The organism is Streptomyces sp. NPDC001514 (assembly GCF_053597075.1).
The window spans coordinates 1-56,660 of record NZ_JBSFHO010000026.1; the positions used below are offsets into that span (position 1 = coordinate 1).

A 56,660-nucleotide genomic window follows, 5' to 3' on the forward strand; every position below is an offset into this window, starting at 1 on the left:
GCGGCCAGCAGCGCTTCCTCGATCCGCTTGGGGAAGGCCTGGTAAGTGGCCACCCACTGGGTGTTGCCGGCACCCAGCAGCGCGAACCGAACGTTGGACAGCGAGCCCTGCGGGAGTCCGGCGGCGAGCAGGTCGTCGAAACGCTGCGCGTTGTCCGGGGCCTTGCCGTTGTAGCTGGAGGCCACGACCACGAGCAGGCCCTCGGTGGGCAGGTTGTCGCCCAGCTCGTCCAGGCCGACCAGGGTGGTGCCGAACCCGGAGCGCTCACCGCGGTCGGCGATGGTGCGCGCCAGGTCCTCGCACGAGCCGAGGCTGGAGCCGTAGGCGACGGTCAGGTTCACCCCGACACCACTGACCGCGGCCTGTGCCCGCGTGTCGTCCCTCTGCAGGTCCACGGCGCCGAAGACGGTCCGCTCGTGCTCCTGACGGGCCCGCACGTTCAGTTCGAAGCCGCCGGGCTTGCGCGTCAGCGCTTCCTTGACGTCCATCTTGTAGTCGCTCATGTCGGCGAACTTGAACTTCTGCAGCACCAGTGCGAGGGCCAGACGGGCCTCGGTGAGCGCGAACTGCCGGCCGATGCAGGCACGCACGCCGTTACCGAACGGCTTGTAGGCGTGCGGGTGGTGCTTGACCCGGTTCTCCGGCAGCCACCGCTCGATGTCGAACTCGTCGGGCCGGTCCCACGCCTTGGGGTGGGTGTGCAGCGGGCCCTCGAGGAGGTTGACCCGCGCTCCCTTCTTCAGCTCGTAGCAGCCGCCGATGACGGTGTCCTCGATCGGCGACTTGCCGATCATCGGGATGGGAGCCCACAGGCGCAGGGTCTCCTCCAGGATCCGCGGGATCACATCCATCTGCATGATCGTGTCGTAGTCCGGGACTGTGTCACCCGGCAGCAGCCGGTCCACCTCGGCGTAGGCCTGCGCCAGCACCTGCGGGTTGCGCATCAGCGAGTAGGTGGCGAACGACAGCAGACCACTGGTGGTCTCGTGACCGGCGATCAGGAACGTGACCACCTGGTCACGGACGTTGTCGTCCTCCAGCCCCTTGCCGGTCTCCGGGTCCGTTGCCTCCAGCATCAGACCCAGCAGGTCATCCTCAGCGGTGCCCTGCCCCCCACGGCGCTCCTTGATCACACTCTCGACCAGGTCACGCATCAGCTGGATGTTCTCGCTGTACTTCTTGTCATCGGACTTGCGCATCTTGGTCATCATCGGCAGCTCCTGCGAGCGCCGCAGCGACTCAACCAGCGCCTCCAGCAGCGCGTTGAGGAAGGGGTGCAGATCCTCCTTGGCGAAGGAGTCGAACCGGTAACCGAACCCCGACAGGGCGATGGTGTCCAGGGTCAGCCGGGTGTAGTCGTCGGTGATGTTGACCGGCCGACCCTCCCTGCGCTCCCACTTGCCCACCAGGTTCTGGGCGATCTCCAGCATCTGCCCGAAGTAGCCCTTCATCGCCCGCTGGCTGAAGGCAGGGAGGAGGACTCGGTGCGCCATGCCCCATTCCTCCTCGTGCTGGTGGGCCGTGAACAGGCCGGCTCCCGCGTAGTCCCGGACATGGGCCAGCGGCGTCTTGTCGATCTGCTTGAAGAACCGCGTCTCGTCGCAGACCTCGGCCACCAGGTCCGGGTCCCAGACGAAGACCTGCTCGATGCCGGCGATCTCCATGCCGTAGAGCCCCTCGGGGAACTGCTTGGACAGCTCACCGAAGTACGCGACCGGGTTGGTGCTGGGGATCTGCGGCGTGTGGCCGAGGAAGGGGACCCCGCGCGGAGACCGGATGGGTCGCAGGTCGTTCCTGGACTGTGTGGTCATGCTTGCTCCTCTGTGCAGGGAGGGGATGGGCAAGGGCGCCGGCGACGCCGTGGTGCACCACGGAAACATACGCCGTATGGAATTGGTACCATACGACGTATGGAAAGTCGACCACAACCCGGAGCCATGCGGGCGACCGTCATGCCGCCGTGTGGCCGAGGTCATTTCCATACGCTGTATGAAACTGATACCGTCCGCGTATGGAAAAGGCGAAGCGTCCCCCGCGGGGAACAAGAAAGAGGGACGTGCCTCTGACCGAGGCCGGGATCTATGCCGCCGCCCTGCGGCTCATCGACGCGGACGGGGTCGAGGCGCTCACCATGCGCAAACTCGCGACCGCGCTCGATGCGAACCCGATGTCGCTGTACCACCACGTGCCGAACAAGGACGCCGTGGTGCGCGGCGTGGCGAGAGTGGTCGGCACCCAGTTCCGCACCGTGACGCTGGAGGACGCTCCCTGGCAGGAGCGCATCCGCCTGCTCGCCACGGATTTCCGGACGCTGGCGCACCGCCACCCCAAGCTCATGGCCTACTCGTTCAGCCACCAGGCGGACTTCATCCAGCCCGAGGACCCGTTCTGGGTTGCGCTCACCGCGATCCTGGAGGCCGCAGGGGTGCCGCACTCGGAGCTCCCGCAGATCTCCGCTCTCGTGGGCGCCGTCATCACCGGTGTCCTCAACGCCGAACTCAGCGGCGCGATCCACCGGTGGTCGAGCCTCAAACCCCCCACTGTCGGCGAAGACGGGCTCACCGTTCCAGGCCGTGACGAGAACCGCGTCTTCCGCCTGACGCTGGACACGATCATCATGGGCCTGGAGAGCCGACTCGCCGCCGATGGTGACGCCCAGGGCATCGGCCATTGATTTTGCAGCCCTGAAGCGTTGCGGCCTGAGGCCGGCCCGTGGTCGGCCTCAGGCCGCGGTGCGCATGAGGAGGCACCCACCACATCCGGAAAGGCCCTCTCCATGCGGCCGTGGCAGATGCGCGGTGTGCTGCGGCTGGGCCGGGCGACCGATCTGTGGCCGACCTGGTGGTGTACACCGTCGGCGGATCCATGTGCGCGTCCTACGGGCACACCCGGCCCTACGCAACCTCGCGCTCACCCTTGCCGCTGGTTCGCTCGCCCGGATGGCGTGCATGGCCCCCGGTCTCGTACGGTCCCGGGAACCGCAGCATCCGGCAGTGGCCAGGGCCCTGGACGCTGCCGGACGGCTCGGTCGCACTCCGGACGACGACCCTGCGCATGACTCGGCCGGCCGAGCTGCGGACGCGGCAGCAGCCTGGCGCACGGTGCCGCCGGTACGCGTTCACCCCCCGGTCGGCTGGGCCTCCATGTCACCAGGCGTCGGCCGCCCGTGCCGACGGGCGCTCAACCGGCTCTTCGGCAACTGCAACCGTCCCCCCGACCTCGCCGATCTCGTCCATGCCGGTTGCCGTCCGGCGAGCGCCGTGGCGGAGTTGCGCGGCGTTCCGGCACGAACGAGAAGGCCGCCGCAGACTTCGAGCGGCTCGGCACCTGTCAGCGCAAGGGTGAGTCGGCGGTGGGCGTCAGCACGGACTCGGCGACGCCGACGATCTGGCTCATGTCGAAGCCCTCCATGTCCGCGCGGAATTCGGGGCTGGACAGGTACGCCTCCAGCCGCTCCTGAACGTCGTCGGCGTCCCGATAGGAAACGAGGGCGTACAGCCGGGGCACCTCACTCCCGGGAGCTGCGGGCCCCGTCCAGACGCCGTGTGTGGCGATCCTGTGCTTGGCCATACCGGGAATGTGCTTGGACCAGATGTTCTCGTAGGCGACGAGCGCCTCAGGGCTGCGCAGTGTGTAGACACGAAGCTGGTACTGGGACATGAACACTCGTTCCTTTTCTTCTGAGCATGATTGTCAGTGGTCCGGCGTGGCGCAGTGGAGGCCGTGTCCGGATCCTTCGGCCGTCGACAGCGGATGAAGGGGCGTGCAACGGATTCATTCCGCAAGCCAGTTGGGAGGCTTCTCTCAGCCTTTCGCGAACAGGTTCGCCCGTTCGAGGTTCCAGTCGATGTGTCCGGACTCGGTACCCCGTGGCACCAGCGCCTCCGTGTTCTCCAGGAAGGTCCTGACGTCCTGCACGGGAACCTCGAGCAAGGCGGTGCCCGCGGGAGACCCGAGAACGATGTACATCGCTTGATCGCCACGGCCAACGGCCGGCCAGATCCGGATGTCCCCACAGCCTGCGGAACCCCTCAGGCCATCGGCGAGAAGATCACGCCCCAGGACCCATTCGACCGGTTCGTCAGCGTCGGTGAAAAAGGCGGCACGGACGACGTAGGGATCCGTGGGCTCGTAACGCAGGCTCATGCACATGGACAGCGAGCAGGTGCGCGAGATGACAAGCTGCACGGCCACCCCCTGCATCTCGGTCTTCAAAGACTCCATCGACTTTCACTCCAAGGTGTCTCTGCCTCGGCTGCGCCCCGCCGCCGGACCGCCGCTGGGTCGGCAGCGAAGGGGCAACGAAGGGAGAGGCGTTACAGCAGGGCCCGGGCGCCGGAGCGCCGGCAGCCTGCGCGGCGGTCAGCGACCGCTGATCTCATCCCGGCCGTCGTGGTCCCAGCTACGGATCTCGTCCCAGGAGTAGCCCTGCACGAAGAGCAGGTAGCCGACACCGTGGTCCCAGCGGTAGCCGTCGGCGTTGACGCTGACGGCCGGGCGCTGGACATGCGCGGATGCAGAAGTCGCGGCCGAAGCAGTGCCCCCGGCACCAAGAACGGCGACACCCGCGACCGCCACGGAAGCGATGACGGCAACGAGCCTCGTGAGCTTCTTCATGATCTTTCCTTCCCGATCGGTGCGATCTGCACCATCGACTGCATGCGGGCGATGTACGGCGCCTGGCGTGGTCGGAGCAAACTCTTCCATACGGCGTATGGAAGCGCCCTCCAAGGATTACCATACGACGTATGGAACTGTCGAGGCGGCGAAAATGGCCCGCACGGCCGGCAGCGGCATGAGCAGCTCGACGTCCTCGCCGAGACCGCGTCGGCCGCCCGGACGAAGTCCGCCTGGCCATCGAGAAGATGTTCACCTGCATCGACCATCTTGGGCGCTACACCGAGGAGATCAGTCACATCAGCGAGCAACTGGGCAGCAATTCCCGGTGGTTCACCCACCCTGCTCTCATCGGAGCGACCTTCGGACTCGACCACGCCCTGGGCTGAGCCGTCGCCCTGGGCGGACGAGCCGCCCGGGATTTCCGTCTCCGGAGCCGGGGCGTGCGGGCGCCCAAGTCCGGCCCCATGCTGGAAACGAGGGGGTGACGGCGGACCCCTCGCCCGCGTCGAGGCCCACGCCGCGCTCGGCGCACTGCTCCCCCACCTCGGCACGGCACGCCACGCCGGGTCCAGGACCCTCCGTGCCGTGCCTACCGCCAGAACGCCATGCTCCGCGGACCCCGCCACCTGCCCATCCGACTCGGAGGCCGCGGGGCGGCGACAGCAGGCGAGAGAGACCACCCACCCCGGTGCATTACGCAGGCCGCGGGAACCGGTGCGCAGTCGGCGCCGACCGGCCCGGTGCGCGACAGGATCCTCTTCACGTTGCAGCGGGAAGGGGCCGCCGGGCGAGGTCTCGGGCCTCATCCGGGCAGAGGCCGAGCATGTGCAGGATCATCTCGGCCATTGCGCCTGCGGCCTGGTCGCTGTCGGCCTCGGGCTGGTTGCACCACAGCTCCAGGAGCGCCAGCAGGCTGCCGTTCAGCACTGTCAGGGCGACCACCGGGTCGACCACCGTGAACCGGCCTGCGGCCATGCCCTGCTCCACGTCGCGCTTCGCGCCCGGGGCCAGTCCGTCGACGGCGTATATCCGACCGAGCTGGCTGTGGCACAGGATCTGCATGATCTCCGGGTATGACTCGGCCATGCACGCGCTGAGCCGCACGCCCCCAGCAACGCGCTCGGCGGGATCATCGACGCCGTGCAGGCGTTCGTCGACGGCTTGGGCGTACTCCTCCAGTGCATCGGCCACTGCCGCGTCGAACACGTCCGGCTTGCCCGCGAAGTGGTTGTAGAACGAGCCGAGACCCACGTCCGCGCGCTCCGCGATGGCATGGATGCTGGCGCTGGCGCCACCGGACTCGGCCAGGATCTGCCGCGCGGCGCGGACGAGTGCCTGGCGGGTCTCAGCACGACGGCGTTCGAATCGGTTCCTGCGTGGAGCTGGCATCGGCGTGCTCCATAAATGAGAGCAGCAGTTCTGATCAATTCATCATTGCACTGCCCACCTCGACCGTCCACCCTGGCCCACCAAACCCGACTCCGCGGTTGCGTGACGTGACAGCGCACGGTCACATCTGACTATTTCATCAGTTTCGTGGGACTTGACGTTTAAGGCGGTCGTATCTGACTATTTCATCAGAAGTGGACAAAGTCGTCCAAGCTCGGCATATGTCGCGCCGGTGACCCGCTCCACCGTCGGCGAGGTCGCTCGCTACATCGCACGCCCGGCGCGGCCGGTCCTACCCGGGCGATCCTCAGCCCCTGGTCATCACCGTTCCACCACGGCTACGGATCGGGCCGACGCCGCACATGCCGACGCTGTCCTCACACCGCGCACCGATGGGAAGAACCGGATGACGAAGACCGACCACACGCCACTCGCCGAGCCGGTGAGCCCCCGAGAGATACCCGATGCGGCAATAGCGATGCTCGATGCGGAGGGGACCGTGGTGGGGTGGACGCACGCCGCTGAGCAGCTTGTCGGGTACTCGGCCGGGGAAGTGGTGGGCCGGTCCGCCGCACACGTGGTGCCGCCGCCCGCCGAGGACGCCCCGAGTGCTTCAGCGTTCGCCGAGCAGTGCCGTGCCCAGGATGGCTGGTCCGGCGCCGTGACGGTCCGCCACCGCGACGGCCACGCCATCAAAATGACGCTGCGGATCTCGCTGCTGTGGGGGCAGGACGCCGGCACCCGGTGGCTGGTGTCCGTGACCAACATAGGCACCCTGTCCTCGGGGGCGTCCAACGGAGCCGTGCGGGAGTCGCTCCTGGCCCACGCACCGGTCGGCATCGTCGTCTATGACCCGCAGCTGCGCTGTACCTGGGTCAACGACGTCATGGAGCGCCACGACGGCACTCCTCGTGAGCGACGGTTCGGGCGCCGCCTGCGGGACTCACTGCCCGCCGTCGAGGCCGAAGCTCTTGAGGTGGTGATGCGGCAGGTGCTGGAGAGCGGCACCACCATGGTCCACGAGTACCGGGCGTGGTCGTCGACGGACCGGCGCCGGGAGCACGCGTACTCGGCCTCGTTCTTCTGCCTCCGTGACGCGGACGGCACGGCACTGGCAGTGTGCTCCATGAGCGTGGACGTCACCGGCAACCGGCGGGCGCGCGAGCGCCTTGCCATCCTCAGCGAAGCCAGCACGCGCATCGGCAGCACCCTCGATGTCATGCAGACCGGGCAGGAACTGGCCGACCTTGCCGTGCCCCTGCTGGCCGACCACACAGTCGTCGACCTGATGGAGTCGGTTCCGTTCGGCGTGGATCCCTCGGCGGGGACCGGCAAGGCGAACGGCACCCCACCTGTGCTGCGCCGTGCCGGTCTGGCCTCCATCGACCCGGGTATCCTCAAGTTGCCGTGGGTGCGCCAAGACGTGATCCGCCCCTTCCCGACCTCGCTGTTCGCCACCGCCCTGCGCACGGGCAGGTCTTACCTCGAATCGGTGCTGGACACCAGTTCACTCCCCTGGACCCACCACGACCCGGTGCGGACGCAGAAGCTTCGTGACAGCGGCGTCCACTCTTTGATGGTCGTACCCATCCGTGCGCGGCGCTGTGTGCTGGGACTGGCGGTGTTCGGCCGCTCCGAGGAGCCGACGCCGTTCCAGGAGGACGACCTCCTCCTCGCCGAGGAGCTCGTCACCCGGGCCGCGCTCAGCCTGGACAACGCTCTCCAGTACGCTCGCCAACGCACCGCGGCCCTGACGCTCCAACGCGACCTGCTCCCCCACCATGTGGGAGGCGGCGCCGCCGTCGATGTGGCCTCGCGCTATGTGCCGGCTGACATGGACCACGGCGTGGGGGGCGACTGGTTCGACGTGATCAAGCTGTCCGGCGCCCGGGTGGCCCTCGTCGTCGGAGACGTGGTCGGACACGGCATCAACGCCGCGGCAACGATGGGCCGAATGCGCACCGCCGTCCGCACGCTCGCGGACCTGGAACTGCCTCCCCACGAACTGCTGGCGCACCTTGATGCCACGGTCCGACGGCTGAACGATGAGAACGAGGAAGACGCCGAAGCCCAGGACACGGCGCCCGCGGTGGTGGGCGCCACCTGTCTGTACGCCGTCTACGACCCTGTCACCCGGCGCTGCTCGCTGGCCCGGGCCGGGCACCCCCCGCCCGCGATCATCGACCCGCAGGGCCACGTCACCTTCCCCGATCTGCCCGCCGGAGCCCCGCTCGGCCTCGGCCTCGGGATGGTCCCCTTCGAGTCCACGGACATGGAACTTCCCGAGGGAAGTGTCCTCGCGCTCTACACCGATGGCCTGGTCGAGTCCCGCGACGACGACCTCGACGTCGGCATGCGCCGCCTGGGTGCCGTCCTGGCAGAGACCGGTGCGTCCTTGGAAGACCTGTGCTCTCAGGTGATCGAGACCTTGCCGACTCAGGCCCCGGCCGACGATGTCACCTTGCTCCTCGCGCGGACTCGCGGACTCGAACCGGCCCAGGTCGCCTCCTGGGAACTGCCGAACGAGCCGACCGCCGTCCGCATCGCCCGGCAGGCAGCCGCCCGTCAGCTCAGCGAATGGGGGCTTGAGCATCTGGTGACCACCGTGGAGCTGGTCGTCAGTGAACTGGTCACCAACGCCGTCCGCTACGGCGACGGACCGATCCGCCTACGGCTCATCCAGCACCAGGTCTTGACGTGCGAAGTCTCCGACAGCAACCCCAGCCACCCACGCCCCCGTCATCCCCACATCATCGACGAGAACGGCCGCGGTCTCTCCCTCGTCGCTCAGTTGTCCCGCAGGTGGGGCTCCCGCGCCGCAACCGACGGCAAGGTCGTCTGGGCCGAACAAGACCTGCCCTCCAAAGCCGTTGCGGTGTGACGCGCTGCCGACCGGACGGCCGACGGCCGCCACAGCATGCCGATCTCTCGAGCCGCAGGCCCTCGGAAAGGAAGCCAGAGATGGAAATAGAGAATGTCAAGAACGCCTACTCGGCAGGTGCCTCCCAACGATCGACGGCCGTCTTCGGTTCCGATCCCAGCGGCGAGTTGTACGCCTTCGACTGTCTGGCAGCCGCCGTGGTCGACGAGCGAGGCGCGGTGGTGGGGTGGACCGGGATGGCAGAAGACCTGACGGGGTTCCGCGCCGAGGAGGTCTGCGGCCGCCCCGTGCAGGAACTGGTGGCCGACCTCCCGGACGAGCTGCGCGGCGCCACGGAGATGCCGGCGTCCGGCCGGGTACGGCTGTGGCACCAGTGCGGCGACACCATCGATGTCACTTTCCGGACCACAAAGGTGGGGGGCTCGGCGGAAGTCCTCGTCCTGGTGGCACCTACACACCATGTCGCCGACCACGAGCAGGGCGCAGCGCTCCTGCGCGCACTGTCCGCACAGAACCGAATCACGATCGCTCTGCACGACACGGATCTCATCACTGTGCAGACGAACGCCACGCCGGACCCTCTCGACGGCCGTCCGGTACAGCCCGGCACTCGGCTGAGCGACGTGCTGTGCGCCGACGACGCCGAGAACCTGGAGGCAGTACTGCGCCAGGTGCTCGAGACGGGTGTCCCGGTGGTCCGCAGAACCCAGCAAGTGAGCTGGCGGCACAATTCGGCGCGGCGGCACACGCTGTCGCTGTCCGCCTTCCGTCTGGAGGACGCGCGACGACGCCCCAGGGGGGTCGCAGCCCTGTACATCGACAGCGACGACCTGCGTGCCCGCCGTCATCTGGATCTCGCCCGCGAGGTGGCCGAGCGAGTAGGAGGATCCCTGGATGTCGCGCGCACTGCGCAGGACCTCGCGGACGCTCTCGCACCTGCGTTCGGGGATCTCGCCGCAGTCGACCTTGCGCACTCCGTTCTCGACGGGGAAGAACCCTCGAAGCGGCTGCACGGTGGAAACATGGGCAACGCGGCCCTTGCGCCGGCCACCGCGGTGTGGCCGGCCGGCATCAAGCGCGGCCAGCCCATCCCGCCCTTTACCGACCACCCCCTGCTACGCAGTTTCCGACACGGCGAGCCAGTCGTCTTCAGCCTTCACGACTTCATCGCCATGGTCAGCGACCCGCAGCTGGTCGAGTATCTCGTCCCGAAGGGCGCCCATTCGGTGCTGGTGGCACCGTTGCATGCCCGCGGGCTCACGCTCGGCGCCATAACGGCCTGGCGCTGCGGCCGATCCGACCCGTTCTCCGAGGACGAGGCGGATCTCATGAAGCAGATCGCCTCACGGGGTGCGCTCGCCATCGACAACGCCCGCCGTTACACGCGCGAGCACAGGGCGGCCGTAGCGCTGCAGCAGTTCCTCCTTCCCCCGGCCACGACCGACACTCCGGCAGCCGAGACTGCCAGCGCCTACCTGCCCGCAGGCGGCGGATCCGAAATCAGCGGCGACTGGTACGACGCCATTGCTCTGCCCTCTCTCCGGCTGGCTCTTGTCGCCGGGGACGTCGTCGGCCACGGTATGCCCGCAAGCACCACTGTGGGCCGCCTGCGCGCCGCCATCCAGACGCTCGCGGACCTGGAACTCGAACCGGACGAGTTGCTCACCCGGATCGCGGACCTGGTCCAGCGCCTCGCGGCCGAAGCCCCACCCGGCGGCCACGACATCGTCGGCGGCACATGCCTGTACGCGGTCTACGACCCGGTCACCCGACGATGCGCCATAGCCAGTGCCGGGCACCCGCCACCCGTCCTGGTACGGCCCGACGGGACCACCGAAGTCGTCGCGATTTCCCCGGGGCCACCACTCGCCGTCTGCGGCATGCCGTACGAGACCACCATGATCGACCTCGAGCCGGGCAGCGTCCTCGCCCTCTACACCGACGGCCTGGTCGAACTGCGCGACCGCGACATCGACCAAGGCCTGCGGCGCCTGACGGATGCCCTCGCCGCGTCCTGCCGTCCGGATCGCGCTCTGGACGAAACCGGCCGGGCTCTCCTCGCCGACCTGACAGACCGAGCGCCGCGCGACGACGCGACGCTGCTCCTGGCCCGCACCCGCGCCGTCCCGGCGGAGAACACCGCTCACTGGGAAATCCCGGCCGACTTTGCCGCCGTCTCCGAGGCCCGAGAATGGACAACCCGCCAACTCACCACGTGGGGGCTGGAGGACCTCCTCTTCACCACCGAACTCATCGTCAGCGAACTGGTCACCAACGCCATCCGCTACGGTCGTGCACCGGCGGAGCTGCGGCTCATCCGCCACAACGTTCTGGTCTGCGAGGTCACCGACTCCAGCAGCACCCAGCCTCGCCTGCGGCGCGCCCGCACCACCGACGAGGGAGGGCGCGGCCTGTTCATCATCGCTCAACTCGCCGCGCGCTGGGGCTGCCGCCATGGCCAGAACCGCAAGACGATCTGGTCCGAGCAGCTCATCGAGTGCCCCCGCTGACCGGGGCCTGCTCGTTGCGGCCCCGGTCGACGACGCGGTGGGCGCGTCGGTACACCATGAGCGCTTCGCCGGACCGGCGAGCCCGGCTCCGCCCGTGCGATCACTCGTGGCGGGCCGGGCCCAGCCGTTCCTCACCGTCCTCGAGGTGCTGAGACCACCACCCTCGATCGGCCTGCCAGTCCTGGAGCCAGGACACGAAGTCGACTTCTGGCTCTGCTTCCCCTCCCGCATCGGCGTAGGGGGCCGCGCATCCGTCCCCCAGCCACCAGACCCGGCCGCGTTGAGGTCCAGTCACAATGAGTATCCAGAACTCACAGCCGGGGTTGCTGCCCAGGAGGATCGAGCCGTGCTGGTAGATGCCGTGGAGTAGGGGTGAGTGCTGGTCGTGGTCGTAGTAGTCGTACTCCCACTGCCACTCTTCCTCGAGGGGAAAGGGCACGGCGGGCTTCCGCGGGGCCGTGCCATCGAATGGTTCGGGGCTGAGCCAACAGTCGGCTTCCCAGTGCTGCCAGCTCTTGGGGAGTTGCCCCAGTGGGAGCAGCCCATGTGCCGCGGATGGGCCTTCCCACGTGCCGTTGGAGACCTCAGCAACGAACGTGCGGTATGGCTCTGGCAGCTCGACGCCATGTACAGCTTCAAATGCCCGAATGCCGGGCCAGCCAAGGAAAGAGCGGCGAAGGTCGCGAGGAATGGCGTCGCTGAGGGCGGATATCGCAGCGCGGAGCCGCTCCTTGGCGAGGTCGGTCATGAGGCTCCATGGACGGGGAGGGTGTGCTTCGAATGGAGAGCCGGGCTCGGCCGGCCGGCCCTGCTCCTGGACCACCTTGATGCTCGCGGAGACGGGAGCAGGCCGAAGTCGACATCACAGACCCCCGCCGCGCAGCGACTTCCCGTGCAGCCAAGGTGCCAGTGCCGCGAACGCGGACGGTACAGATCACCACTCTCATCACCAAATAGGTGATGCCTCCGACCTGCGAGTTGCACGGCGGCGACACAAGTGCCGCCGCCGTGCAACTCACGCTGAGATTATGCAGCGAGTTTTGAGGCCCTACAGGTCGAGAGTGGCGTCAGCTCTGAGAGTCGCCTCCGCCGCGGGGGAAGGAGACCTCCACGCGTCGGTTCTTCTTGCGTCCCTCTTCATTGGAGTTGTCGGCGATCGGGAACTGCTCGCCGTAGCCGCGGACCTCGTATGTGATCCCGGCATCGCTGAGGGCCTTGGCCAGGATCGCGTGGACGGCGTCCGCACGCTGCTTCGAGAGAACGTCTCCGTGCTCGGACGAGCCGAGATTGTCCGTGAAGCCGAAGACGCGGACTTTCTTGGCGTCCTGCTTCTTGATCTCGTCGGCGATTGCCTGAATACGGGCGTTGGCCGCGCTGCTCAACTTGGCGCTGTCCTTGCCGAAGAGCACCTCGGCCTGGAGGGCGAACTTGACGTCGGAGTTGGTGTCCTCCCGACGTTCCTCGCCGCCTTCCGACTCGATGACGGATTTGATGTCCAGGACCTTGGCGGGAGCGAGCGTGGCTCCGTCCACCATCTTGAGCCCGGGCGAGTTGGCGTCGACCTTGACCGGTGGCTCGGCCGATGCCTCGGTGCCAGGCGGGACACTCGGCTTGTTGTCGGCCCGCGCTTCGGTTGCCGTCAGGACGTACGAGCCCGCCAGGACGGCAGCGGCGGTGAGAGTGCTCACAGCAAGGCGCGACGACGGCATGCGCATTCGGATATGAGTCATCACAGCACTCACCCGGTGATCTTGAGGGTGGTGGCCGGGAACGACGGAAGCTGGAAATCGACCTCACTGGTCGAATCCGGCGGCGCCGGGAACTGCATGAAGATCGGCATCTTCTTGCCTGCGTCGACCTGAGTGAACCCGGAGGTGCAGAGGCAACGACCCTCTGTGTCGCGGAGCACGTAGTAGCGCTTCTTGCCTGCCTTGTCGACAAGGGTCGCGCCGCCGACGGACTGGCCGCCGCCCTGCAGTTCCTGCTCGGTGCCACGCCATTCGGTCGTCGCGTAGTACGCCCCGCTGCCCGTGTTCTCCACCTGCCCGTTCACCGTGACGAACCCGCCCGAGTCCCGCTGGATCGAGTTGATCGTCAGAACCATCCCGTCCCGGCCCTTGACCGTGGCGATGACTTGGCTCGTATCAGGCTGAGCGTTCGAGCCACCTGAAGCCTTCTCACCCTTGTCAGCAGGCTTGGAGGACGAGGTCGATTCCCCTCCCTTGTCCCCCTCACCGCCGCAGCCGGCCACTGTGAGAGCCAGGGCGGCGGTCATCACCACCGCTGCCGCCCCCCTGCGGGCCTTCAGGATGCGCCGAGTGCTCATGTCTAAGGTTCCTTTGCTCGTCGTTCGCTGTTAGTCGACCAATTGGACGTCGAAAAGATCCTTTGCCCCCGGCAAATCCGTGAGGCTGTCCTCGAGGTCCCAGCTCTTGTGCTTGCACTTGAGCGTGGGGAGGATTTCGAGGTCGTCGGGAAGCTCGAAGGTGCAGAGTGGCTTGATCGCAGCCTTGGCGTCGGCCGTCCCGAACTTGTTCTCCGTTCCCGGGATGACCGACTTACCGACCGGCTTCTCTGTCTTGACGTTGACCGTGTAGGTCAGCCACGGGTCCAGCTCCGAGTAGCAGCCGTTCGGTCCGTCGAGGACGGCGTCGTTCTTGTCGGCGAACTGAGCTGCTGCCCCGCATGACGGGTCCAGCGTCACAGTGCCGTCGAAGATGTCCTGCCACTTGGTCGGGTCCGTAAGAGAATCGAGCCACTCGCCCGCGAGCTTGTCCCGCGCGTCCTGGGCCGCCGCCAGCGCTGCGGCATCCGCCGCTCCCTGCGCCCCGTTGCGGGTCGCGGACGCTTGACCGACTGCAAAGAAGGCGAACGCGAGGAAGAGCAGGCCCGCCACCATCACAACGTAGATGGGGAAGGCCTGCCCTTGATCCTGCGACTTGCGGTTCGGCAAGCGGCTCAGCCGGCCTTGATCTTGTCGACCTGCTCGTTGATCTTCTGCGTGATCTTGCCACCGATACCGGTACCGACGATCGCACCGATGATCACGACGACCACCATGATGATGCCCAGGTACTCCAGGGCGGTCTGACCCTTGGAGCGCTCGCGGTCGGTCATCCGGCTGATGACGGTGTTCTTCCAGCCGTTGACGCGGATCTGCGTGTCGACGGCGGCCTTGAGCAGAGTGTCGTTCGACATGGTGTTCCCCTCCGGGTTCGGCCGACCGCTTGCCGGCCGACGCGTAAGTCTCTTTGTTGTCTTGGGCGTTACCGGCTTCCTCCTGGCCGGTGCCGCTTTCGACATGAGAAACGTACGCCGGAAGGGCGGACCCAGAAGAGGGTCCCAGGGCCCAATCCAAGGCCCAAAGCGAGACTTGGGCCCTACCCGTCCTGGGGTGGGCCCAGCGGCCCACCCGGAAGTTTTCCCGATCAGCCACGGCCGGCTGCCCCCCTCTCGGAACCCGTGCCCGTGTGCGCCGTGCCGAGCCACACCGCGATGGCCTCGCTCCTGCTCACACTGTGAAGCTTCGCGAAGATGCGGTTGATGTGGTTCTTGACCGTCTTCTCACTGATGAAGCAGGTGGCGGCGATCTGCTGATTGCTCATGCCCGACGCGATCAGGTCCATCACCTCCACCTCCCTTGAACTCAGTCCGAACTCTTCTTTGCTGCGGGCGGGTTGGGGTGCGCTCGGGAGGACCCCCGGGTCGGACCCGTGACCTGTCCAAGACTGTGCCACATTCGATTGCAGATGCGAAGCACTTTCGCTCGGATTCAACGAACTCGAGACATTCGGAGCGTGCTGAGGCTGCGGCTGAGGCGGTACGCCGGCCGGGTTCCCGCCGCTGTGCACACCGCCTTGGTGCGGTGCGTTCTGGTACGCCCTGCCGAGTCCGTCCGGCAGTTGCTGGGCGCCCTCGGGGCCAGGGCCGGGGCCACCGCCCCGGAACTGTGCGAGGAGCGCGTTCGCGGCCGTGGCGGTGAAGTGGGCGCGGCCCTCCTTCACATCCCGTACGGCGGCGACGAGCTGATCCGCCGTGAACTCACCGTGCACCAGATAACCGCCGGCGCCCAGTCTCAGGGCCTCCTGCACGATCTCGTTCTCGCGGCTGTACGTCAGCATCATCACCGGCGCCGCCTGTACCAGGTACGGCAGTGCCGAGATGCCGTCGACGCCCGGCATCCGGACATCGAGCAGGATCACGTCCGGCCGGTGCTCGTGGGCCGCCTGCAGCGCCTGCTGGCCGTCCGCGGCCTCGGCGACGACGGCGATGTCGTCGCGCCCGCCGAGCAGCACCGTAAGACCGGCTCTGACCACGGGATTGTCATCGGCGATGACCACCCTCAGCGGTGCCTGCGGAGCAGGGCTCCGAGGCTGTGACGGGAAGGGCGGGGCCGACTGAGGGACGGGGATGTGTGGGGATGTGTGCTCCGAATGGAGCGGAGCGGAGTGGGACGACGTGTGCTGTGAGACATGCGGGGTGATGAACTGCTGCCCCGATGTACGTGAGATCTCGTCCGGCATCTTGCGGCCTCCTCTCAGGGGTTGGGGACTGTGTGGGGGGTGTACGGGGTCAGTGGCCGGCCATGGCCGCAGCGGTCGGGTCGGCCGGCAGGATCGCGGCCACGGGCAGGTCCAGGCGTACTTCGGTGCCCGAGGCCGTGCGGCCCCGGCCGATCCGGATGCGTGCTCCGATTCCGGCCGCGCGCTCGACCATGCCCACCAGGCCGAAGTGACCCGCTCTGCGGAGCTCCTCGAGCGTGGTGCCGGGCGGCAGGCCACGGCCGTTGTCGAGGACGCTGACGCGCAGCGCTCCCTCGATGATTCCGGTCTCGACCGTCACATGGGTCGCCTGGGCGTGCCGATGGGTGTTCTCCAGTGCCTCGGTTGCGACCGTGAGCATCTGGCGGGCGACGGCGTGGGGAACGGGGGGCACCGGGGCGGTTCCGGTGCGCCGGAACTCCGCCGCGATGCCCGTTCGGCGGCCGAAGTCGGCGACGCGGGCCGAGAGTTCCTCGGGGACGTCCACCCCTGACGACTCCAGGTCGCCCTGGCGGCGTAGGTCGCTGAGCAGCTCGCGGGACTCTGCGGCGGCCCGGCGGGCGGACCGGGCCACCAGCTCGGCCTGGTGCTTGACCGTGAGCGGGTCCATCCGGTCGGCCGTCGATGCGAGACCGTCGGCGGCCAGGGCCAGCCCGTGCAGGGTCTTGGCGACCGAGTCGTGCATCTCCCGGGCCAGCCGGGCCCGCTCGCCGCCCACCGCCTCGTTGACGGCGAGGCGCGCGCGGGCCTCGGTCAGGGCCTGGCTGGCCGAGCCGAAGCGCAGGAGCAGATTGCGCAGGGTCACGCCGACCGCGCCGGCCACGACACAGAGGCCGGGCAGCAGCAGGGAGTTGCGGATCGTGGCCTCGGCGTCCGAGTCGGCGCCGTACACCGCGAAGAGGATGAGTGCCTGGAGGCAGGCGAAGAAGCCCGCCCCGCGCCAGCCGTAGACGAGCCCGGCCAGCAGCGGCGTGCAGATCGTGACGTATCCCAGAGTGCTCTCCGGTCCCGCGGTGACGAGCAGCACGGAACCGAAGAGGGAGTCCACGGCGAGCAGCGCGGGGTGGCGCAGCAGTAAGGGCCCGAACCGTTCCCAGTCGCGGAAGAGGACGTACGAGCCCATGAAGGTGACCAGTACGCCGGATGCGACGAGGTAGGTGGGCAGGCCGCCGCTCGCGGCTCCGAGTGCGATGGGGGCGGACAGCGCGATCATCGCCAGACGGAAGCCGAAGACCTGGCGGCACAGGGCCTGAAGGGCGTTGACCTGAATCGCCAGGGTCGGTACGCGGTCCGGATTGTCCGCTGCACGAGCGAGGGAGGCCGTTCCGAGGCCTCCGGTTATCCTCCCGATCTGCAGTGCCACTGCGGTTCCCCCTCCGCTTTCACGGTTTCAGCCTCCGATTGAACTGAAGTCGGCGTTGGCGCCGAACACGAAGGCTGCGACGAGCAGGATCATGGTGGCCGGGACCATGATCGACGTGATGGTGAGCGTGGCCTTCGGGACGGCCTTCGCGGCCCGCCGGCGGGCGTTCTGCGCGTCCGTGCGGCGCATGTCGTTGGCGATCTGGATGAGTGTGTCGACGATCGGCGCGCCGAGCTCCTCGCCCTGCTGAAGGGCGGTGACGAACTGGGCCACCTGCTCGGAGTCGTTGCGCTTGCGCAGCTCGTCGAAGGCCTGGCGACGGCTGACACCCATGTCCATCTGGCGCAGAGTGATACGCAGTTCGTCGGACCACGGGCCTTCGTACTTCTCGGCCACGCGCTCCAGCGCCTCGCGGAAGCCCAGGCCGGCGCTGACGACGACGGCGAGGACGTCGAGGAAGTCCGGAAGCGTGCGCTCGATCTGGTCCTTGCGCTGCCGGATGGCGGCGAAGATGCCGATCTCCACCCAGAAGGCCCCGAACGCGATCATGAAGAGGGCGAGGAAGGTCTGACCGCGCAGGATCATGGCGAAGGCGCCGAAGGCCCCGAGGAAGCCGTAGACGGCCCGGCGTGCGGCGTACCGGTCGATGGTGAGACCGCCGGGGTTACCGGCGAGGTCGATCTTGCGGCGCACCTTGTTGACCCGGGCGGGGCCCATCATCCGGAGTACGGCGGGGGCGTACCGCATGCCGAGGCGGTCGACGGCCGAGCCTACGGCGGTGGTACGGGTGGCGCCGACTTCGAGGGCGACGGCGAGGTCGCCGGGGAGCTTCGCGTCGGCGCGGTACATCCGGACGCCGTGGAAGGCTCCGGCGACGCAGAGCGCGAGTACCAGGGCGAGAACGAGACCGGTCATTGCTGTGTCCTCTCCCTCAGACGTCGATCTTGGACATGCGGCGGATGACGAAGACCCCGACGCCGTACAGGACAAGTGCGGTGATGACGGCGACCTGGCCGATGAAGGAAGCGGTCATCCGGTCGATCGCGCCCGGCATCACCTTGTCGAGCAGCAGCAGTGCGCCGAGCCCCATGGCCGGGACCGCGTAGGCGGTCATGTTGACCTGCGACAGCTGGGTGCGGACCTCGCGCCGGGTCTCCTTGCGCTCCTCCAGCGTCTCGGTGAGGTTGCGCAGCGAGCCGACGACGGTACCGCCGGCCCGGTTCGAGAGGACCAGGGTGGTGACGAGCACGACGAGCTCGCGGGAGGGCAGCCGGTCGGCCAGTTCACCCAGAGCGTCGTCGATGGAGTGTCCGACGGCCAGCTTGTCGGCGACCCTGCCGAGCTCCTCTCCTGCCGGTGCTTCGAGTTCCTCCGCGGCCATCGACAGGGCCGTGCGCAGGGCGAGTCCTGCCTGGGTGGCGTTGGCGAGGATCCGGGACAGCTCGGGCAGCTGGTTGATGAACTTCTCGATGCGCTTGTTCCGTTGCCAGTTGAGGAAGCCGAAGGCGGTCCAGATGCCGAGCAGTCCGGCGATGGGCCCGAAGAAGGCGGAGAAGACGGCCTGCGCGATGAACCACAGGCCGACGATTCCCGTCACCATGTAGACGAAGAACTCGCCCGGGGTGATGTCGAGACCCGTGGCGGCGAGCCGGAGCTCGATCTTCTTGCCCAGGCTGGTCCGCCGGAGCCTGCGGTCGACGCCGCGGAACCGTCGGCGCCGCCCGGTGAAGCCCTCGAGCTGGCCCGTCTGGGAGAGCCGGTCGACCAGCGCCTGACGCTGGGCCTTGCCCGTTGCGTAGGCGTGGACGCCCATCACTCCGAGCACGCCGAAGAGCAGCGTGCCGCCTATCGTCAGCAGAGCGAGATTGGTCATGTCGGGTCTACCTACTTGGCCTCTCGGGTGGCGAGTTGGTCCTCGTGTGTCGCGACGCCGAAGGCCTGCGGGATGGGCTGGCTGGCCATGAAGAGGCGGTCGGCGACTCGGCGCGGGAGCGGGAAGTACTGGAATTCGCCGTGGATGCGCCCGTCGGCGGCCATCGGCCGGGCGTTGAACCGGGCGACCGTGGCCAGCCGGAAGGGCTCCCGGCCGCGTGAGTCGAGCACGGCGATCTCGGTGATCTTTCGCGCGCCGTCGGCGTTCCGGGTCAGCTGGACGATGCAGTCGATGGCGCTGTTGATCTGGTCGCGCAGGGCCTCGAAGGGGATCTTCACCTCGGACATGGAGGCCAGGGTCTGCAGTCGCATGATCGCGTCTTCGGCGTTGTTGGCGTGGACGGTTGCGAGCGAGCCGTCGTGACCGGTCGACATTGCCTGGAGCATGTCAAGCGTTTCGCCGCCACGGACCTCACCGACGATGATGCGGTCGGGGCGCATACGCAGCGAGTTGCGGACCAGGTCGCGGATGGTGATCTGCCCCTTGCCCTCGACGTTCGGCGGGCGGGACTCGAGCCGGATCACGTGCTGCTGCTGGAGCTGGAGCTCGGCGGAGTCCTCGATGGTGATGACGCGCTCCCCCTCGGGGATCAGCCCGGACAGGGCGTTGAGCAGCGTCGTCTTTCCGGTGCCGGTGGCGCCGGAGACGATGATGTTGAGCTTGGCCTGGACGAGTGCGGAGAGCAGGTAGAGCATCTGCTCGTCCAGCGAACCGAACCCGATCATCTCGCGCAGGGTGAAGGCCCGGGGGAAGCGCCGGATCGTGAGTGTGGCGCCGGAGAGGGCGAGCGGCGGGATGATGACGTTCACACGCTCACCGGAGGGCAGTCGGGCGTCGACCATGGGGTTCGACTCGTCGACCCGGCGGTTGACCGTGGAGACGATGCGCTCGATCGTCTGCATCAGCTGCTCGTTCGAAGCGAAGCGCATCGGCAGCAGTTCGACCCGGCCACCGCGCTCGACGAAGATCTGATCGGGTCCGTTCACCATGATTTCGGTGATGGACGCGTCCTCGAGCAGCGGTTCCAGCACACCCAGGCCGAGGGCCTCGTCCACGACACGACGGATCAGCTGCGACCGCTCGGTGGCGGAGAGGACGGGACCCTCGCGGCTGATGATGTGCCCGAGCACGCGCTCCAGCCGCGCCCGGCGCTCCGCCGCGGCGAGCGCCGACATCTCCGCGAGGTCGATCTCCTCGAGGAGCTTGGCGCGGTACGTGGCCACCAGGTGGCCGTCGTCCCGTCCGCCTCCTCGTTCCTCGGGGGCGCTGATGCGTGCCCGCAGGCTCATGTGCGTACTCCTCGGTCGTACTGGGTGTGGTGCTCTCCGGGTCAGTCGCTGGGCATGGTGGAGCTGCGCTCGGCGTCCCCCCAGTCCTTGATGCCCGGAACGAGGGAGGGAATCTTGATCCTGACGGTGACGGTCACTTCGTCGCCGCCGTTCCGCGGGCTGTAGTCGAACTCCTGGAAGCTGTCCTGCAGCCAGTCGCTGACGACGTGCCGCGCCGTGTACTCCCCCTGGGTCCTGAAGTCGTCGTCGGTCTCGGCACGCGCCCCGGCCCGTGCCGCGGTGCCTGCCTGCGATGCGACGTACGCCGCCACCCCGAGCTGGATGGCGCCCAGGCCGAGGATCAGCAGCAGCGGCAGGAATCCGGCGAACTCGAGGGACACGATGCCCCGGTCACGCCGGTTTCGGATGAGTGCGCTCATGTCCCTCAGCCCTCCTCGACGAAGCCGGCTTCGCCGGTGACCTTGAAGGGGAAGCTCACGGTGCCGGGAAAGAGGATGGGCACCTTCAACGTGACATGGGCCTCGTAGAGCCCGTCGAAGCCGTTGCCCGCGCCGCAGTCGACGTCCGAGCCGTCCAGCCAGGAGCCCAGTTGGCTCTCGACGGCTTGCCGGCACTCCTGGTCACGCTGGAACCCGGCGGCAACCGCTCCCGTCCTCGCGCCCTCGTCCGCCGCGTTCCCCGCGAGGATGTACGTGTAGCCCAGCAGGGCGCACTGCCACAGCAGGACGCACACGATCATGATCAGCGGAAACATGCCGAGGAACTCGACGGCCACCTGGCCACGGTCCCGCTTCCGGCGTCCGCCACGGCTGCTCGCCGCCGCGTAAGCAGCAGGTGGTGCGCTCAGCACACGCATCGGTCAACTCTCCCCCTCGAATCGGCCGCCTCGCCGGCGCCGCACACCGATGGAGCCCCGGTCGTTGCGGAACTTACCGGCCTTCTCGTTGCCCTCGGGTGTCTTGACGATTCCCAGCTCACCGGCCAGCCCCCACAGCGCCTGCTTCACCGTGGACCTGCTCTCCAGGTCCTGCATACGGCCCGCGTCGACGGCGGCCTGCAGTTCCTTGAAGTTGGCGGGGACGACCGACCGGGCGACACGGGTACCGGTGATCCTCTCCACGAGTGGTGGCTGGATCTCCGTGTTCCGGATGAACCGGTTGACCAGTGTGGTCGTCTCCTCGGCCTTGCGGATCTGCAGCCGGTCCCAGAGCCGGACCATGCGCTTGGCGGCACGGACCGCGACAACGTCCGGAGTCGTCACCAGCACAGTGATGTCGGCCATTTCGATGGCTGCCGCGTTGGCGCCGTTCATCTGCGTACCGCAGTCGATGATCACGACCTCGTAGCGGTTGCGCAGGGCGCTCACTATCTGCCGTACGGCCCTGTCGTTGACCTCTTCGCCCCGCTCGCCCTCACCCGGGGCGAGCAGCAGCCCTATCCCCGTCTGGTGGCTGAAGACGGCGTCCTGCAGCACGCGCGGCGAGATGTCCTGGATGCCGGCGAGGTCGACGATCGACCGGCGGAACTGCACGTCCAGGTAGGAGGCGACGTCACCGGCCTGCAGGTCCATGTCCGCCAGCGCGGTGTTCATCCCGGACGCCCGGGCGGCCAGCGCGAGCTGAACCGCGGTGAGCGTGGTGCCCACGCCGCCCTTGGCACCGGACACGGTCACGACGGTGCCGCCGGGTCCCGTGAACACGTCGCCGCCCTGGCCGAGGTGGCGGCGTACGCCGACGGACCAGGAGGCCGCCGCCTGTACGCGCTGGACGAGTTCCTCGTACGAGAGCGGGAGTCCGACGAGACCGCGTGCTCCGGAATCCATCGCCGCCGAGTAGAGGCCGGGGCTGGCGTCGGCGGTGACCAGAATGACCCCGACCGCAGGGAAGCGGAGGGCCACCTCCCGGATCAGCTCGAGTGCCGGTACCGGACCGATCCGCTCGTGGACGAGCACGACCTCGGGCAGCTCGTCGAGCGACTCGGCGGCCAGCCGCGCGAGCGTGTCGAGCAGTGACGTCGAATCACCGACCGGCCCCGCCGGCTCCGCCTCCGGGAGCTGGCTGAGCAGGGTGGTGATGGACCGGACGGCATCGGCGTCGCCGACGGCCGGGAGGATTCTGGTGCTCATTCGGTCCTCACTTGTTCCTGTCCTCGTCGAGGGTGTACTTGCCGTCACCCGGGCGCAGCGTGGTCGGGCTGCCCTTGGCGAGCAGGGCGAGGCGTACGTGTACGGCAAAGGACTCGGCATAAGCGACGCGCTGAGCGTCCGTGGTGTTCAGGGCGAAGGTGATCGGCACGGCCTCGGTGGCGGCGCGGTCCCGGTCGTCGCCCTTCGGCTCCAGGGCGGTCAGCTTGCCGACGTCGATGACCTTGGCGTTGGCGACGATGATGCGGGACTCGGCGGCCTCGCCCTTGTCCTTCCCCTCGGCGCCGAAGGTGGCGAAGATGTTGACCGTGTCACCAGGGGTGATCTTGCCGGCGACGCCGGTCGCGGCGTCGATCATGATGGCGATCTCCTGCTCGCCCGCCTGCAGCTCCGGGCGCTTGACGATCATGTCGTCCTGGAGCAGCGACCCCTTGCGCAGCTGGGTCACGGCGATCTTGCCGTCGACCACGGATATGTCGGTCACCGCGTTCTGGGAGAGCCAGCGCTTCGGCATCTTGATCTTCTCGAACTGCCCCGGCTGCAACGCCGTGTACGGAGCGACGTCCGACTTGATGCGGTAGGCGTCGACCTCCGGCCCGACCTTGGAATTCACATCGCTGACCACCGAGAGCACGCCTACGAACGCGCCGAAGGCGCAGAGGACCGAGAGGAGCAGAAGAATGACGCCGCGGCGCTGCCGTGAATTCATGAGTGGGACAACCTCGTTGGGAGACGTGGACTGACGGAGCGGACGGTGCGGGGGCGACCGGGCCTGCGCCGGGGCAATCCGCCACCGGCCCGAACGACCACCCGCGGGCTGCTACGACCCGTGGTGCATTGGTGTTCCTTGGTTCAGGACACCAGGAGCGTGGGATTGGTTCTCGGCCGGTGCGAGGGGCGCGGAGCAGAACCCGCAGCGGTCACCGATGAGTTCCATTCCGCACCAGGAACACATCTCCCGCCGTACGGAGGCGACCAGCTGGTAGATGACGGAGATGTCCGGGAGGTAGGCGGCGAATTCGATCATCTTGGCGGTACCCCACCACCGCGCCGATTCGGCCGGGAGGGCGGTCTCCTGGATGCCCTGGGCACGCCAGGCGGGAGCGAGGGTCGTGGCCACCCAGTCGCTCTGCAGCTGTCCCTTCGCGGTGAGCAGTTGAGTACCGAACTCGGGACCTGCGAGCAGGCCGTCAGCACCGATCTTGATCAGCTGCGGAGACGGATTCGCGAGGACGCCGAACTGTGAGCCGGGGACCCATGACTTGGCGTGCGATTTGAGGCTCACCGGCACCCGGTCGAGCTTGGCGACCGAGTTGAGCAGAGCTCCGGCATAGATGTAGTGCGAGAGCAGCCGCGCGGCGGAGGCCACGACTCCGGCGCTGAAATCGCAGATGGAGAGCTGCCGCAACTGCCGGACGAGCACGGCGACCCCGAGCGGGGGCAGGTCCAGCTTCATCAGAGCGATGCGGTCGCTCTCCAGGACCGAGCGGACGGTGTGCAGTCTGCGTTCGTGCGCGGCCGGGATCGAAGCGGGATAGAGCGCCACGACGTAGCCGTGCTGCTCCAGCAGGACGTGCATGTCGGCGAGCGCAGCCTCCAGCGGCTGCGCATCGGGTGACTGTAACAGCGCAGCTGTGGGCGTCTGCTGATCGGTTGGTGGTAGCACCAGGTCAGCACTGGTGACAGCTATGGCGGTCGGCACGCTCATTCCCCGTTCGGCTCCAGCTGCCGGGATGCCCGGCAACCGCAGTTCTCTCTGCTCGTGCTCCTGCCTCAGCACTTTATCCACGTCCTACGAGGCAGAGAACACCTTTCTGATCGGTGTGCGACAACACTCACGACATGCACACACTCAAAGTTGGACGAAGGCGTCAGTAGTTAACTTCCGTATTACCACGTGGAATTGGTGGTCCAGCCTCCGCTTTGGGCCCTGCGTGGGCCTTGGGGCCCATGCCGGCGCGGGATTCGCGGTCGTACGCTCCTCATTCCGATTCTGCGTACGGGAGTGCGTGACACGCCTTGGAGGCTGACAAATGACGCGGTACGGCTGCCCGGGGGCCCCCGCCCGACGGGACGAGGGGCCAGGGGCGGGGATCCTCGCACTGCTGCCCGGCTGCACCGGTATCCGTTCCGCGAGTCGGCCGTCCACCATCTGACCGCCGCACTCGCCGTACCGGTCGCGCCCAGTCGCTCTACCTGGTGACGCAGTGGCAGGAGCTCGACGCCGAAGGCCTGCTCCTGGCGAATGCCGTGGTGGCAGTGGGCTGTGTGGCGGGTTACGCGGCCGACCGGTTGCAGGACGCGGGCTGACTTGGCGGCGGGGGCTTCGCACGAGCCCCGGCCCGTTCACAGGAGCACGGTGCAGGCGATCCAGAACAGGATCACGAGGAACACGCCCGTGGCCACCAGCGCGCAGCCCGGCACCAGCACCGGCGCCATGTCGTCACGGCCCGCGATCGTGGCCGTCCGGGCCGGATCCGCCGGGTCGTAGTGGACCGTCGTCCGATAGCCGCGCGGGGTCCCCATGGACGCGGCGTCCTCGACGTACTCGATGCGCTGCCCTTCGCCCGTTTCGAACGCGAAGACGTGATGCCGGTGCGACGTTCCCGGATCGGAACGGGACGAGGTGTCACGCACATCGACACAGACGCCCTCCGCCTTCGCGCCGCCTGTCATCACACGGAGGATCCGCAGCAGCCGGCGCAGCAGACGGGCGAAGAGGAATCCGAGCCCGAGGATCGGCAGGCCGACCAGCGCGGCGAACGACAGCCACTCGATACCGCTCATGCACACCTCGTCCCGTCCGGATCACGCCTGTTCCCGACCATGGTCGCCGACCTCGTCATCGGGATGCCTGCCGGGGGGCGTAGCGGGCGCTCGTATACGGCCTCCCGCCACAGGTCTTGACAACCCGATTGGTCTGGACCAACTTGTACGCCCAGCGGTGGCCACCGTTCCTGTCCGTACCTCCCCCTCCCCCAACTCCCCACGGAGGCACCACATGGACCGACCCCCACGCATCCGTACCCGCAGACGCAGACTCCTCGGCGGAATCCTGGCGCTGGCCGTAGGCGCCGGGCTCGGGCTGGCCGGTGGGGCCGGGACCGCGCAGGCCGCCGATGTGAACAACGCCAAGAACGCGGGGTTCGAGTCCGGGCTCACGAACTGGTCGTGCACCGCCGGGAGCGGCACGATCGTGATGTCGCCCGTGCACGGCGGAGCCGCCGCGCTCAAGGGGACGCCCTCCGGGCAGGACAATGCGAAGTGTTCGCAGACCGTGGCCGTGAAGCCCAGCTCGACGTACCAGCTGAGTGCATGGGTGCAGGGCTCGTACGTGTATCTCGGGGCGAGCGGCACCGGGACCACGGATGTGTCGACGTGGACGCCCGGCGGTTCCGGGTGGTCGCAGTTGACCACGAGCTTCACGACGGGGGCCGGTACGACCTCGGTGACCGTGTACACCCACGGGTGGTACGGGCAGCCCGCCTACCACGCCGACGACATCTCGGTCTTCGGGCCCGACGGAGGCGGCGGCGGTGACCCGGACCCGGTGGTGCCGCCCACTCCGGGCGGGCTGGCCGTCGGGACGGTGACCTCGTCCTCCGTCGCGCTGAGCTGGAGCGGGTCGTCCGGCGCGACCGGGTACAACGTGTACCGCGACGGCACCAAGGTGCAGTCGGTGACGGGCACGTCGGCGCTCGTGTCGGGTCTGGCCGCGTCGACCTCGTACCAGTTCCAGGTGAGCGCGACCAACGCGGCCGGCGAGTCGGCGAAGTCCGCGGCCGTGACCGGGACGACGACGTCCGGCGGCGGTGGCGGCAATCCCGTCGTGCCGAAGCACGCCCTGACCGGCTACTGGCAGAACTTCAACAACGGCGCGACCGTGCAGAAGCTGCGCGACGTCCAGGCGCAGTACGACATCATCGCCGTGTCGTTCGCCGAATCGACCACCACAGCCGGTGAGATCACCTTCAACCTGGACCCGGCGGTCGGCTACGGCTCGGTCGACGAGTTCAAGAGCGACATCAGCGCCAAGAAGAGCGCCGGCAAGTCGGTGATCCTCTCGGTCGGCGGCGAGCGCGGCAACGTCACGATCAACAGCGACGCGTCCGCCACCGCCTTCGCCAACAGTGCGTACGCGCTCATGCAGAGCTACGGCTTCAGCGGCATCGACATCGACCTGGAGCACGGGATCAACTCCACCTATCTGACGAAGGCGCTCCGGCAGCTCTCGCAGAAGGCGGGCTCGTCGCTCGTGCTGACGATGGCGCCGCAGACCATCGACATGCAGAACACCAACACCGAGTACTTCAAGACCGCACTCGCCGTGAAGGACATCCTCACGGTCGTCAACATGCAGTACTACAACAGCGGTTCGATGAACGGCTGCGACGGCAACGTCTACTCGCAGGGCTCGGTCGACTTCCTCACCGCGCTCGCCTGCATCCAGCTGGAGGGCGGACTCGACCCGTCCCAGGTCGGCATCGGCGTCCCGGCGTCCACCCGGGGCGCGGGCAGCGGTTACGTCGACCCGCAGATCGTGAAGAACGCCCTCGACTGCCTCGCCCGTGGCACGAACTGCGGCTCCTTCAGGCCCTCGCGTACGTACCCGAGCCTGCGCGGCGCGATGACCTGGTCCACGAACTGGGACGCGACGGCCGGGAACGCCTGGTCCAACGCGGTGGGGCCGCACGTCCACAACCTGCCGTAGCAGCGAAGCACACCTGGCGCACGTGAACCGCCCATCGGCCTACTGAGCCGGTGGGCGGTTCGCGTTCGGATTCGCGTTCGCCAGGTAGTGCTGGAGCACAGGGCCCAGCTCCGCCAGCCACTGCTGCAGCTGCGCCTTGCGGCGGGCGACGACGCGGCACTCGTAGAGCATGCCTCCCGGGAGGGCGACGGCCACCATGAGGACCGTGCCGAAGGGTGCCGGGGCGAAGTGGACGGTCGAGATCGCCGCCCAGGGGAACTCCAGGGTGTGGCCCTGGATCTCCAGGGCCACACCCGTCGGGTCGACGATGACGGAGTTGTGGCGGTCGTGCGCGACGAACTCCGGGCCGGCGGGAAGGAGCGGCTGGGGCTGGTGGGGCGAGTGGGGTGCCTGCGGCGCCCCGGGCGGACCATAGGCGGGCTGGTGCGGCGGGGGCGGACCGTAGGACGGGGGCACGGGAATCGGAGGGCCGAAGCCGGGAGGTGCCTGGGGGTGGTGCTGGTCCGGGTAGCCGCCATAGGTCATGTACGTAAGTATGACCGGGCCGGGCATGACCGCGTCCCTACCAGGGCAGCTCCCGCACCTGCTGCACGCACAGCACGACGAACAGCAGTCCGGCCACCACCAGCATCCCGTTGCTCAGCAGCCCGTTGCGCCACTGCGCCGGCGTGCGCTCCGAGTTGAGCAGCCAGATCAGGGTGAGCGCGAGGAACGGCATGAAGAAGGCGCCGATCACGCCGTACACGATGACGAGCCCGAAGGGCTGGTCGAGGAAGAGCAGCGCGATCGGCGGGAAGGTGAGCCACAGGAGGTACGCCCGGAACGCCGGCGACTTCTCGCGGGCCGTCCCCGGCGGGGCGAGGGCGGGGCGGTAGTGGGACACGAAGTCCGCGAACATCAGGCTGACGCCGTGCCAGACGCCGATCAGTGAGGTGAAGGACGTGGCGAAGAAGCCGACCAGGAAGAGCTTGGCCGTGGCCGTGCCGTAGCGGTCGGCGAGGATGTCCCCCAGGTCCAGCAGGCCCTTGTCGCCCTTGGCGAGAGCGATGCCGGCGGAGTGCAGCAGCTCGGCACCGACGAAGAGCATCGCGACGACGAAAATGCCGGTCGTGATGTAGGCGACCCGGTTGTCGAGCCGCATGACCTTCATCCAGCTCGCGTCTCTCCAGCCCTTGGCGTTGACCCAGTAGCCGTACGCCGCGAGCGTGATCGTGCCGCCGACGCCGCCGATCAGGCCGAGGGTGTAGAGGAGCGAGCCGTCCGGAAGGACGGGTACGAGGCCGGCGGCGGCGTCGCCGAGGTGCGGGGTGACGCGGACCGCGAGATAGACCGTGACCACGAACATCACGCCGACCAGCAGCGTCATGACCTTCTCGAAGACGGCGTACCGGTTGAACCAGACGAAGACCAGTCCGACGAGGCCGCACAGCACGGCCCACCACTTGAGGTTCATCAGGTCCGGGAAGAGCGCGGCGAGCGGGAGCGCGCTCGACGACATCGCCGCGGCCCCGTACACGAAGCCCCAGACGACGACGTACACCGCGAAGTAGACCGTGGTCCAGGGGCCGAGGCTGCGCCAGCCGTCGAAGAGGGTGCGGCCGGTCGCGAGGTGCCAGCGGCCCGCCGCCTCGGCGAGGGAGATCTTGACGAGGCAGCCGATGACCGCGGCCCACAGGAGGGTGTAGCCGAACTTGCTGCCCGCGATCAGAGTCGCGACGAGGTCACCGGCGCCGACGCCGGTCGCGGCGACGACGATGCCCGGGCCGATGAGCCGCCAGCTCGCCTTGCGGGGTGGGGAGATCACCACCCCTTTGTCTGATCCTGTGTCTTCTTCGGTCGTGTCTGCCATGGTTGCGGCCGCCTTTCTGCTCATCATCGAACTCGTGGCCGAAGCACGCCCTTGACCGGGGCATGCCAGACCCCCACCATGTGCCCGTCACACCCGCACCACAAGCACGCCGTACACGTCGCACTGAGTCACCCCCACACTCCCTACCCAGGAGACAGCATGCGACTTCGCACACGCGGCAGCGGCAGAAGGTCCGTCACTCGGTCCGCCGCCCTCGCGACCCTGCTCGCGCTCGCCGTAGCGGCCCCGTTCACGGCGACCGCCGCGCCCGCCCCGGACCCGGACCGCGCCCGCGCGGCCGCCACCGACGCCAAGGCCGCAGCCGCCGCCGAGGCCGAGGAGCAGGTCCGGCAGTACGAGATCCACGGTCCGTCCACCGTCGCCGAGCGCACCGCCATCGCCGCGACGGGCGTCTCGATCGACGAGGTCGACGAGCACACGATCGTCATCAGCGCCAACGCCGCCCAGGCGAAACGCCTCCGCGCCGTCGGCCACGTACTCGAACCCCTGCCCGCACCGCCGGCCCGCAGGGCTCCGGGCGCGGCCGCCGGGCCGCTCGACTTCCCGTCCGCGGACGCGCGCTACCACAACTACGCGGAGATGAACGCGGAGATCGACCAGCGCATCGCCGCCCACCCCAACATCATGAGCAAACGGGTGATCGGCAAGTCCTACCAGGGCCGGGACATCGTCGCCATCAAGATCAGCGACAACGTCGCCACGGACGAGAACGAGCCCGAGGTCCTCTTCACCCACCACCAGCACGCCCGCGAGCACCTCACCGTCGAGATGGCGCTCTATCTGCTGCGCGAGCTCGGCGACGACTACGGAACGGACTCGCGCGTCACGAACGCCGTCAACGGCCGCGAGATCTGGATCGTGCCCGACCTCAACCCGGACGGCGGCGAGTACGACATCGCCACCGGCTCCTACCGCAGCTGGCGCAAGAACCGGCAGCCCAACTCGGGCTCGTCGTACGTCGGCACCGACATGAACCGCAACTGGAACTTCAAGTGGGGCTGCTGCGGCGGCTCTTCGGGCTCCACAAGCTCCGAGACCTACCGCGGCCGGGCAGCCGAGTCCGCCCCCGAGGTGAAGGTCGTCGCCGACTTCGTGCGCTCCCGGGTCGTGGGAGGGAAGCAGCAGATCAAGACCGGGATCGACTTCCACACGTACAGCGAGCTGGTGCTGTGGCCGTACGGCTACACGACGGCCAACACCGCCCCGGGCATGACCCAGGACGACCGCGACGCCTTCGCCACCGTCGGCGGCAAGATGGCCGCGAGCAACGGCTACACGGCCGAGCAGTCGAGCGACCTGTACATCACGGACGGGTCCATCGACGACTGGCTGTGGGGCAACCAGAAGATCTTCGCGTATACGTTCGAGATGTATCCGACGGGCTTCGGCGGCGGCGGTTTCTACCCGCCCGACGAGGTGATCGAGCGCGAGACGAACCGTAACCGCGACGCGGTGCTGCAGCTGCTGGAAAATTCCGATTGCATGTACCGGTCGATCGGCAAGGAGCAGCAGTACTGCACGGGCTGACGCACTGACAGGGCGGGGCGCCCGGGACAGGAAGTCCCGGACGCCCCACTCTCGCAGATCTGGACGGCCAGGCTCAGTACGCCGCCGCCACCGCGAAGCCCGCCACGGACAGGGCCTAGGGAGATCAGCTCAGGACCGCCAGGGCGTCGATCTCGATGAGCAGTCCGGCGGGGAGACCGACGTAGACCGTCGTACGTGCGGCGGGGGCCTCCTTGAGGCCCTGCTCCTCGAAGTACGCGTCGTAAATGGCGTTCATCTCGGCGAAGTGGGCCGTATCCGTGAGGTAGACGCGGATCATCATCACGTCGTCCCAGCTCGCGCCGCCCTCCTCGAGGACCGATGCGACGTTGGCGAGTGTCTGGAGGGTCTGCTCGCGCAGGCTCGGGCCGGCGACGGTGGGGGCCTGGCCCTCGACGGCGGGGAGGAAGCCGACCTGGCCCGCGACCTGGAGGATGTTGCCTTTGCGGACGCCGTGGGAGAACTTGGCGGGCGGGGTGGTGTGGGTGGCGGGGGTGATCGCGGTCTTCTCGGTCATGCGGTGTCCTTGCCTGAGTAATCGCGGGTGATGGCGTCGGCTGTGCGGCGCACCGACGGGAGCAGGGTGAGGAGTTCCTCGGCGGTGACGACGACGTTCGGCGCGGAGACCGACACGGCGGCGACGACACGGCCGTCCGCGCCGCGGATGGGGGCCGCGACGCAGTTGATGGACTCCTCGTGGCCACCGAGGTCGGTGGCCCAGCCCTGTTCGCGTACGGTCGCCAGCTCTTTGAGGAAGGCGGCGGCGTTCGGGATCGAGCGGGGCGTGTACATGGGGTAGTCGAGCTTCTCCGCGAGGGCGCGGCGCTCGGGCTCGGGGAAGTCGGCGAGGAGGAGCTTCGCCACGGCCGCGACGGTGATGGCGACGGGCTTGCCGATACGGGAGTACATCCTGACCGGATAGCGGCTCTCGACCTTGTCGATGTAGAGGACCTCGCCCTCCTCGTACACCGCGAGGTGAACGGTGTGCCCGATCTGCTCGTTGAGCGCGACGAGGTGGGGATGGGCGATCTCACGGATGTCGAGGTTCTCGACGGCCTCCTGGGCCAGGGCGAAGAGGCGGGCGCCGAGGCGGTAGCGCTGGTCCTGCTGACGGTAGACGAGGCCGTGCTCGTGAAGGGTGCGGAGGAGCCGCAGAGCGGTGGACTTGTGGACGCCGAGGCGCTCGGCGACCTGTCCGAGGTCTGCGGGGCCCTGCGCGAGCAGCGGCAGGATGCTCAGGGCGCGGTCGACGGTCTGGCTCATGACGCACGTACCTCCTCCATTGCCTGCGCGGCTGCCGTCCAGCCGGGGCCGAGGTGAAGTCTCTCCCAGGCGTCGTCGTCGAGGGCGGCAAGGCGGTCGGCGAGGGCGACGGGGGGTGGGGTGCCGAGGTCGCCGGGGACGGTGAGGGTGGCGGCGGCCATCAGGTGCCCGTGGCGGAGCCGCGCCGTGTCGCCGAGTCCGCGGAGGGTGGCGGAGAGGAACCCCGCGGCAAAGGCGTCGCCGGCGCCGACGGGGGCGACGACGTCGACGCGGGGGGCGGGGACGTGGGTGACGGTGTCCCCCTTCTCGGGGCTCCGCCCCGGTACCGGCGCGTGAGCCGGTGTGGCCGCCCTCGAACGCCGGACGGGCTCCAGGGGGCGGGCGTGGGCGGGGTGGGCCGGGCGGGCGTGGACCGTTGCGCCCCGCGCGCCCCGCTTCACCACCAGCACCTCCGGCTCCGGGCGCGCTTCCCGGATCGCCTCCGCGCCGCACAGGCCCCATGCCTCCTCCGCCTCGTCCTCGCCGACGAAGACGAGGTCGGCGCCGCGTGCCAGGTCGAGCAGGACGGACGGGTCGTCACGCCAGAGGCCGGGCCGGTGGTTGACGTCGAAGGAGAGGAGGGGGCGCCCGGGGCGGCGGGCGGTCAGGGCGCGCATCAGGGCGAGGCAGTCCGGGGACAGGGCCGCGGTGATGCCGGAGAGATGGAGGATGCGGCCCCGCGCGAGAGCCTCGTACGGGATGTTCTCCGACGACATGGCGGAAGCTGCCGAGCCGGCCCGGTAGTAGATGACCTCGTGCGTGTCCGTGGCACGGTCGGTGGCGGTGCGGAAGTAGATGCCGGTGGGCCGGACCGGATCGCGCCGGACGGCGGAGGTGTCGACGCCGTACGCCGCGACGGCGGCGATCAGATGGTCGCCGAAGCCGTCCGCGCCGACCCTGCTGACCCACGTCGCACGGTGCCCGGCCGCCGCCAGCGCACACGCGACGTTCGACTCGGCACCGCCGATGGTGCGGACGAAGGAGGGGACGTCGGCGAGGCGGCCGGGACGCGAGGGCAGGAACGTGACCATGGACTCGCCGAGGCAGACCACGTCCGCGTCGACGGCCGCGCGCACGGCGTCTCCCACGGCGTCTTCCGCGACGTCTCCCACGGCGTCTCCCGCGTCCGCGGCCGCGGCGACGCCACTGTCCACGAACTCCGTCGCGGCCGTGTCCACGGGCTCGGCCCCGGCCGCGCCCACGGCCGCTGTTCCGGTCACCCTGGTACTCCTCACCGGTCATGTGGGTCCATTGACCCGGCATTGGCCCGGATGTTAGACACCCTTTAGCGATATGCGCAATGACCGTTGCACATACTGCAACCGTACTCTTCGAGGAGGCTCCCATGCCCGCCGACAACGCCGTCGAGCAGCTCGCGAACGAGCGCGTCGACCATCGCTTCAAGGCGCTCCCGCCGGATGCCGAGGGCCTCACCGTCGGCGAGCTGGCCGCCCAGCGCCGCAACCTCTTCACCGGCGGCTTCACCACCCCCGTACTCGCCCTCTCCGCGGAGTCCCTGGAGCACAACCTCGCCCTCCTGGAGACGTACGCCGAGCGCCACGGCCTCGCATTCGCCCCGCACGGCAAGACCTCCATGTCGCCCCAGCTCTTCGTCCGCCAGCTGGAGCACGGGGCGTGGGGCATCACCGCCGCCGTACCGCACCAGGTCCGCGTGTACCGCGCCTACGGCATCCAGCGGATCTTCCTCGCGAACGAGGTCGTCGACGCCGCCGCCCTGCGCTGGCTCGCGGGCGAGCGGGAGCGCGACCCCGACTTCCGGCTCGTCTGTTACGTCGACTCCGTGCGCGGCGTCGAGCTGATGGACGAGGCCCTCACGGCGGCCGGCGCCAGCCGCCCCGTCGACGTCGTCGTCGAACTCGGCGCGGGCGACGGCGCCCGAACCGGCGCCCGTACCGAGGCCGACTGCGCGGCCGTCGCCGACGCGGTCGCCGCCACCGGGACCCTGCGCCTGGTCGGCGTCGCGGGCTACGAGGGCGAGGTCCCGGACGCGACACCCGAGCGGGTACGGGACTGGCTGCGCCGACTCGTCTCCCTCGCCACGGCCTTCGACAAGGACGGCCGGTTCGCGGGGACCGAGGAAATCGTCGTCAGCGCGGGCGGCAGCGCCTGGTTCGACACCGTCGCCGAAGTCTTCGCCGAAATCCCGGAGCTGTCCGTTCCGGTGCTGAAGCTCCTGCGCTCCGGCGCGTACGTCTCGCACGACGACGGCCACTACAAGCACCTCACGCCCTTCAACCGGGTGCCGCAGGAGGGCGCCCTGGAGCCCGCGTTCCGGCTCTGGGCCCAGGTCGTCTCCCGCCCGACGCCGCAGCAGGCGTTCACCAACGCGGGCAAGCGGGACGCCGCCTACGACCTCGATCTGCCCGCTGCCCAGGTCGTACGGGACGCCCGCGACGGCGAGCTCCGCCCGGCCACCGGCCTCACGGTCACCGGGCTGTCCGACCAGCACGGGTGGGTGCGGACGGAGGCGGGGGCGGATCTGGAGGTCGGGGACTGGCTCGGGATGGGTCTTTCGCACCCGTGCACGTCGTTCGACAAGTGGCAGCTGATTCCGGTGGTGGAGGCGGACGGCACGGTCACGGATTACATCCGTACGTTCTTCTGACACCAGCTCGGTTTCCGCACCCGCCCCTCCCCGCACCGGGGCTCCGCCCCGGCCCCGCGCCTCAAACGCCGGCAAGGCTGAATCCAGCCCGTCCGGCGCTTGAGGACGGACACCCGGGCCCACCGGCCGGTACCGGGGTGGGGCCCCGGCCCAGCCTCCCGGTCACGGGAAGGCGCGGGGCCCGGGGCAGAGCCCCGAAAGACGGAGAAAGGCACGCGCCCCATGGACCTCGTCATCCGCGACGCGCGCGTCATCGACGGCACCGCCACCGCCTCGTACCGCGCCGACGTCGGCATCACGGACGGGCGCATCACCGCCGTGCACCGCGAGGGGCAGGGCGGCTCGCGCCCCGGCGCGCAGCGCCTGCTGGACGCCGACGGACTCGCTCTCTCCCCCGGCTTCATCGACATGCACGCGCACAGCGACCTCGCGCTCCTCCGGGACCCCGACCACAGCGCCAAGGCCGCACAGGGCGTGACCCTGGAAGTCCTGGGCCAGGACGGGCTGTCGTACGCGCCCGTCGACGACCGCACGCTCGACGAGGTCCGCCGGGCGATCACCGGCTGGAACGGCGACGGGTCGGACGTCGACTTCGACTGGCGGACGGTCGGCGAGTACCTGGACCGCCTCGACCGGAACTTCGGCGGCCGCGGTATCGCCGTCAACGCCGCCTATCTCGTCCCGCAGGGGACGGTGCGGATGTACGCCGTCGGCTGGGACGACCGCCCCGCCACGGAGGACGAGATGCGCCGCATGAAGCAGCTCGTCGCCGAGGGCCTGGAGCAGGGCGCCGTCGGCATGTCCTCGGGCCTCACCTACACCCCGGGCATGTACGCGAACGACGCCGAACTCACCGAGCTGTGCCGGGTGGTGGCGCGCTACGACGGCTACTACTGCCCGCACCACCGCTCGTACGGCGCGGGCGCCCTGGAGGCGTACGAGGAGATGGTCGGCCTCACCCGCGAGGCGGGCTGCGCCCTCCATCTCGCCCACGCCACCATGAACTTCGGCGTGAACAAGGGCCGCGCGCCCGAGCTGCTCGCCCTGCTCGACGAGGCGCTCGACGCGGGCGCCGACATCTCCCTCGACACATATCCGTACACCCCCGGTTGTACGACGCTCGTCGCGCTGCTGCCGAGCTGGGCGGGCGAGGGCGGACCTGAGGCGGTCCTCGCCCGCCTCCAGGACGACGCGACCGCCGAGAGGATCCGCCACCACCTCGAAGTCCTCGGCTCCGACGGCTGCCACGGGGTGCCGATGGAATGGGACACCATCGAGATCTCCGGAGTGAGCGATCCGGGTCTCGCCGGTCATGTCGGCCGCCGCCTGGACGGCTGGGCGACCGCCCGCCGGCTGCTGATCGAGGACCGGCTCGGATCGACGATCCTCCAGCACGTCGGCCATGAGGAGAACGTCCGCGCGATCATGCGGCACCGCGTCCACACGGGCGGCAGCGACGGCATCCTCCAGGGCGACAAGCCGCATCCGCGCGCGTACGGCACCTTCCCGCAGTACCTCGGACGGTACGCCCGCGAACTCGGCGTCCTGTCCCTCGAGGAGGCCGTGGCCCGTCTGACATCGCGGCCCGCCGCCCGGCTCCGTCTCCCCGACCGGGGTCATGTGCACGAGGGCTACCGCGCCGACCTCGTGCTCTTCGACCCGGACACGGTCGCGGCCGGTTCGACGTACGGCGAGCCACGCACCCTCCCGGCCGGGATTCCGCACGTCCTGATCGACGGCAAGTTCGTGATCGAGGACGGGAAGCGCACGGACGTGCTGGCCGGGAGGGCGATCCGCCGGACGGCGTGACCGGAGGGCCACGGCCCGGGCCATGGCCGAGGGGCTGCTACGGCTTGGGGAGGGTGCAGCCCGGCCGGCTCAGGTCGATCTTGTTGCCGGTGCCGACACAGGGGACGACGATGTACGTCTGCTGCGCGTAGTTGATGCCCTGGCGGACGGTGACGTTGCCGTTCTCGTCGACCTCGCACGGGTTGTTGTCGGTGCAGCGGCCGCCGTCCTCGTTGCCGGTGTTGTTGACGGCGACGACCTTTCCGGTGGCGACGTCGATGACGGGCGAGCCCGAAGTGCCGCCGATGACGTCGCAGGTGGAGGTGTAGCGGACCGAGTCCTTCCAGGTCCAGGCGCCTTCTTTGAGGCGGTAGGCGAAGCCGTCGATGTTGCAGCTGTAGATGCGCTTCCAGTAGCCGGAGACCACCTTGATGGCGGTGCCCTGGACCGGGTGGGCGGCGTTCAGCTCCAGCGCCTTGATGCCGTAGCGGCTCTCTATCTGCGCATAGGTGCGGGTGAGTTCGTACAGCGAGATGTCCGTGTCGGTCATCGTCCCGTACGCGATCTTGCTCGCTCGGAGTGTGCCGACCCTGGTCCCGGCGGAGTTGAGCAGGCCGAAGGAGCGGGACGAGGGACGGTCGACCAGGACCTGGCCGGGCGCGGGGAACCCGGTCTCCAGGCAGTGGCCGTTGGACAGGACGAGCGCCGGGTCGTTCGGCTGGGAGTCGGGCGTGCGGACGACGGAGCCGGAGCAGTTGCTGAGCGCGACGGTGCCGGCGAAGTCGACGGCCTTGACGTCTACGGCCGGCGCCGTGGGCGGGGATACGGGTGCGGATGCAGGCACGGACGCGGGCGCGGACGAAGGCGACGCCGACGCGGGAGCGGCTCCCGCCCCGAGGAGGGTGAGGGCGAGCAGCGCGCCGACGAGAGGCTTGTTCATGTGGGGGTCCCCTCTTGCGACTTGAGTGACCGAAGTGGCCTTCGGTTTGTCATGCGCATTGTTGGGGCCCCCGCCCGGCCCGGCAAGGCACTCTTTTCGGTCAGCCCCCGGCCCTCGCTCCCGCCCTGCCTTACGGTGACTCCGTGAAAACCGACGACCGCATCTCCCCGCCCCTGCGCGGCAACGAGCGCGAGACCCTGCGCGCCTTCCTCGACTTCCACCGCGCCACCCTTGCCATGAAGTGCGCAGGGCTCACGGACGACGAGCTGCGCCGGACGTCGATGCCGCCCTCGACGCTCTCGCTGCTCGGCCTGGTCCGGCACATGGCGGAGGTGGAACGCACCTGGTTCCGCCGGGTGATCGCCGCTGAGGACATCCCGCTCGTGTGGTCGGACGAGGGCGACTACCAGGTGGCGTACGACGCGACGAAGGCCACGCGGTCCGAGGCGTTCGACGCCTGGGAGACCGAGCTCGAGCACTCCCGGCGCATCGAGCAGGAGGCGGAGTCGCTCGAGGTGACCGGGTACCAGCCGCGGTGGGGCGAGCACGTGTCGCTGCGGCTGGTGATGCTGCACATGATCCACGAGTACGCGCGCCACAACGGCCACGCCGACTTCCTCCGGGAAGGGATCGACGGGACGGTCGGGGCGTAGGGCGGGGCGGCCCAGGCCAGGCCCAGGACGGGCCTCCCGACAGCCTCCCCTCAGGCTCAGGCCTCCCGGCGGGAGGCCTGAGGGCCCCCGTCAGGTACGCACCGCGGCGCGGTCCTCGAGGACGTCCGTCGCCGAGCCCGTACGCTGCGTGCGCTGCCAACGGAGCCGATTGCCCGTCAGTGCCGTGACCACCGACTGGACGACCACGAGATACATGAGCTGGCGGTAGACGAAGATCTGGAGCGGCAGGGTCCACAAGGGCTCGAACTTCTCCCGGTCCAGCCGCAGCGCGTACACCGCACTGAAGACCTGGACCGCGGTGAAGGCGAGCCAGACCGCAACCGCCTGCCCCGCGCCGTGGAACAGCAGCCCGTACAGGGCGAAGACGTCGACGAGCGGGGCGATCAGCGGCAGGACCGTCTGGAACAGCAGCAGATAGGTCAGGCCACGGCGGCCGAGCTTGCCCGCGGCGCCCCGCTCCAGCACGGCGCCACGGTGCTTCCACATGGCCTGAAGCGTGCCGTAGCACCAGCGGTAGCGCTGCTTCCACAGCTGGCGCACCGTCGAGGGGGCCTCGGTCCAGGCGATCGCCGACTCCTCGTAGACGACGCGCCAGCCGGCCCGGCCCAGGGCCATGGTGAGGTCCGTGTCCTCGGCGAGGGTGTCGTCGCTGACGCCTCCGACGCCCACGACGGCGTCGCGGCGGAACGCCCCGATCGCGCCGGGAACGGTCGGCATGCACTCCATGACGTCGAACATGCGGCGGTCGAGATTGAAGCCGATGACGTATTCGAGGTGCTGCCAGCGGCCGAGTACGCCCTGTCGGTTGCCGACCTTGGTGTTGCCGCTGACCGCGCCGACGCGCGGGTCGGCGAGCGGCTGGATCAGGTTGAAGACCGCGTCGGGTTCGAAGACGGTGTCGCCGTCGATCATCACGATGATGTCGAAGTGGGCCCAGGCGAGGCCGGTGTTGAGGGCGGCGGCCTTCCCGGAGTTGGGCTGGCGGATCACCATGACACGGCGGTCGTCGATCGCGTCCGCGATCTCGAAGGTCCGGTCGGTGGAGCCGTCGTCGACGACGATGATCTGGACGGCCTGATGGGTGGAGGCCAGCAGCGAACGCACGGTCGCCTCGATGCCCGCCTCCTCGTTGTACGCGGGGACGATCACCGAGACCGGGTCGGTGAGCGGCGGGAACCGCGGGGCGCCGCGGCGCCGGGAGCGCTTGGCCCGTACGCGCTTCACATGCACGCGGGCGACCGTGAACAGCATCACCAGCCGGGCCGCCGTGATCACGCCCGCCGCGAGCAGGAACCACGTCATGGCGTCGGCGAAGGCCCGGGAGGCCTGCTGGGCGCGGACGACCGCGGCGCCCCGCCACTCGGCGGCAGTGCCGACGTCGTAGGTCGTGCCCGGAAGGCCGAGGCCTGCGCCGACGGTCGTGTACGTGATCCGGTCGCCGACCCGGCTGCCGCGGTCGGCGGTCAGCAGCCGCTCGGTTTCGGCGACGACTGCCGCCGAGCCGGTGAACTGGCGGACGCCGGTGCCGTCGGCGGCGGAGTTGTCGGGCTCGGCGGGGTCGGCGGCGGGGTCGGCGGTGACGAGGACGTAGCCGTCGACCATGGCCTGCCGTGCGGCCTGGGCCATGTCGCCGCAGAAGGAGGCGGCACCGGCGGTGTGCGGGAAGCGCAGCAGATGCGTACCGATGCCGGCGGTGCCCGCGAGGACGTTCTGTGTGAGGGCGAGTTCGAGCCGGGCCCGGGGCTCGGAGACCGCGGCGAGATTGGCGTCGGTGTAGGTGTGCGAGCCGAGTTCGTGGCCCTCGTCCCTGATCCGGCGTACGAGGTCGGGGTGGGCGGCGGCCTGGGTGCCGGTGAGGAAGAAGGTGGCCTTGGCCTGGTGCTGCTTCAGCAGGTCGAGCAGGCGCGGGGTCCAGGCCGGGTCGGGGCCGCCGTCATAGGTGAGGGCGACGGTACCGGAGGGCATCCGTCCGGCGGCGATTCCGCCGGTCTTGGGGTCCTGCCGCAGGATGGGCCCGCTGTCGAACCCGGGATCGGGGGCGCCCGGGCAGCGGGTGGCGGGCGCGGCGGTCGGGGCTATCTCGTGCCGCCCGTATCCGCTGAAGAGCAGGGCGGTGGCGGCGACGACCAGGGTGAGCGTCAGCAGCACCCAGTGGGCCCGGGGATCCCGGCGTATGGCGTGCCGGGTCACTTGGGTCCCTTTCCGGCCGCGGTGGGCGAGTGCCGGGGTGCGTTGCCCGAGTTCCCGGGCGGGACGCTCGCCGCGGCACCGCCCGCCGTGGGCGCCTCGGCCGTGGGGGACGTGCCAGTACCGTCGGTGCCGGGGCTCCTGGACGCGTCGGGGCCCGGGGAGCCGGAGGCCGAGGGAGCGCCCGTATCCGATATCGGGTCGCCGCCCTCTTCGCCGTCGCCGGGTTCCCCGGATTCGGCCGTGGACGGCGTCGGCTCCTCGGCCGTCGGGGAGGACTCCTCCCGGCTCTGACTCCAGGGCAGCGGGCCGCCGGCCGGCCCGGCACCGAAGAGCCCGCCCAGGACAACAGCGACGAAACAGACGCACGCGATACCGAGGGCAACCGACGCATACCTCACGAGGCGGCGGCGGCGCCCCGAGGCGTCGACGAATACCGGATTCTCCTGGCGGCTCACAGCCGCGGATTCTATGGACTCAAGGACTCCATTTCGAAGCCGGGTGCGAAACCCGACATCATCGACGCCATTCCGATCACGCTCCGCGCAGCGGTCGCCCGGGCGGGCGGCGTGGCGGCGCATCGCCCCTGGAACGCGGACCGGAGTCCCGTAACCCGGGCCCCCCGCCCCGACCCACACCGCAGGGCGTTGGGGCCGGGGATCGGGGCAGCGCCCCTGACCGCCGTGGCGGGCGGGCGCGGCCCATGACGCGGCCAACCCGGGACGCGAACCGGACGGGACACGGCCGGGCCCGGTTTGTGGAACAGGCCGGCCCGCACCGCAAGGCCTTGGGCCCGAGGCTCGGGGCTCGGGGCAGAGCCCTGGCCACCCTGGCGGGCGCGGTCGACGACGCGCGGATCCTCGGACGCGAACCGGACGGGGCGCGGTCCATCACGCCCGAGAGCGAAGGGGGAGCGTGACATCCGGGGTTCGGGTCAGAGCCCCTCCGCCCAGCCCCGCCGAAATGCGCCACGCCCGCCGGGCGCAGGGGGACGAGGCGCGGGCGCCCGGGGGCTCGCCGCAAGGCGACGCCCAAGGGCCTAGCGGCTCGCGCCCGAGAGGAAGTCCGCTTCCGTGCGGGGCCGAGGTAGTGCGGGCCCCTCGGCAGCGGCGGGCTCCCTGTGCCGCCGCAGTGCCGGCACCGCGGCCGCAGCCGCGACGGCGGCCAGTACGAAGCCGTACGCCGGGGTGTGGCCCGAGGGCTGGGTCTCGTAGACGAGGGACACGGAGAGGACCATCAGAATCCGGACAACTCGGTCGCTCTCCACTGCGGTCGCGGCAACCGTCGCCGTACCCCACAGCAGATACCAGGGCTGCACCATCGGCGAGAGCGCGACGAGTGCCGACAGAGCGAGGCCCAGGCCGCGTACGGGATGCATCCGCCCGCGCAGGGAGCGGTAGGCCAGGACGGCGATGACCGCGACGGCGGCGGCGAGGCCGAGAGTCTGCGTCACGCTCTTGACCGCTGCCGGGTCCACATCACCGGAGAGCAGGCGCGCCGCGTACCCGGCCGCGAGGCCGAGGTCGCTGGTGAGCGAGAGCGGCGTGTGTATCGCCGCGGCGACGCTCTGCGTCCGCAGCCAGCCGAAGCCGGTACCGCCGAGCACGGTGGTCGCGACCGCTATCGCGGCGGCGACCAGCCCGGGGCCGAGGACGCCCTTCACCGCGCGCAGCGCGACCGGCCGCCGGGACGCCCGGCCGGCATCACGGATGACGATCACGCCGATGAAGAGCAGGGCGACCGCGGCCGGCGACTTGATCATCATCGCGAGGGCGACGACCGCACTGCCCAGCAACCACCGCCCGCGCAGCGCGCAGACGACGCCGGTCAGCATCAGGGCGATCATCAGCCCGTCGTTGTGCATGCCGCCCACGACATGCACCAGCAGAAGCGGATTGAGTACCGCCAGCCACAGTGCGCGGCTCTCACCGACGCCGCACTCCGCCGCCAGGTGCCGCACCGCCCACACCGTCAGGACCAGCGCACCCACCGCTGTCAGCCGCAGCCCGAGAACGGCCGGCACGATCTCCCCGCCCGTCGCCCAGGTCACGCCCTTCGCGAACAGCAGGAAGACCGGGCCGTACGGCGCGGGCGTCTCGGTCCAGTTCCCGCCCACGCTCGCCGCGGCGTCGGCCCCGAGCGAGCCGGGGCCGAGGACCGAAGGCCCGTGCGCATAGGCGTCATGGCCTTCGAGGACCATCGCGCCTTGCGCTATGTAGCTGTACACGTCGGCGCTGTACAGCGGCGGCGCCAGGACCAGCGGCGCGGCCCACCAGCCGAGGGTGACGAGCACATGACGCACGTGGCGCACGTCGTGCACCCCGTCCGCCTTCGCCGCCTCACCTGTCTCGCCCGTCTCGCCCGTCTCCCCCGCGGCGAGCTGACGCCCGTACGCCCACCAGGCCAGGACCAGCAGGGTCAGCCCGAGATACGCCAGTACGGCGGCGGTGACCGTCACCCCGTGCCCGTACGGGACCCAGAGCCCCCACGGCTCACGCGCGGGCAGCGTCCCGGCCGCCAGACCGCCCACAGCGATCGCCAGCGAGCCGGCGGCGCCTGTCCGCCGTGGCCCGGCCTTACTCAGCATCCACATGAGCAGTCAGTTCATCCCCACCCGGTCCGCACGGATTCGCCGAGCCTACAGCGCCCGCCTGGGAGCGGGCCTCGTCGTGCGGCCGGCCGGCCCACGCCTGTCACCCCGACCGACGGGCCGGGGTGACCGGCCGGAGTGACGGGCGTGGGCCCGGGCCTCGCTACTCCCAGGCACAGTGGACGTGGTTGCCCTCGTCGATGGCCTCGGTGGCTCCGACGCCTGAAAGGCCGTGCGGCGGCTGATGCGCAACGGCTCCCGTACGGCCTCCACGGGAGCCATGCACGCGGCGTACGCCGCCCCGGCCCCCCGGTCGGCACGGGCCGCCTCATCCGCGTCCTCGATGCCCTGGACCGTGCGGTCGACGATGCAGCTGCTCGCGGCCTTGGTGCGGATCGTGCCCTGCGACTCGTACTCACCGGTGGTGATGTTGGTGACCACGCACCCCTGGGTCGCGGCGGTGGCGGCCGGCGCGATCGCCACACAAGTGGCGGCGACACCTGCCGGCGCGAGGGCGCCTGCGGTCAGCGTGGTCGTGCGAATGCGACGCATGCCGTAACTCCTTGTGCCCGACGGATGGTTCACGCTCGCCCGGCGTGGATCAGGCCCGCCGGGACAGGCCGCATCCTGACCGCGGAGTGACCGGGATTCACCTGTCCCACAGGGCAGTTGGGACGAGCGGCATCCTCTTCTCCGTCCAGGGCTCGGCCGCGCCGACCCGCTTCGACGGAATTTCACATTCTCGCGAAATCCGGACCCTAAAACCCCGAGGACATTTACCTTTTTCCTGCGAATGGAAATAAATGCGGCTTTCGCTAGGAATTATGACGTTCGCGGTAATATAGATGTCTACGCAGGGGGCCTGTTGAGCGGCGCCCAGCTCGCACCCCTGGCCTGGCCATGAGCTTGATCTGGAAGGTGGACATCACGATGAAGACACCCCCGATCGTTTCGCGGCAGGAGTGGGAGGCCGCCCACGAGCAGCTGCTCGTGAAGGAGAAGGAGCTGACCCGCGCCCGTGATGCGCTGGCCGCGCAGCGTCGGCGGATGCCGTGGCTGGCCGTGGAGAAGGAGTACGAGTTCGAGGGGCCTGCGGGCAAGGCGAGTCTGCTCGACCTGTTCGAGGGTCGTCGTCAGCTGATCGTCTACCGTGCCTTCTTCGAACCCGATGTGTTCGGCTGGCCCGACCACGCTTGCCGCGGCTGCTCCATGCTGGCCGACCACGTTGGCCACCTCGCCCATCTGAACGCCCGCGACACCACTCTCGCGTTCGTCTCGCGCGCGCCGCAGCCGGAGATCGAGCGCGTGAAGGCGCGGATGGGCTGGACGATGCCCTGGTACACCATCACCGACGAGTTCGACACCGACTTCGGCGTGAACGAGTGGCACGGCACGAACGCGTTCATCCGCGATGGCGACAACGTGTTCCGCACCTACTTCATCAACGCCCGCGGCGACGAGGCGTTGGGGAGCACCTGGAGCTACCTCGACATGACCGCGCTCGGCCGGCAGGAGGAATGGGAGGACTCGCCCGAGGGCTACCCCCAGACCCCACCGTACGAGTGGTGGAACTGGCACGACGAGTACGGCGACGCCGAGCCCGCGCAGGAGTGGGTGGCCCAGACGCGCCGAGGCACGCAGGGCCAGTGAACGTGACGAGGACGGCCTGAGTCTCCGTCGGCCCTCGACCGCGGCCCACTCCTCATGGCGCGCTACAGGCGCAAGGTCGGCTGAACCCACGCGCTTGTCGAACCACGAGGCGGCACCACCGCCGCCGCTCCCGCCTGGACCGCGTTCGTCGCCGAGATCCGGGATTCGGGAGCCGCGCGCCTTATGTAAGGAATGGGTGGTGGGTCCAACCCACCCACCCTCCCAAGTGCCTCCCGCACCACGGGAGATGACCTTTCGTGACCGGCTTGCCACGGGCTGTCGCGACCCTCTAGCGTTCGCAACAACAAACGACCCCGACCGGGTGCTGGAACACCCGCCGGGGTCTGACCTTCAAGATCGTCAGGAGCGATCTCGTGGCTGCTGAAAACAATAGCCCTGCCCTGCCCACGCCCGCACACCCCATGGCCAAGCCGGGCTACGGCAAACGCACCGCTCCCGGCCAAGCCCCCCGCCGCAAGGGCGACTTCGCCCACCTCCCCGTCCGCGAGGCGGAGATCGCCGCCTTCATCGACCGGCTCCCCGAGGGCGCCGCCATCGACATCAAGACCCTCGCCAGGGAGCTGCCTCGCTACGGCCAGCAAGCCGTGACCAAGGCACTCAACGAGCTCGCGGCGGCCGGCCATCTGCGGCGCGTGCGCGAGCCTCTCGGGGAGGGGCTGTCGCAGTGGGTGTTCCGTACGTACTTCACTCGCACCGCCCGCGACAGCGCCTGGTGGGCGCGGTTCGTGGCCGGCGACGTACCACCCGGCGACGTACCACCCGAAGAGGCGACCCCCGAACCGCCCTCGCAGGCGTACGACACGCTCGCCCGCCTCGGGCGCACCGACCACCGTATGACGCTGTCCGCCGCCGAGTGCGCCGCGCTCGAAGCGCTCGCCGCGCAATGGCTCGCACACGGAGTCACCCCAAACCAGCTGCTGCACGCCCTCACATCCGGGCTGCCGGAGCAGGTCCACTCCCCCGGCGCCTTCGCCCGCCGCCGGCTGATCGACAAGATGCCGCCGCCCGCTCCCGTACGACCGCCCCGCCGCGCGCTCGTCGAATGCACGGGGTGCGGCGTCCCGGGCACCCCGCAGACACTGCCCGACGGGGTGTGCGACGGCTGCCGCGTGCCGCTGGAGCCGGAAGACGTGCGGCGCAGGGTGGCGGCGCTCAGGGGCGAGCTCTCACCGTCCAAGTACCGGACCGGCATGGGCCGTCCGGTCGAGGCGAGCTGCCTGCTCTGAGACATTGAGGACGTTTCTCCGCCGCCTCCCGCCTCCGCTCCTGGCGTATCTGATCGACAAGCCGCGCGAGCGGCCACCGCCAGGCAGAATCGGCAGCGACCGATGTACATGCGTCGCCGACCCAGGGGGAGTCATGACATCCACCGGCACGGACATTCCCGGGCCTGCGGGCCTGCCGCTGCTCGGCTCGATGTTCGATCTCAAGCGGGACTCGCTCGGTACGTATCTGAACGCGCGGCGCGCGTACGGTGACGTCGTCCGCTTCACCGCGGGCCCGCCCGGGCTGCGCGCGGAGCTGTACGCGGTGTTCTCCGCGGAAGGTGCGCAACAGGTGCTGGCGAGCGAGTCGGCCAACTTCCGCAAGGACAACGCCTTCTACCAGGAGGTCCGCGAGTCCTTCGGCAACGGGCTGCTGACCAGCCAGGACGAGGACTACCTCCGGCAGCGGCGGCTCGTGCAGCCGCTGTTCACCCGCCGTCGGGTCGACGGGTACGCCCAGGCCGTCACCGACGAGACCGCCGCCCTGCTCGCCACCTGGCGCACCGCGCCCGGCGCCACGGTCGACGTCGTCGACGAGATGACCCGGCTGACGCTGCGCGCGGTGGCCCGCATCCTGTTCGGCACGGACGTGGAGGCCACCGTCCCCGTGGTGGAGCGCTGCTTCCCGGTGATCGGGAACTACACGCTGCGCCGCGGATACTCGCCGGCCAATCCGCCCCGCCACTGGCCGACCCCCGCCAACCGCAGGGCCGCCGCCGCGACCGAGGAGATGTACGCGGTGTGCGACCGGATCATCGAGCGGCGGCGCGCCGAGGGTGACGCGGCGCGCGGCGACGACCTGCTGACGCTGCTCGCGCAGGCCGGGAGCGAGGAGGACGGCAGCCTGGACGCATCCGAGATCCGGGACCAGGTGCTGATTTTCCTGCTCGCCGGGCACGAGACGACGGCGACGTCGCTCGCGTTCGCCCTGCATCTCCTCTCCCGCCATCCCGAGCAGCAGGAACGGGCGCGGGCGGAGGCCGTGCACGTCCTGGCCGGGCGGGTGCCGGAGGCGTACGACCTCGACGCGCTCCCCTACCTCACGCGCGTGCTGAAGGAGGCCATGCGGCTGTACCCGGCGGGTCCGGTCATCGGCCGGCAGGCCGTCGCCGCGGCCGAGATCGAGGGCCACACGATCCCGGCCGGTGCCGATGTGATCGTGGCGCCGTGGGTGACGCACCGGCACCCGCGGTACTGGGACGATCCGGAACGCTTCGACCCGGACCGCTTCACCCCCGACCGGGAGAAGGAGCGCCCCCGGTATGCCTGGTTCCCCTTCGGCGGCGGACCGCGGGCCTGCATCGGCCAGCACTTCTCCATGCTGGAGTCGGTGCTCGCGCTCTCGATGATCCTGCGGACGTATGAATTGCGGGCCGTGGACGTGGACGTACCCGTCGACACGGGCATCACCCTGCGGGCCGCCGGGCCTGCGCGCTGCAGGCTGCGGCCGCTCGCCGGGTGAGCGGGGTGGGCCGGGCGAGTGCCTGCAGCGGGCCCGCCCGGCCCACCTGTCTCTTGCACCGGGCATAGTCCACTGGGGTGGGATCTTTCCACCATAGGGCCTCCATACGGGACAAATCTGACAATCAGTGATCGAATCGCCGCATCGAATTCCATTGCGACAAATGACGGGTCGTCGCATATGTCGCTCTCACGGAAGAGGTGGTTCCGATCACCAGTGCAAGGAACGTGTGGCGTGCTGCCGCGGTGTCTGCGGTTGCGGCTGCCACGCTGAGTGCCCCGCTTGCGGCCCAGGCCCAGGCGCAGGCGGCTGCGCGCGGCGCCTCGACGGTCAAGGCCCAGCATTCCCTCGGGGCCAAGGGCAAAAAGGCAGCGGCCGGCAGCAAGGCACAGCCGGAGGAGCCCGTGCCGTTCCCCTGCGACGGTCAGATCCTCCTGACCTCCGGCCCGGGGGCAGCGCCGGTGACGCTTTACTCGGGCACTGCCGGGCCAGGCACCATCGCGTTCGGCGCGGTGGGCGCGGCGACCGTCGAGTACAACGCCATCGGCGTGAACCCCGTGGACCAGTTCCTGTACGGCATCGACACCACTGACGACAGTCTGGTGCAAGTCAGCGCGGACGGCTCGGTGAACGACCTGGGGGCTGTGTCGGGGCTTCCTGCGTCCACCGTCGGAGCGTACATCGCGGGCGCGTTCGACAGTGCGGGCAACTACTACGTTGCGCTTGGCACCTCGATCTACGTGATCAATGTGACCACGCGGGTGGCCACAGTGCTCACGAACACCGCAGTGCTCACGGCCGCCGACTTCACCTTCTCCAACGGGTACTTCTGGGGCGCGTCCGCCTCCGGGGACATCAACCGCATCGACCCCACTACGGGCGTCGTAACCACATACCCTGACATCATCCCGGATGCGACGGGCTACGGTGGCGCCTTCACCTACGGCAACGGGGACATCGGCCTCGTCAGCAACGACGGCCAGCTCGTCCGGGTTCGCGTCACCAACCCCGCGGCTCCGACCCCCACGTTCACCATCATTTCGTCCCAGACCGCGCCCTCCGAATTCCCGGAGCTGGACGCCACATCGTGCTTCGTGGCGGAAGCGGATCTCTCGATCACGAAGACGGCGGACCCGGGCGCCTACACGCCGGGGCAGACGCTCACGTACACGATCACGGTGACGAACAACGGCCCGACGAACCAGTCGTCGGGCTACAGCGTCACCGACACGATCCCGGCGGGCCTGGTAGGCGCGACGACCACGACGGCCGGCTGCACGATCACCGGCAGCAGCCTTTCGTGCACGGCAGGTGCCCTGGCAGTCGGGGAAAGCCGCGACATCACCGTCACCGGCACGGTCGGAGCGGACTTCGCAGGGATCCTGACGAACTCCGCAGAGGTGTCCGGCAACGACCCGGATCCGGATCCCACCAACAACATCGACAGCGTGGACGTCCCGCGCGCGCGAGTGGATCTGTCGGTGGAGAAGGACGGCCCGACCCGGGTGACCGAGGGTGACACCGTCACGTACACCCTGACCGTCACCAACAACGGTCCCAACGACTCGACCGGTTACACCGTCACCGACGCGATCCCCCCCGGTCTGCTGGACGCTGACACCTCGACACCTGGGTGCACCATCAGCGGCACGACGCTGACGTGCGTCGGTGACGACCTCCCTGCGGGCAGCTCCCAGACCATCACGATCACTGGTACGGCGGGGCCCGGGCTGACGTCGCTGAGGAACGCCGCCACGGTCACGGGCACCGAGCCCGACCCCGACCCCGGTAACAACGTCGATTGGATCACCTCGCCCCGCAACCGCGCCGATCTTGAGATCAGGAAGACCGGCCCGGCCTCGGTCGAAGAGGGCGATGAGGTGACCTACAGGATCAGGGTCACCAACCGCGGCCCGCACGCCTCGACCGGCTACACGATCACCGATGAGCTGCCGGCCGAGCTGGAAGACGCTGCCACCAGCAGCCCTGGTTGCAGCATCAGCGGCACCACCCTGACCTGCACCGTCACCGGCCTGGCGGCCGGTGCATCTCGCACCGTCACCGTCACCGGCACCGCCGCGGAAGGCGCCAAGAGCCTGACCGACTGGGCCACCGTGGTCGGCAGGGACATCGACCCCGACCCCGACAACAACGTCTACAGCCTCACCACGCGGGTCAACGGCTACTACGACGACGACTACGACCATGGCAAGGACAAGGACAAGGACAAGGACAATCACGGGGACGGGCCGCACGCCCGGCTCTGAACCCGCCTCCGGGACGTAACCTCCGGTTCGTGCCCGGCCGCCGGAAGTCACGGCGGCCGGGCACACCCACACCCACAGGAAACCGTGTGAGCACCCATCGGACTGCACGTGCGACGGCCGCAAGACTCATGAGGAGAACAGCCTCGGCGCTGCTCTCGTTGTGGTTGGTGTGGAACGCCCTCGCGGGCACCAGCTGGGCACGATCCGCGGAGCCGACCCGGGCGGCTCGATCGGCGCCCCCGCCGAACTCGGATCTCGTCGCCGATCTCACCCTGAGCATTGTCGATGAATTCCGGCACGATCAGGGTTCCTTCACCCAGGGACTCGAGATGCGCGGTCAGCTCCTTTACGAAGGCACCGGACTGTTGGGACATTCGGCCGTCCAGGCCGGACCGGTCGGAGCACCCCCTCATGTCAAGGAGCAACTCGCTCCGGACCTCTTCGGAGAAGGCATCACGCTCACCGGCTCCTTCCTGTGGCAGCTGACGTGGCGCAATGGATTCGCCATCAAACGCGATGCCGCAACCCTGCGGGAAAGGGAGCGAGTTGCCTACTCCGGTGAAGGGTGGGGACTTTGCCATCAACCGGGCCGGAAACGGCTCGTCATGAGCAACGGCTCGGCACGCCTCCTCATCAGGGATCCGCACACGTTCGCCCTGCTCGATCAGGTGGCGGTCGAGGCCGCCGGCAAACCGGTTCCCCTGCTCAACGAGCTGGAATGCGTCGGCGACATGGTGTACGCGAACATCCTCGGCAGCGACTGGGTCGCCCGCATCGATTCCCGCACCGGCCAGGTGAATGCGTACATCGACGCCTCCGCGCTCCGGACTTCGCGCCGACGGAACACAGTTGGGGCCCTGAACGGGATCGCGGCCGTTCCCGGCACACAAGACCTTCTGCTCACCGGAAAGAACTGGCCGAGCATCTACCGCGTCTCACTCCACGACTGACGAGGGTTGCACAGCGCTCGTGATCGCCGGAGCCGTCGACGGTGAAGGCGGCTCTAGTTCACACCGTGCGGGCGGAACTGGATGCTGATCCGGGCCCCCACCGCCCGCGCGGTCTTCGGTACGGCGTGCTCCCACGTCCGCTGGCAGGAGCCGCCCATCACGACGAGGTCGCCGTGCCCGAGGGCCTTGCGGACGGGGGCCCGGCCGCCGCGCCGCGGTCGTAGCACCAGATCGCGCGGGGAGCCCACGGAGAGGATGGCCACCATCGTGTCCTCGCGCGAGCCGCGCCCGATGGTGTCGCCGTGCCAGGCGACGCTGTCGTGGCCGTCCCGGTAGTAGCAGAGCCCGGCCGTCGTGAAGGGCTCGCCGAGCTCGGTGGCGTAGTGGGCGGAGAGGACGTCCCGGGCCTCGGCGATGACGGGGTGCGGGAGGGGGTCGCCTTCGCGGTAGTACGCGAGCAGGCGGGGGACGTCGACCTCGCGCTCGTACATCTGCCGCCGCTCCGCACGCCAGGGGACGGTCTCGGCGAGCGTCTCGAACAGGGCATCGGCCCCGGTGAGCCAGCCGGGCAGTACGTCGAGCCAGGCGCCGTCGCCGAGCACGGTCCGGCGGACGTCCGCCAGCGGACCGAGGCGGATCTCGTCGGTCTGGTCGAAGAGGGAACCCTGCAGATGGACTGCTGCCATGGATCCAGCCTAACCGCATAACCGAACAAGTGAGCTATTAGCGTTCCGTGCGGAATCCGCCCCTGTCCCGCCAGGTCGCGGCGGTACGCCGAGACGCCGGGGACACAGCATCTCTGCGGCGCTCCCGGCGTCGTGGCTGCAACAGCCGGACCCCGCATCACCGGCCGCGCCACGTCCCGAGGTGTCGGAAAACACGAAGCGCCCCGCCGGGCGCACACGTAAGCTCGCGTCATGCAGGTGATCCAGTCGACCAAGCTCGCCAACGTCTGTTACGAGATCCGGGGACCGGTGCTCGAGGAGGCGATGCGCCTGGAGGCCGCAGGTCACCGCATCCTCAAGCTGAACACCGGGAACCCCGCCGCCTTCGGGTTCGAGTGCCCGCCGGCGATCCTCGAGGACATCCTGCGGAACGTGGGGGACGCGCACGGGTACGGGGACGCGAAGGGCCTGCTCAGCGCGCGGCGCGCGATCATGAGCCATTACGAGACCAAGGGCATCCCGCTCTCGGTCGAGGACATCTACCTGGGCAACGGCGCCTCCGAGCTGATCCAGATGTCGATGCAGGCGCTGCTCGACGACGGGGACGAGGTGCTCGTCCCGGCGCCGGACTACCCGCTGTGGACCGCGGCGGTGTCGCTCGCCGGCGGTACCGCCGTGCACTACCGGTGCGACGAGCAGGCCGACTGGATGCCGGACCTCGCGGACATCGAACGGAAGATCACCGATCGGACGAAGGCGATCGTGATCATCAACCCGAACAATCCGACGGGTGCGGTCTACGACGACGAGATGCTGCGCGGTCTGACGGAGATCGCCCGCCGGCATCAGCTGGTCGTCTGCTCGGACGAGATCTACGACAAGATCCTCTACGACGGGGCCACGCACACCCCGACCGCCGCGATCGCGCCCGATCTGCTGGTGCTGACCTTCAACGGGATGTCCAAGAACTACCGGGTGGCGGGCTACCGCAGCGGCTGGCTCGCGGTCTGCGGCCCGAAGGCGCACGCGGCCTCGTACATCGAGGGCCTGACGATCCTGGCGAACATGCGACTGTGCGCGAACATGCCGGCGCAGCACGCGGTCGCCGCGGCCCTTCAGGGGCGGCAGTCGATCGAGGATCTGGTGCTGCCGGGCGGGCGGCTGCTGGAGCAGCGGGACGTGGCGTACGACCTGCTGACGCAGATCCCCGGCGTGACGTGCGTGAAGCCGAAGGGGGCGCTGTATCTGTTCCCGCGCCTGGACCCGAACGTCTTCGGCATCAAGGACGACCGGCAGATGGTGCTGGACCTGCTGCGGGCCGAGAAGATCATGGTCGTGCACGGGACCGGCTTCAACTGGCACGAGCCCGATCACTTCCGGATCGTGACGCTGCCGAACGCGAAGGACCTGGCGGACGCGGTGACGCGGATCGGGAACTTCCTGGACGGCTACAGCCAGCCGTAGGTCCTCCGCCCGTCCGTCGCCTTCCGCTCCTGCTTTCTTCTGAGCTCGGCATAACTTTAGACAGGATCCAAGCTAGGATGGTCTCCTGACAGTACGAGGGAGGCCGTCCACCATGTACGAACCGATCCGCTCGAAGTCCGCCCACTCGATGGCCGGCGCCTCCGACTTCCCCCACCGCAGCCGTGAGGAGGAGCTGGACATCCAGCTCGCCGGCCATCTCGCCGCTCTCCTCGCGGTCACCGACGAGCTCGGGCTGGCCGCCGAGGCCGACCGCATCGCCGAGCAGGTGTCCCGGCTCCGCGGCACTCCGCCCGCACGCCACGCCGGGCTGAGCGGCGCCGACCCCGCCGCCCTGCACCACCGCGCCCTCGCTCTCGCCGGGCGCGCGCTCGTCGTCGCCGCCTCGCGCGCCGACACCGCGGCCGCGATCCTCGCCGCCGAGCGGATGGACGCCCACACCGCCGCTCTGCGCGACACGCAGCTCGTCGGCGCCCCCTGACGGCCCCGGTCCGCGGGCCGCGGAGGCGCGCGGACCGGGTGCCACCCAGAACAGCGACGGAAGAACAGCGACGAAAAAGGCCGGGGCCCGCTCCGTACGCCGTTGTACGGTGCGGGCCCCGGCCTGGAGCCGGGCGCGGGTCAGCCGAGGCGGGACACCAGCGCGCGGTACTCGTCCCACAGCTCCTTCGGGGTGTGGTCACCGAAGGTGTTGAGGTGCTCGGGGATCAGCCCGGCCTCCTCGCGCCAGACGTCCGTGTCGACCTTGAGCAGGAAGTCGAGGTCCTCCTCGGGCAGTTCGAGGCCGTCCGTGTCGAGCGCGTCGCGCGTCGGCAGGATGCCGATGGGGGTCTCGACGCCCTCGGCCTTGCCCTCCAGGCGCTCCACGATCCACTTCAGGACGCGGCTGTTCTCGCCGAAGCCCGGCCAGACGAACTTGCCCGCGTCGTTCTTGCGGAACCAGTTCACGTAGTAGATCTTCGGCAGCTTGGACGCGTCCGCGTTCTCGCCGACCTTGATCCAGTGGGCCATGTAGTCGCCCATGTTGTAGCCGCAGAACGGGAGCATCGCGAACGGGTCGCGGCGCAGCTCGCCGACCTTGCCCTCGGCGGCGGCGGTCTTCTCGGAGGCGACGTTCGCGCCGAGGAAGACACCATGCTGCCAGTTGAAGGACTCGGTCACCAGCGGGACGGCGGAGGCGCGGCGGCCGCCGAAGAGGATCGCCGAGATCGGCACGCCCTTCGGGTCCTCCCACTCCGGCGCGGCGATCGGGCACTGTGCGGCCGGGACGGTGAAGCGGGCGTTCGGGTGGGCCGCCGGGGTCCCCGACTCCGGGGTCCAGTCGTTGCCCTTCCAGTCGGTGAGGTGGGCCGGAGTCTCCTCCGTCATGCCCTCCCACCAGACGTCGTTGTCGTCCGTCAGCGCGACGTTCGTGAAGACCGCGTTGCCCCACAGGGTCTTCATGGCGTTGGCGTTGGTGTGCTCACCGGTGCCGGGCGCGACACCGAAGAAGCCGGCCTCGGGGTTGATCGCGTACAGCCGGCCGTCCTCGCCGAAGCGCATCCAGGCGATGTCGTCACCGATGGTCTCGACCGTCCAGCCGGAGATCGTGGGCTCCAGCATGGCGAGGTTGGTCTTGCCGCAGGCGGAAGGGAAGGCGGCGGCGACGTACTTGGGCTCGCCCTGCGGCGGGGTCAGCTTGAGGATGAGCATGTGCTCGGCCAGCCAGCCCTCGTCGCGGGCCATGACGGAGGCGATGCGCAGGGCGTAGCACTTCTTGCCGAGCAGCGCGTTGCCGCCGTAGCCGGAGCCGTACGACCAGATCTCACGGGTCTCCGGGAAGTGCGAGATGTACTTCGTGCTGTTGCACGGCCACGGAACGTCCTCCTGGCCGGGCTCCAGCGGCGCACCGAGGGTGTGGACGGCCTTCACGAAGAAGCCGTCGGAGCCGAGCTCGTCGAGGACGGGCTGTCCCATGCGCGTCATCGTCCGCATGGAGACCGCGACATAGGCGGAGTCGGTGATCTCGACGCCGATCGCGGAGAGCTCCGAGCCCAGCGGGCCCATGCAGAACGGGACGACGTACATCGTGCGGCCGCGCATCGAGCCGCGGAAGATGCCCTTCTCACCGGCGAAGATGGCCTTCATCTCGGCCGGGGCCTTCCAGTGGTTCGTCGGGCCCGCGTCCTCCTCCTTCTCGGAGCAGATGAAGGTGCGGTCCTCGACCCGGGCGACATCGGTCGGGTCGGAGGCGGCGTAGTACGAGTTGGGGCGCTTGATCGGGTCCAGCTTCTTGAACGTGCCCTTGGCGACGAGCTCCTCGCACAGGCGCTCGTACTCGGCCTCGGAACCGTCGCACCAGACAACCCTGTCCGGCTGCGTGAGAGCTGCGATCTCGTCGACCCAGGCGATGAGTTCCTGGTGATTGGTGGGGACGGTGCTGGGAGCCGCGATGTCGCGCGCCACGATTGCTCCTAAGTGAGGGGTTAGAAGGTTGTTGCCCCGTGGGGGCTGCGACCCGGATGCTTCACAGCTTCACTCTCTTGGCGCTCATCCGGTGCCGACCGCACTCATCTGATCATCCGTGCAGTGCGCCCATATGTCCAGAGGACCTCTCACGTGAGCATTGCCACTCGGCCTCAGACTTACGGGCCCGTAGGTAGCATGCCGCCATGACAGCTGCTTCGCCCGATGTGACCGAAACAGAAGATCCACCGCAGGTGAAGCCGAGGCTGCGGGGGTGGCTGCACGCGGGCATGTTTCCCGCCGTGCTCGTCGCGGGAATCGTCCTTACGGCCCTCGCCGACTCGACACGCGGCCGGATCGCGTGCGGGATCTACGTACTGACGGCATGCCTTCTCTTCGGGGTGAGCGCGCTCTACCACCGGGGTGACTGGGGTCCGCGCGCCACGGCCGTGCTGCGCCGCCTCGACCACGCGAACATCTTCCTGATCATCGCGGGCACCTACACCCCGCTGACCCTGCTCCTGCTCCCCGACTCGACCGGGCGTCTGCTGCTCTGGGCGGTCTGGGCGGCCGCGGCGGCGGGGATCGCCTTCCGGGTGTTCTGGGTCGGCGCCCCGCGCTGGCTCTACACGCCCTGCTACATCGCGATGGGCTGGGCCGCCGTCTTCTTCCTGCCCGACTTCATGCGCCAGGGCGGCATCGCGGTGCTCGTGCTCGTGATCATCGGCGGACTGCTCTACAGCGCGGGCGGAGTTGTCTACGGGATCAAGCGCCCGAACCCGTCACCGCGCTGGTTCGGCTTCCACGAGGTCTTCCACTCCCTCACGCTCGCGGCGTTCGTCGTGCACTACGTCGGGATCTCGCTGGTGGCCTACCAGCACGCCTGACCCGGAGCCGCGCCCGCACACCATCCGAATATTGACGCCAGCCACCTTTTGATAGTTACTGTCACTTGACAGTAACTCTCGAGAGGGGCTCTTGTGGTGCCTGCGCCATGCCCGCAACACCCACGACACCCGCAACAAGCCGGCGCTGGCGGGGGCGCCTGCGGCGGGCCTCTCCCCGCCCCGCCCCTTCCCGAACCAGGGCGAGGCCCCCAGACGCCCGGGTCGTGACCGGTACCGTCCGGTCGGCCCGCGTGTCCGTCCTCAAACGCCGGACGGGCTCCTTCGTGGGGGGAGCGATGAACGAGAATGAGCCGCATGGCCGCTGAACTCCCCTCCACCGCGCAGCCCCCACTGGGCCTGCGCGAGCGCAAGAAGCTCAAGACCCGCATCGCGATCCGCAAGGCCACGTACCGGTTGATCGCCGAGCAGGGGTACGAGGCGACCACCATCGAGCAGATCGCGGCGGCGGCCGAGGTCTCCCCCTCCACCGTCTTCCGCTACTTCCCCACCAAGGAAGACATCGTCCTCACCGACGAGTACGACCCGCTCATGGAGCAGGTGCTGCGGAGCAGGCCCGCCGACGAACCGCCCCTGGAGTCGCTGCGGTTCATCATCACGCACGCCGTCCGGGCCATCCAGGAGAACGACCCCGAGGAGATGTACC

General features: G+C 69.3%; 51 protein-coding genes (1 of these 51 running past the window's edge). 18 read left to right on the top strand and 33 right to left on the bottom strand.

The window, feature by feature from the left end; all coding sequences use genetic code 11:
- Positions 1–1,811: cytochrome P450 (locus ACWCXB_RS24870; RefSeq protein ID WP_450725691.1), on the bottom strand; the 1,811-nt coding region annotated here is incomplete at its 3' end.
- Between the two features lie 245 nt (positions 1,812–2,056).
- Here ACWCXB_RS24870 and ACWCXB_RS24875 point away from each other — a divergent pair.
- On the top strand, positions 2,057–2,674 hold the full coding sequence (locus ACWCXB_RS24875; RefSeq protein WP_450725692.1) for a TetR/AcrR family transcriptional regulator: 618 nt from the start codon (positions 2,057–2,059) through the stop codon (positions 2,672–2,674).
- Between the two features lie 656 nt (positions 2,675–3,330).
- Here the strand turns inward: ACWCXB_RS24875 and ACWCXB_RS24880 are convergent.
- The 3 genes from ACWCXB_RS24880 to ACWCXB_RS24890 all read right to left on the bottom strand — a co-directional run bounded on the left by ACWCXB_RS24880 (position 3,331) and on the right by ACWCXB_RS24890 (position 4,617).
- Complete coding sequence (locus ACWCXB_RS24880; protein WP_450725693.1) at positions 3,331–3,660, bottom strand: NIPSNAP family protein; 330 nt, start codon at positions 3,658–3,660, stop codon at positions 3,331–3,333.
- 144 nt (positions 3,661–3,804) lie between these two features.
- Positions 3,805–4,224 (bottom strand): SsgA family sporulation/cell division regulator, encoded by a 420-nt coding sequence (locus ACWCXB_RS24885; RefSeq protein ID WP_450725694.1) that lies wholly within the window; start codon positions 4,222–4,224, stop codon positions 3,805–3,807.
- A 138-nt stretch (positions 4,225–4,362) separates the two neighbouring features.
- On the bottom strand, positions 4,363–4,617 hold the full coding sequence (locus tag ACWCXB_RS24890; protein WP_450725695.1) for a hypothetical protein: 255 nt from the start codon (positions 4,615–4,617) through the stop codon (positions 4,363–4,365).
- A gap of 248 nt (positions 4,618–4,865) precedes the next feature.
- Here ACWCXB_RS24890 and ACWCXB_RS24895 point away from each other — a divergent pair, with 248 nt between their 5' ends.
- Positions 4,866–5,006, top strand: a complete 141-nt coding sequence (locus tag ACWCXB_RS24895; protein ID WP_450725696.1) for a hypothetical protein — start codon at positions 4,866–4,868, stop codon at positions 5,004–5,006.
- 373 nt (positions 5,007–5,379) lie between these two features.
- Here the strand turns inward: ACWCXB_RS24895 and ACWCXB_RS24900 are convergent, their stop codons facing one another.
- Complete coding sequence (locus ACWCXB_RS24900) at positions 5,380–6,009, bottom strand: TetR/AcrR family transcriptional regulator (protein WP_450725697.1); 630 nt, start codon at positions 6,007–6,009, stop codon at positions 5,380–5,382.
- A gap of 406 nt (positions 6,010–6,415) precedes the next feature.
- Between ACWCXB_RS24900 and ACWCXB_RS24905 the strand changes: the two genes are divergently transcribed.
- Entirely contained in the window at positions 6,416–8,890 is a 2,475-nt protein-coding gene (locus ACWCXB_RS24905) for a SpoIIE family protein phosphatase (protein ID WP_450725698.1), read from the top strand.
- A gap of 80 nt (positions 8,891–8,970) precedes the next feature.
- The gene (locus ACWCXB_RS24910) at positions 8,971–11,400 is read left to right on the top strand and encodes a SpoIIE family protein phosphatase (RefSeq protein WP_450725699.1); all 2,430 of its coding nucleotides are present in this window, start codon (positions 8,971–8,973) and stop codon (positions 11,398–11,400) included.
- Positions 11,401–11,500: 100 nt separating this feature from the next.
- Here ACWCXB_RS24910 and ACWCXB_RS24915 read toward each other — a convergent pair whose 3' ends face one another.
- From ACWCXB_RS24915 to ACWCXB_RS24990, 16 genes are all read right to left on the bottom strand, one after another.
- Positions 11,501–12,148, bottom strand: a complete 648-nt coding sequence (locus tag ACWCXB_RS24915; protein WP_450725700.1) for an SMI1/KNR4 family protein — start codon at positions 12,146–12,148, stop codon at positions 11,501–11,503.
- Positions 12,149–12,467: 319 nt separating this feature from the next.
- Positions 12,468–13,130: an OmpA family protein gene (locus tag ACWCXB_RS24920; RefSeq protein ID WP_450725701.1), complete on the bottom strand. Its 663-nt coding sequence runs from the start codon at positions 13,128–13,130 to the stop codon at positions 12,468–12,470.
- An 8-nt stretch (positions 13,131–13,138) separates the two neighbouring features.
- Positions 13,139–13,675, bottom strand: a complete 537-nt coding sequence (locus tag ACWCXB_RS24925) for a hypothetical protein (protein WP_450725818.1) — start codon at positions 13,673–13,675, stop codon at positions 13,139–13,141.
- Between the two features lie 81 nt (positions 13,676–13,756).
- Positions 13,757–14,353, bottom strand: coding sequence for a pilus assembly protein TadG-related protein (locus ACWCXB_RS24930; protein ID WP_450725702.1), 597 nt, complete (start codon positions 14,351–14,353; stop codon positions 13,757–13,759).
- 5 nt (positions 14,354–14,358) lie between these two features.
- A complete protein-coding gene (locus ACWCXB_RS24935; RefSeq protein ID WP_450725703.1) occupies positions 14,359–14,598 on the bottom strand; it encodes a hypothetical protein in 240 nt (79 codons plus the stop codon).
- Positions 14,599–14,828: 230 nt separating this feature from the next.
- Positions 14,829–15,923, bottom strand: coding sequence for a response regulator (locus ACWCXB_RS24940; RefSeq protein WP_450725704.1), 1,095 nt, complete (start codon positions 15,921–15,923; stop codon positions 14,829–14,831).
- Between the two features lie 49 nt (positions 15,924–15,972).
- A complete protein-coding gene (locus tag ACWCXB_RS24945) occupies positions 15,973–17,304 on the bottom strand; it encodes a sensor histidine kinase (RefSeq protein ID WP_450725705.1) in 1,332 nt (443 codons plus the stop codon).
- Between the two features lie 27 nt (positions 17,305–17,331).
- The gene (locus ACWCXB_RS24950; protein ID WP_450725706.1) at positions 17,332–18,219 is read right to left on the bottom strand and encodes a DUF5936 domain-containing protein; all 888 of its coding nucleotides are present in this window, start codon (positions 18,217–18,219) and stop codon (positions 17,332–17,334) included.
- A gap of 16 nt (positions 18,220–18,235) precedes the next feature.
- On the bottom strand, positions 18,236–19,177 hold the full coding sequence (locus ACWCXB_RS24955) for a type II secretion system F family protein (protein WP_450725707.1): 942 nt from the start codon (positions 19,175–19,177) through the stop codon (positions 18,236–18,238).
- Between the two features lie 11 nt (positions 19,178–19,188).
- Positions 19,189–20,526, bottom strand: coding sequence for a CpaF family protein (locus tag ACWCXB_RS24960; RefSeq protein ID WP_450725708.1), 1,338 nt, complete (start codon positions 20,524–20,526; stop codon positions 19,189–19,191).
- A gap of 41 nt (positions 20,527–20,567) precedes the next feature.
- Complete coding sequence (locus tag ACWCXB_RS24965) at positions 20,568–20,945, bottom strand: TadE/TadG family type IV pilus assembly protein (RefSeq protein WP_450725709.1); 378 nt, start codon at positions 20,943–20,945, stop codon at positions 20,568–20,570.
- Between the two features lie 5 nt (positions 20,946–20,950).
- On the bottom strand, positions 20,951–21,382 hold the full coding sequence (locus tag ACWCXB_RS24970) for a TadE family protein (protein WP_450725710.1): 432 nt from the start codon (positions 21,380–21,382) through the stop codon (positions 20,951–20,953).
- Between the two features lie 3 nt (positions 21,383–21,385).
- A complete protein-coding gene (locus tag ACWCXB_RS24975) occupies positions 21,386–22,651 on the bottom strand; it encodes an AAA family ATPase (protein ID WP_450725711.1) in 1,266 nt (421 codons plus the stop codon).
- 7 nt (positions 22,652–22,658) lie between these two features.
- Positions 22,659–23,378: a Flp pilus assembly protein CpaB gene (gene cpaB / locus ACWCXB_RS24980; protein WP_450725712.1), complete on the bottom strand. Its 720-nt coding sequence runs from the start codon at positions 23,376–23,378 to the stop codon at positions 22,659–22,661.
- A 111-nt stretch (positions 23,379–23,489) separates the two neighbouring features.
- Entirely contained in the window at positions 23,490–24,377 is an 888-nt protein-coding gene (locus ACWCXB_RS24985; protein ID WP_450725713.1) for a hypothetical protein, read from the bottom strand.
- 638 nt (positions 24,378–25,015) lie between these two features.
- A complete protein-coding gene (locus ACWCXB_RS24990; protein WP_450725714.1) occupies positions 25,016–25,456 on the bottom strand; it encodes a DUF3592 domain-containing protein in 441 nt (146 codons plus the stop codon).
- A 214-nt stretch (positions 25,457–25,670) separates the two neighbouring features.
- Between ACWCXB_RS24990 and ACWCXB_RS24995 the strand changes: the two genes are divergently transcribed.
- Positions 25,671–27,380 carry a chitinase gene (locus ACWCXB_RS24995; RefSeq protein ID WP_450725715.1) on the top strand — a complete coding sequence of 570 codons (1,710 nt, stop codon included), beginning with the start codon at positions 25,671–25,673 and terminating at the stop codon, positions 27,378–27,380.
- A gap of 39 nt (positions 27,381–27,419) precedes the next feature.
- Here ACWCXB_RS24995 and ACWCXB_RS25000 read toward each other — a convergent pair whose 3' ends face one another.
- Positions 27,420–27,905 (bottom strand): hypothetical protein, encoded by a 486-nt coding sequence (locus ACWCXB_RS25000; RefSeq protein ID WP_450725716.1) that lies wholly within the window; start codon positions 27,903–27,905, stop codon positions 27,420–27,422.
- A gap of 37 nt (positions 27,906–27,942) precedes the next feature.
- On the bottom strand, positions 27,943–29,229 hold the full coding sequence (locus ACWCXB_RS25005; RefSeq protein WP_450725717.1) for an Nramp family divalent metal transporter: 1,287 nt from the start codon (positions 29,227–29,229) through the stop codon (positions 27,943–27,945).
- 159 nt (positions 29,230–29,388) lie between these two features.
- Here ACWCXB_RS25005 and ACWCXB_RS25010 point away from each other — a divergent pair, with 159 nt between their 5' ends.
- Positions 29,389–30,777 (top strand): M14 family metallopeptidase, encoded by a 1,389-nt coding sequence (locus ACWCXB_RS25010; protein WP_450725718.1) that lies wholly within the window; start codon positions 29,389–29,391, stop codon positions 30,775–30,777.
- Between the two features lie 124 nt (positions 30,778–30,901).
- Here ACWCXB_RS25010 and ACWCXB_RS25015 read toward each other — a convergent pair whose 3' ends face one another.
- From ACWCXB_RS25015 to ACWCXB_RS25025, 3 genes are read right to left on the bottom strand one after another with little or no spacing between them, the layout of a single operon-like run.
- Complete coding sequence (locus ACWCXB_RS25015; protein WP_450725719.1) at positions 30,902–31,312, bottom strand: RidA family protein; 411 nt, start codon at positions 31,310–31,312, stop codon at positions 30,902–30,904.
- Complete coding sequence (locus ACWCXB_RS25020) at positions 31,309–32,058, bottom strand: IclR family transcriptional regulator (RefSeq protein ID WP_450725720.1); 750 nt, start codon at positions 32,056–32,058, stop codon at positions 31,309–31,311. The genes ACWCXB_RS25015 and ACWCXB_RS25020 overlap by 4 nt, the downstream gene beginning before the upstream one ends.
- Entirely contained in the window at positions 32,055–33,128 is a 1,074-nt protein-coding gene (locus ACWCXB_RS25025; protein WP_450725819.1) for a sugar kinase, read from the bottom strand. Before ACWCXB_RS25025 ends, ACWCXB_RS25020 begins: the two co-directional genes overlap by 4 nt.
- 314 nt (positions 33,129–33,442) lie before the next feature.
- On the opposite strand from ACWCXB_RS25025, the gene ACWCXB_RS25030 reads away from it, so the two are divergent.
- Positions 33,443–34,723: an alanine racemase gene (locus tag ACWCXB_RS25030; protein WP_450725721.1), complete on the top strand. Its 1,281-nt coding sequence runs from the start codon at positions 33,443–33,445 to the stop codon at positions 34,721–34,723.
- A gap of 222 nt (positions 34,724–34,945) precedes the next feature.
- Positions 34,946–36,532: an N-acyl-D-amino-acid deacylase family protein gene (locus ACWCXB_RS25035; protein ID WP_450725722.1), complete on the top strand. Its 1,587-nt coding sequence runs from the start codon at positions 34,946–34,948 to the stop codon at positions 36,530–36,532.
- Between the two features lie 37 nt (positions 36,533–36,569).
- Here ACWCXB_RS25035 and ACWCXB_RS25040 read toward each other — a convergent pair whose 3' ends face one another.
- Complete coding sequence (locus ACWCXB_RS25040) at positions 36,570–37,451, bottom strand: S1 family peptidase (protein ID WP_450725723.1); 882 nt, start codon at positions 37,449–37,451, stop codon at positions 36,570–36,572.
- A 143-nt stretch (positions 37,452–37,594) separates the two neighbouring features.
- Here ACWCXB_RS25040 and ACWCXB_RS25045 point away from each other — a divergent pair, with 143 nt between their 5' ends.
- Complete coding sequence (locus ACWCXB_RS25045; RefSeq protein WP_450725724.1) at positions 37,595–38,104, top strand: DinB family protein; 510 nt, start codon at positions 37,595–37,597, stop codon at positions 38,102–38,104.
- A gap of 90 nt (positions 38,105–38,194) precedes the next feature.
- On the opposite strand, the gene ACWCXB_RS25050 is transcribed toward ACWCXB_RS25045, so the two are convergent.
- The 4 genes from ACWCXB_RS25050 to ACWCXB_RS25065 all read right to left on the bottom strand — a co-directional run bounded on the left by ACWCXB_RS25050 (position 38,195) and on the right by ACWCXB_RS25065 (position 43,454).
- Positions 38,195–40,315, bottom strand: coding sequence for a bifunctional polysaccharide deacetylase/glycosyltransferase family 2 protein (locus ACWCXB_RS25050; RefSeq protein WP_450725725.1), 2,121 nt, complete (start codon positions 40,313–40,315; stop codon positions 38,195–38,197).
- Positions 40,312–40,770 carry a hypothetical protein gene (locus tag ACWCXB_RS25055; RefSeq protein WP_450725726.1) on the bottom strand — a complete coding sequence of 153 codons (459 nt, stop codon included), beginning with the start codon at positions 40,768–40,770 and terminating at the stop codon, positions 40,312–40,314. Before ACWCXB_RS25055 ends, ACWCXB_RS25050 begins: the two co-directional genes overlap by 4 nt.
- A 581-nt stretch (positions 40,771–41,351) precedes the next feature.
- On the bottom strand, positions 41,352–42,905 hold the full coding sequence (mptB, locus tag ACWCXB_RS25060) for a polyprenol phosphomannose-dependent alpha 1,6 mannosyltransferase MptB (protein ID WP_450725727.1): 1,554 nt from the start codon (positions 42,903–42,905) through the stop codon (positions 41,352–41,354).
- Between the two features lie 45 nt (positions 42,906–42,950).
- Positions 42,951–43,454 carry a hypothetical protein gene (locus tag ACWCXB_RS25065; protein WP_450725728.1) on the bottom strand — a complete coding sequence of 168 codons (504 nt, stop codon included), beginning with the start codon at positions 43,452–43,454 and terminating at the stop codon, positions 42,951–42,953.
- Between the two features lie 378 nt (positions 43,455–43,832).
- Between ACWCXB_RS25065 and ACWCXB_RS25070 the strand changes: the two genes are divergently transcribed.
- From ACWCXB_RS25070 to ACWCXB_RS25090, 5 genes are all read left to right on the top strand, one after another.
- Positions 43,833–44,552, top strand: a complete 720-nt coding sequence (locus tag ACWCXB_RS25070) for a DUF899 domain-containing protein (RefSeq protein ID WP_450725729.1) — start codon at positions 43,833–43,835, stop codon at positions 44,550–44,552.
- A 374-nt stretch (positions 44,553–44,926) separates the two neighbouring features.
- The gene (locus tag ACWCXB_RS25075; protein ID WP_450725730.1) at positions 44,927–45,799 is read left to right on the top strand and encodes a hypothetical protein; all 873 of its coding nucleotides are present in this window, start codon (positions 44,927–44,929) and stop codon (positions 45,797–45,799) included.
- A gap of 133 nt (positions 45,800–45,932) precedes the next feature.
- Positions 45,933–47,300, top strand: a complete 1,368-nt coding sequence (locus tag ACWCXB_RS25080; protein ID WP_450725731.1) for a cytochrome P450 — start codon at positions 45,933–45,935, stop codon at positions 47,298–47,300.
- 245 nt (positions 47,301–47,545) lie between these two features.
- Complete coding sequence (locus tag ACWCXB_RS25085) at positions 47,546–49,567, top strand: DUF11 domain-containing protein (protein ID WP_450725732.1); 2,022 nt, start codon at positions 47,546–47,548, stop codon at positions 49,565–49,567.
- 128 nt (positions 49,568–49,695) lie between these two features.
- Complete coding sequence (locus ACWCXB_RS25090; protein ID WP_450725733.1) at positions 49,696–50,517, top strand: glutaminyl-peptide cyclotransferase; 822 nt, start codon at positions 49,696–49,698, stop codon at positions 50,515–50,517.
- 53 nt (positions 50,518–50,570) lie between these two features.
- On the opposite strand, the gene ACWCXB_RS25095 is transcribed toward ACWCXB_RS25090, so the two are convergent.
- Complete coding sequence (locus ACWCXB_RS25095; protein ID WP_450725734.1) at positions 50,571–51,203, bottom strand: alpha-ketoglutarate-dependent dioxygenase AlkB; 633 nt, start codon at positions 51,201–51,203, stop codon at positions 50,571–50,573.
- Between the two features lie 231 nt (positions 51,204–51,434).
- Here ACWCXB_RS25095 and ACWCXB_RS25100 point away from each other — a divergent pair, with 231 nt between their 5' ends.
- Positions 51,435–52,646, top strand: coding sequence for a pyridoxal phosphate-dependent aminotransferase (locus ACWCXB_RS25100; RefSeq protein ID WP_450725735.1), 1,212 nt, complete (start codon positions 51,435–51,437; stop codon positions 52,644–52,646).
- A gap of 112 nt (positions 52,647–52,758) precedes the next feature.
- Positions 52,759–53,145, top strand: coding sequence for an SCO4983 family protein (locus ACWCXB_RS25105; RefSeq protein ID WP_450725736.1), 387 nt, complete (start codon positions 52,759–52,761; stop codon positions 53,143–53,145).
- 140 nt (positions 53,146–53,285) lie between these two features.
- Here ACWCXB_RS25105 and ACWCXB_RS25110 read toward each other — a convergent pair whose 3' ends face one another.
- On the bottom strand, positions 53,286–55,109 hold the full coding sequence (locus ACWCXB_RS25110) for a phosphoenolpyruvate carboxykinase (GTP) (RefSeq protein WP_450725737.1): 1,824 nt from the start codon (positions 55,107–55,109) through the stop codon (positions 53,286–53,288).
- A 206-nt stretch (positions 55,110–55,315) separates the two neighbouring features.
- Here ACWCXB_RS25110 and trhA point away from each other — a divergent pair, with 206 nt between their 5' ends.
- Together trhA and ACWCXB_RS25120 are read left to right on the top strand one after the other, a co-directional pair.
- Complete coding sequence (gene trhA / locus ACWCXB_RS25115; protein WP_450725738.1) at positions 55,316–55,996, top strand: PAQR family membrane homeostasis protein TrhA; 681 nt, start codon at positions 55,316–55,318, stop codon at positions 55,994–55,996.
- A gap of 315 nt (positions 55,997–56,311) precedes the next feature.
- Positions 56,312–56,660, top strand: partial view of a TetR/AcrR family transcriptional regulator gene (locus tag ACWCXB_RS25120; RefSeq protein ID WP_450725739.1) — the 5' portion only. The gene runs 266 nt beyond the window's last position; the window shows 349 of its 615 coding nt (coding positions 1–349); it begins with the start codon at positions 56,312–56,314; its stop codon lies off the right edge, out of view.

What these genes read in the sequence shown, in the direction of transcription:
- ACWCXB_RS24905 (WP_450725698.1), top strand. Translation starts at nt 6,416, where the DNA reads ATGACGAAGACCGACCACACGCCACTCGCCGAGCCGGTGAGCCCCCGA.
- ACWCXB_RS25035 (WP_450725722.1), top strand. Translation starts at nt 34,946, where the DNA reads ATGGACCTCGTCATCCGCGACGCGCGCGTCATCGACGGCACCGCCACC.
- ACWCXB_RS24885 (WP_450725694.1), bottom strand. Translation starts at nt 4,224, where the DNA reads ATGGAGTCTTTGAAGACCGAGATGCAGGGGGTGGCCGTGCAGCTTGTC.
- ACWCXB_RS24920 (WP_450725701.1), bottom strand. Translation starts at nt 13,130, where the DNA reads ATGACTCATATCCGAATGCGCATGCCGTCGTCGCGCCTTGCTGTGAGC.
- ACWCXB_RS25065 (WP_450725728.1), bottom strand. Translation starts at nt 43,454, where the DNA reads ATGCGTCGCATTCGCACGACCACGCTGACCGCAGGCGCCCTCGCGCCG.
- ACWCXB_RS24895 (WP_450725696.1), top strand. Translation starts at nt 4,866, where the DNA reads ATGTTCACCTGCATCGACCATCTTGGGCGCTACACCGAGGAGATCAGT.
- ACWCXB_RS24955 (WP_450725707.1), bottom strand. Translation starts at nt 19,177, where the DNA reads ATGACCAATCTCGCTCTGCTGACGATAGGCGGCACGCTGCTCTTCGGC.
- trhA (WP_450725738.1), top strand. Translation starts at nt 55,316, where the DNA reads ATGACAGCTGCTTCGCCCGATGTGACCGAAACAGAAGATCCACCGCAG.
- ACWCXB_RS25020 (WP_450725720.1), bottom strand. Translation starts at nt 32,058, where the DNA reads ATGAGCCAGACCGTCGACCGCGCCCTGAGCATCCTGCCGCTGCTCGCG.
- ACWCXB_RS25070 (WP_450725729.1), top strand. Translation starts at nt 43,833, where the DNA reads ATGAAGACACCCCCGATCGTTTCGCGGCAGGAGTGGGAGGCCGCCCAC.
- ACWCXB_RS25100 (WP_450725735.1), top strand. Translation starts at nt 51,435, where the DNA reads ATGCAGGTGATCCAGTCGACCAAGCTCGCCAACGTCTGTTACGAGATC.
- ACWCXB_RS24960 (WP_450725708.1), bottom strand. Translation starts at nt 20,526, where the DNA reads ATGAGCCTGCGGGCACGCATCAGCGCCCCCGAGGAACGAGGAGGCGGA.
- ACWCXB_RS24990 (WP_450725714.1), bottom strand. Translation starts at nt 25,456, where the DNA reads ATGAGCGGTATCGAGTGGCTGTCGTTCGCCGCGCTGGTCGGCCTGCCG.
- ACWCXB_RS24995 (WP_450725715.1), top strand. Translation starts at nt 25,671, where the DNA reads ATGGACCGACCCCCACGCATCCGTACCCGCAGACGCAGACTCCTCGGC.
- ACWCXB_RS25015 (WP_450725719.1), bottom strand. Translation starts at nt 31,312, where the DNA reads ATGACCGAGAAGACCGCGATCACCCCCGCCACCCACACCACCCCGCCC.
- ACWCXB_RS24925 (WP_450725818.1), bottom strand. Translation starts at nt 13,675, where the DNA reads ATGACCGCCGCCCTGGCTCTCACAGTGGCCGGCTGCGGCGGTGAGGGG.
- ACWCXB_RS24970 (WP_450725710.1), bottom strand. Translation starts at nt 21,382, where the DNA reads ATGCGTGTGCTGAGCGCACCACCTGCTGCTTACGCGGCGGCGAGCAGC.
- ACWCXB_RS25025 (WP_450725819.1), bottom strand. Translation starts at nt 33,128, where the DNA reads ATGGTCACGTTCCTGCCCTCGCGTCCCGGCCGCCTCGCCGACGTCCCC.
- ACWCXB_RS25010 (WP_450725718.1), top strand. Translation starts at nt 29,389, where the DNA reads ATGCGACTTCGCACACGCGGCAGCGGCAGAAGGTCCGTCACTCGGTCC.
- ACWCXB_RS24950 (WP_450725706.1), bottom strand. Translation starts at nt 18,219, where the DNA reads ATGACCGGTCTCGTTCTCGCCCTGGTACTCGCGCTCTGCGTCGCCGGA.
- ACWCXB_RS25095 (WP_450725734.1), bottom strand. Translation starts at nt 51,203, where the DNA reads ATGGCAGCAGTCCATCTGCAGGGTTCCCTCTTCGACCAGACCGACGAG.
- ACWCXB_RS24985 (WP_450725713.1), bottom strand. Translation starts at nt 24,377, where the DNA reads ATGAGCGTGCCGACCGCCATAGCTGTCACCAGTGCTGACCTGGTGCTA.
- ACWCXB_RS24880 (WP_450725693.1), bottom strand. Translation starts at nt 3,660, where the DNA reads ATGTCCCAGTACCAGCTTCGTGTCTACACACTGCGCAGCCCTGAGGCG.
- ACWCXB_RS24910 (WP_450725699.1), top strand. Translation starts at nt 8,971, where the DNA reads ATGGAAATAGAGAATGTCAAGAACGCCTACTCGGCAGGTGCCTCCCAA.
- ACWCXB_RS25005 (WP_450725717.1), bottom strand. Translation starts at nt 29,229, where the DNA reads ATGGCAGACACGACCGAAGAAGACACAGGATCAGACAAAGGGGTGGTG.
- ACWCXB_RS24975 (WP_450725711.1), bottom strand. Translation starts at nt 22,651, where the DNA reads ATGAGCACCAGAATCCTCCCGGCCGTCGGCGACGCCGATGCCGTCCGG.
- ACWCXB_RS24915 (WP_450725700.1), bottom strand. Translation starts at nt 12,148, where the DNA reads ATGACCGACCTCGCCAAGGAGCGGCTCCGCGCTGCGATATCCGCCCTC.
- ACWCXB_RS24900 (WP_450725697.1), bottom strand. Translation starts at nt 6,009, where the DNA reads ATGCCAGCTCCACGCAGGAACCGATTCGAACGCCGTCGTGCTGAGACC.
- ACWCXB_RS25105 (WP_450725736.1), top strand. Translation starts at nt 52,759, where the DNA reads ATGTACGAACCGATCCGCTCGAAGTCCGCCCACTCGATGGCCGGCGCC.
- ACWCXB_RS25080 (WP_450725731.1), top strand. Translation starts at nt 45,933, where the DNA reads ATGACATCCACCGGCACGGACATTCCCGGGCCTGCGGGCCTGCCGCTG.
- ACWCXB_RS24890 (WP_450725695.1), bottom strand. Translation starts at nt 4,617, where the DNA reads ATGAAGAAGCTCACGAGGCTCGTTGCCGTCATCGCTTCCGTGGCGGTC.
- cpaB (WP_450725712.1), bottom strand. Translation starts at nt 23,378, where the DNA reads ATGAATTCACGGCAGCGCCGCGGCGTCATTCTTCTGCTCCTCTCGGTC.
- ACWCXB_RS25040 (WP_450725723.1), bottom strand. Translation starts at nt 37,451, where the DNA reads ATGAACAAGCCTCTCGTCGGCGCGCTGCTCGCCCTCACCCTCCTCGGG.
- ACWCXB_RS24935 (WP_450725703.1), bottom strand. Translation starts at nt 14,598, where the DNA reads ATGTCGAACGACACTCTGCTCAAGGCCGCCGTCGACACGCAGATCCGC.
- mptB (WP_450725727.1), bottom strand. Translation starts at nt 42,905, where the DNA reads ATGTGGATGCTGAGTAAGGCCGGGCCACGGCGGACAGGCGCCGCCGGC.
- ACWCXB_RS25090 (WP_450725733.1), top strand. Translation starts at nt 49,696, where the DNA reads ATGAGGAGAACAGCCTCGGCGCTGCTCTCGTTGTGGTTGGTGTGGAAC.
- ACWCXB_RS25000 (WP_450725716.1), bottom strand. Translation starts at nt 27,905, where the DNA reads ATGACCTATGGCGGCTACCCGGACCAGCACCACCCCCAGGCACCTCCC.
- ACWCXB_RS25030 (WP_450725721.1), top strand. Translation starts at nt 33,443, where the DNA reads ATGCCCGCCGACAACGCCGTCGAGCAGCTCGCGAACGAGCGCGTCGAC.
- ACWCXB_RS24965 (WP_450725709.1), bottom strand. Translation starts at nt 20,945, where the DNA reads ATGAGCGCACTCATCCGAAACCGGCGTGACCGGGGCATCGTGTCCCTC.
- ACWCXB_RS24940 (WP_450725704.1), bottom strand. Translation starts at nt 15,923, where the DNA reads ATGCCGGACGAGATCTCACGTACATCGGGGCAGCAGTTCATCACCCCG.